This is a genomic window from Colwellia chukchiensis, assembly GCF_002104455.1.
In the GTDB taxonomy this organism is placed as follows: Bacteria; Pseudomonadota; Gammaproteobacteria; order Enterobacterales; family Alteromonadaceae; genus Cognaticolwellia; species Cognaticolwellia chukchiensis.
In genome coordinates this window covers 57,672-115,342 of the sequence record NZ_NBOC01000009.1, presented here as the reverse complement: position 1 = coordinate 115,342, position 57,671 = coordinate 57,672, and the positions used below count along the sequence as shown (strand labels likewise).

General features: G+C 42.0%; 48 protein-coding genes (2 of these 48 cut by a window edge). 29 read left to right on the top strand and 19 right to left on the bottom strand.

The genetic code is table 11. The annotated features are described in order from the left end of the window. On the bottom strand, positions 1–273 hold the 5' end (the start) of the coding sequence (locus B6K83_RS11435; protein ID WP_085285057.1) for a citrate synthase. Its footprint begins 1,014 nt before the window's first position; the window shows 273 of its 1,287 coding nt (coding positions 1–273); it begins with the start codon at positions 271–273; the stop codon falls past the left edge of the window. A 422-nt stretch (positions 274–695) separates the two neighbouring features. Here B6K83_RS11435 and sdhC point away from each other — a divergent pair, with 422 nt between their 5' ends. The 12 genes from sdhC to B6K83_RS11370 all read left to right on the top strand — a co-directional run bounded on the left by sdhC (position 696) and on the right by B6K83_RS11370 (position 16,182). Next, positions 696–1,070, top strand: coding sequence for a succinate dehydrogenase, cytochrome b556 subunit (sdhC, locus tag B6K83_RS11430; RefSeq protein WP_085285056.1), 375 nt, complete (start codon positions 696–698; stop codon positions 1,068–1,070). Beyond that, on the top strand, positions 1,064–1,411 hold the full coding sequence (gene sdhD / locus B6K83_RS11425) for a succinate dehydrogenase, hydrophobic membrane anchor protein (RefSeq protein WP_085285055.1): 348 nt from the start codon (positions 1,064–1,066) through the stop codon (positions 1,409–1,411). The genes sdhC and sdhD overlap by 7 nt, the downstream gene beginning before the upstream one ends. Further along, a complete protein-coding gene (gene sdhA / locus B6K83_RS11420) occupies positions 1,412–3,178 on the top strand; it encodes a succinate dehydrogenase flavoprotein subunit (RefSeq protein WP_085285054.1) in 1,767 nt (588 codons plus the stop codon). Positions 3,179–3,188: 10 nt separating this feature from the next. Then, entirely contained in the window at positions 3,189–3,899 is a 711-nt protein-coding gene (locus B6K83_RS11415; protein WP_085285053.1) for a succinate dehydrogenase iron-sulfur subunit, read from the top strand. A gap of 86 nt (positions 3,900–3,985) precedes the next feature. After that, positions 3,986–6,790 (top strand): 2-oxoglutarate dehydrogenase E1 component, encoded by a 2,805-nt coding sequence (locus B6K83_RS11410; RefSeq protein ID WP_085285052.1) that lies wholly within the window; start codon positions 3,986–3,988, stop codon positions 6,788–6,790. A 51-nt stretch (positions 6,791–6,841) separates the two neighbouring features. Then, positions 6,842–8,332 carry a 2-oxoglutarate dehydrogenase complex dihydrolipoyllysine-residue succinyltransferase gene (odhB, locus tag B6K83_RS11405; protein ID WP_085285051.1) on the top strand — a complete coding sequence of 497 codons (1,491 nt, stop codon included), beginning with the start codon at positions 6,842–6,844 and terminating at the stop codon, positions 8,330–8,332. Positions 8,333–8,493: 161 nt separating this feature from the next. Then, positions 8,494–9,660 carry an ADP-forming succinate--CoA ligase subunit beta gene (gene sucC, locus B6K83_RS11400; RefSeq protein WP_085285050.1) on the top strand — a complete coding sequence of 389 codons (1,167 nt, stop codon included), beginning with the start codon at positions 8,494–8,496 and terminating at the stop codon, positions 9,658–9,660. Continuing rightward, positions 9,660–10,532, top strand: coding sequence for a succinate--CoA ligase subunit alpha (gene sucD, locus B6K83_RS11395; protein WP_085285049.1), 873 nt, complete (start codon positions 9,660–9,662; stop codon positions 10,530–10,532). The genes sucC and sucD overlap by 1 nt, the downstream gene beginning before the upstream one ends. A gap of 1,830 nt (positions 10,533–12,362) precedes the next feature. Beyond that, a complete protein-coding gene (locus tag B6K83_RS11385) occupies positions 12,363–12,890 on the top strand; it encodes a hypothetical protein (RefSeq protein WP_085285047.1) in 528 nt (175 codons plus the stop codon). Between the two features lie 188 nt (positions 12,891–13,078). Further along, positions 13,079–14,383 carry an inosine/guanosine kinase gene (locus tag B6K83_RS11380; RefSeq protein ID WP_085285104.1) on the top strand — a complete coding sequence of 435 codons (1,305 nt, stop codon included), beginning with the start codon at positions 13,079–13,081 and terminating at the stop codon, positions 14,381–14,383. A 57-nt stretch (positions 14,384–14,440) separates the two neighbouring features. After that, the gene (locus tag B6K83_RS11375) at positions 14,441–15,331 is read left to right on the top strand and encodes a cation diffusion facilitator family transporter (RefSeq protein ID WP_085285046.1); all 891 of its coding nucleotides are present in this window, start codon (positions 14,441–14,443) and stop codon (positions 15,329–15,331) included. 131 nt (positions 15,332–15,462) lie between these two features. Then, positions 15,463–16,182, top strand: coding sequence for a hypothetical protein (locus B6K83_RS11370; protein ID WP_085285045.1), 720 nt, complete (start codon positions 15,463–15,465; stop codon positions 16,180–16,182). Positions 16,183–16,245: 63 nt separating this feature from the next. Here the strand turns inward: B6K83_RS11370 and B6K83_RS11365 are convergent, their stop codons facing one another. The 7 genes from B6K83_RS11365 to B6K83_RS11335 all read right to left on the bottom strand — a co-directional run bounded on the left by B6K83_RS11365 (position 16,246) and on the right by B6K83_RS11335 (position 22,982). Further along, the gene (locus B6K83_RS11365; protein WP_085285044.1) at positions 16,246–16,470 is read right to left on the bottom strand and encodes a hypothetical protein; all 225 of its coding nucleotides are present in this window, start codon (positions 16,468–16,470) and stop codon (positions 16,246–16,248) included. 53 nt (positions 16,471–16,523) lie between these two features. Further along, complete coding sequence (locus tag B6K83_RS11360; protein WP_085285043.1) at positions 16,524–17,204, bottom strand: M15 family metallopeptidase; 681 nt, start codon at positions 17,202–17,204, stop codon at positions 16,524–16,526. A gap of 1 nt (position 17,205) precedes the next feature. After that, complete coding sequence (gene dapE / locus B6K83_RS11355) at positions 17,206–18,351, bottom strand: succinyl-diaminopimelate desuccinylase (protein WP_085285103.1); 1,146 nt, start codon at positions 18,349–18,351, stop codon at positions 17,206–17,208. A 15-nt stretch (positions 18,352–18,366) separates the two neighbouring features. Then, a complete protein-coding gene (locus B6K83_RS11350) occupies positions 18,367–18,711 on the bottom strand; it encodes an ArsC family reductase (protein ID WP_085285042.1) in 345 nt (114 codons plus the stop codon). A gap of 13 nt (positions 18,712–18,724) precedes the next feature. After that, a complete protein-coding gene (locus tag B6K83_RS11345) occupies positions 18,725–19,105 on the bottom strand; it encodes an ACT domain-containing protein (RefSeq protein WP_085285041.1) in 381 nt (126 codons plus the stop codon). 560 nt (positions 19,106–19,665) lie between these two features. Continuing rightward, a complete protein-coding gene (gene pta / locus B6K83_RS11340) occupies positions 19,666–21,777 on the bottom strand; it encodes a phosphate acetyltransferase (RefSeq protein ID WP_085285040.1) in 2,112 nt (703 codons plus the stop codon). Positions 21,778–21,779: 2 nt separating this feature from the next. After that, positions 21,780–22,982 carry an acetate/propionate family kinase gene (locus B6K83_RS11335; RefSeq protein ID WP_085285039.1) on the bottom strand — a complete coding sequence of 401 codons (1,203 nt, stop codon included), beginning with the start codon at positions 22,980–22,982 and terminating at the stop codon, positions 21,780–21,782. Between the two features lie 180 nt (positions 22,983–23,162). On the opposite strand from B6K83_RS11335, the gene yfbV reads away from it, so the two are divergent. Further along, complete coding sequence (yfbV, locus tag B6K83_RS11330) at positions 23,163–23,585, top strand: terminus macrodomain insulation protein YfbV (protein WP_085285038.1); 423 nt, start codon at positions 23,163–23,165, stop codon at positions 23,583–23,585. Between the two features lie 73 nt (positions 23,586–23,658). On the opposite strand, the gene rlmA is transcribed toward yfbV, so the two are convergent. Together rlmA and xthA are read right to left on the bottom strand one after the other, a co-directional pair. Then, positions 23,659–24,483, bottom strand: coding sequence for a 23S rRNA (guanine(745)-N(1))-methyltransferase (gene rlmA / locus B6K83_RS11325; RefSeq protein ID WP_085285037.1), 825 nt, complete (start codon positions 24,481–24,483; stop codon positions 23,659–23,661). A 76-nt stretch (positions 24,484–24,559) separates the two neighbouring features. Next, positions 24,560–25,369, bottom strand: coding sequence for an exodeoxyribonuclease III (xthA, locus tag B6K83_RS11320; protein WP_085285036.1), 810 nt, complete (start codon positions 25,367–25,369; stop codon positions 24,560–24,562). Between the two features lie 338 nt (positions 25,370–25,707). Here xthA and B6K83_RS11310 point away from each other — a divergent pair, with 338 nt between their 5' ends. From B6K83_RS11310 to B6K83_RS11275, 8 genes are all read left to right on the top strand, one after another. Beyond that, a complete protein-coding gene (locus B6K83_RS11310) occupies positions 25,708–27,336 on the top strand; it encodes a TldD/PmbA family protein (RefSeq protein WP_085285034.1) in 1,629 nt (542 codons plus the stop codon). A 51-nt stretch (positions 27,337–27,387) separates the two neighbouring features. Further along, a complete protein-coding gene (locus B6K83_RS11305) occupies positions 27,388–28,755 on the top strand; it encodes a TldD/PmbA family protein (protein ID WP_085285033.1) in 1,368 nt (455 codons plus the stop codon). 74 nt (positions 28,756–28,829) lie between these two features. After that, complete coding sequence (locus B6K83_RS11300) at positions 28,830–29,531, top strand: DUF4159 domain-containing protein (protein WP_085285102.1); 702 nt, start codon at positions 28,830–28,832, stop codon at positions 29,529–29,531. A gap of 35 nt (positions 29,532–29,566) precedes the next feature. Further along, complete coding sequence (locus B6K83_RS11295; protein ID WP_085285032.1) at positions 29,567–30,613, top strand: AAA family ATPase; 1,047 nt, start codon at positions 29,567–29,569, stop codon at positions 30,611–30,613. Positions 30,614–30,623: 10 nt separating this feature from the next. Next, positions 30,624–31,559 (top strand): DUF58 domain-containing protein, encoded by a 936-nt coding sequence (locus B6K83_RS11290; protein WP_085285031.1) that lies wholly within the window; start codon positions 30,624–30,626, stop codon positions 31,557–31,559. Next, on the top strand, positions 31,559–33,205 hold the full coding sequence (locus tag B6K83_RS11285; RefSeq protein WP_085285030.1) for a BatA domain-containing protein: 1,647 nt from the start codon (positions 31,559–31,561) through the stop codon (positions 33,203–33,205). Before B6K83_RS11290 ends, B6K83_RS11285 begins: the two co-directional genes overlap by 1 nt. Then, positions 33,205–35,751 (top strand): hypothetical protein, encoded by a 2,547-nt coding sequence (locus B6K83_RS11280; protein WP_085285029.1) that lies wholly within the window; start codon positions 33,205–33,207, stop codon positions 35,749–35,751. Before B6K83_RS11285 ends, B6K83_RS11280 begins: the two co-directional genes overlap by 1 nt. Beyond that, positions 35,748–37,901 (top strand): hypothetical protein, encoded by a 2,154-nt coding sequence (locus tag B6K83_RS11275; protein ID WP_085285028.1) that lies wholly within the window; start codon positions 35,748–35,750, stop codon positions 37,899–37,901. The genes B6K83_RS11280 and B6K83_RS11275 overlap by 4 nt, the downstream gene beginning before the upstream one ends. A gap of 43 nt (positions 37,902–37,944) precedes the next feature. On the opposite strand, the gene B6K83_RS11270 is transcribed toward B6K83_RS11275, so the two are convergent. After that, positions 37,945–39,201, bottom strand: coding sequence for an MFS transporter (locus B6K83_RS11270; RefSeq protein WP_085285027.1), 1,257 nt, complete (start codon positions 39,199–39,201; stop codon positions 37,945–37,947). A 346-nt stretch (positions 39,202–39,547) separates the two neighbouring features. Here B6K83_RS11270 and B6K83_RS11265 point away from each other — a divergent pair, with 346 nt between their 5' ends. The 3 genes from B6K83_RS11265 to B6K83_RS11255 all read left to right on the top strand — a co-directional run bounded on the left by B6K83_RS11265 (position 39,548) and on the right by B6K83_RS11255 (position 42,505). Beyond that, complete coding sequence (locus tag B6K83_RS11265) at positions 39,548–40,264, top strand: response regulator (RefSeq protein WP_085285026.1); 717 nt, start codon at positions 39,548–39,550, stop codon at positions 40,262–40,264. Positions 40,265–40,340: 76 nt separating this feature from the next. After that, entirely contained in the window at positions 40,341–41,633 is a 1,293-nt protein-coding gene (locus B6K83_RS11260; protein WP_085285025.1) for an ATP-binding protein, read from the top strand. A gap of 338 nt (positions 41,634–41,971) precedes the next feature. After that, positions 41,972–42,505, top strand: coding sequence for a VC2046/SO_2500 family protein (locus B6K83_RS11255; RefSeq protein WP_233143962.1), 534 nt, complete (start codon positions 41,972–41,974; stop codon positions 42,503–42,505). Here the strand turns inward: B6K83_RS11255 and B6K83_RS18430 are convergent. Together B6K83_RS18430 and B6K83_RS11245 are read right to left on the bottom strand one after the other, a co-directional pair. Continuing rightward, on the bottom strand, positions 42,502–42,990 hold the full coding sequence (locus B6K83_RS18430; RefSeq protein ID WP_085285023.1) for a YchJ family protein: 489 nt from the start codon (positions 42,988–42,990) through the stop codon (positions 42,502–42,504). The genes B6K83_RS11255 and B6K83_RS18430 overlap by 4 nt on opposite strands. A 90-nt stretch (positions 42,991–43,080) precedes the next feature. Beyond that, positions 43,081–43,548, bottom strand: a complete 468-nt coding sequence (locus tag B6K83_RS11245; protein WP_139175549.1) for a hypothetical protein — start codon at positions 43,546–43,548, stop codon at positions 43,081–43,083. Between the two features lie 456 nt (positions 43,549–44,004). Here B6K83_RS11245 and B6K83_RS11235 point away from each other — a divergent pair, with 456 nt between their 5' ends. Continuing rightward, entirely contained in the window at positions 44,005–44,805 is an 801-nt protein-coding gene (locus B6K83_RS11235; protein ID WP_085285020.1) for a lipoprotein intramolecular transacylase Lit, read from the top strand. A 15-nt stretch (positions 44,806–44,820) separates the two neighbouring features. Here B6K83_RS11235 and B6K83_RS11230 read toward each other — a convergent pair whose 3' ends face one another. The 5 genes from B6K83_RS11230 to B6K83_RS11210 all read right to left on the bottom strand — a co-directional run bounded on the left by B6K83_RS11230 (position 44,821) and on the right by B6K83_RS11210 (position 48,268). Then, positions 44,821–45,279, bottom strand: coding sequence for a GAF domain-containing protein (locus B6K83_RS11230; protein ID WP_158088345.1), 459 nt, complete (start codon positions 45,277–45,279; stop codon positions 44,821–44,823). Positions 45,280–45,477: 198 nt separating this feature from the next. After that, positions 45,478–45,882 carry a lysozyme inhibitor LprI family protein gene (locus B6K83_RS11225; RefSeq protein ID WP_085285018.1) on the bottom strand — a complete coding sequence of 135 codons (405 nt, stop codon included), beginning with the start codon at positions 45,880–45,882 and terminating at the stop codon, positions 45,478–45,480. Positions 45,883–45,898: 16 nt separating this feature from the next. Further along, positions 45,899–46,201 carry a YciI family protein gene (locus tag B6K83_RS11220; RefSeq protein ID WP_085285017.1) on the bottom strand — a complete coding sequence of 101 codons (303 nt, stop codon included), beginning with the start codon at positions 46,199–46,201 and terminating at the stop codon, positions 45,899–45,901. A 57-nt stretch (positions 46,202–46,258) separates the two neighbouring features. Continuing rightward, positions 46,259–46,804 carry a septation protein A gene (locus B6K83_RS11215; protein ID WP_085285016.1) on the bottom strand — a complete coding sequence of 182 codons (546 nt, stop codon included), beginning with the start codon at positions 46,802–46,804 and terminating at the stop codon, positions 46,259–46,261. 243 nt (positions 46,805–47,047) lie between these two features. Then, positions 47,048–48,268 (bottom strand): M24 family metallopeptidase, encoded by a 1,221-nt coding sequence (locus B6K83_RS11210; protein WP_085285015.1) that lies wholly within the window; start codon positions 48,266–48,268, stop codon positions 47,048–47,050. 373 nt (positions 48,269–48,641) lie between these two features. Between B6K83_RS11210 and B6K83_RS11205 the strand changes: the two genes are divergently transcribed. Further along, complete coding sequence (locus B6K83_RS11205; protein WP_085285014.1) at positions 48,642–49,859, top strand: CaiB/BaiF CoA transferase family protein; 1,218 nt, start codon at positions 48,642–48,644, stop codon at positions 49,857–49,859. A gap of 100 nt (positions 49,860–49,959) precedes the next feature. Here the strand turns inward: B6K83_RS11205 and B6K83_RS11200 are convergent, their stop codons facing one another. Further along, positions 49,960–51,312 (bottom strand): magnesium transporter, encoded by a 1,353-nt coding sequence (locus B6K83_RS11200; protein WP_085285013.1) that lies wholly within the window; start codon positions 51,310–51,312, stop codon positions 49,960–49,962. 364 nt (positions 51,313–51,676) lie between these two features. Here B6K83_RS11200 and B6K83_RS11195 point away from each other — a divergent pair, with 364 nt between their 5' ends. From B6K83_RS11195 to B6K83_RS11185, 3 genes are all read left to right on the top strand, one after another. Continuing rightward, positions 51,677–52,648, top strand: a complete 972-nt coding sequence (locus tag B6K83_RS11195) for a magnesium transporter CorA family protein (protein ID WP_085285012.1) — start codon at positions 51,677–51,679, stop codon at positions 52,646–52,648. 258 nt (positions 52,649–52,906) lie between these two features. Beyond that, positions 52,907–54,631: an autotransporter assembly complex protein TamA gene (locus tag B6K83_RS11190; RefSeq protein WP_158088344.1), complete on the top strand. Its 1,725-nt coding sequence runs from the start codon at positions 52,907–52,909 to the stop codon at positions 54,629–54,631. Next, positions 54,628–57,671, top strand: partial view of a translocation/assembly module TamB domain-containing protein gene (locus B6K83_RS11185; RefSeq protein WP_158088343.1) — the 5' portion only. Its footprint extends 679 nt past the window's final position; only the first 3,044 of its 3,723 coding nucleotides appear in the window; the start codon lies at positions 54,628–54,630; its stop codon lies off the right edge, out of view. Before B6K83_RS11190 ends, B6K83_RS11185 begins: the two co-directional genes overlap by 4 nt.

Genomic DNA, 57,671 nt, shown 5'->3' with positions numbered 1-57,671 from the left:
AAGTAAAATATAACAAACTTCTAAGTAGTCAGCTTGCTTGGCTAGACTGTCAATCGGATAACCGCGATGCTGTAAAATGCCTTTATCGCCATCAATAAAGGTAATTTTAGATTCGCAAGACGCTGTTGCTAAAAAACCTGGGTCATAAGTGAAATAGCCTGCTCCACCTAGTGTACGTATATCTATGACATCATTGCCGGCACTGCCTTTAAGAATTGGCAAGTCCGCAATTACATTACCGTCGATACTAAGAGAGGCTTTTAAGTCAGCCATATATTCCATCCCCATAAAATTAATTATCTTTAAATTTAACCAAACTAATTGTTTAGTCAATTTTTGTGAATATTAAACATAGGCTATTCTACTGTAAACCCCCCCCTAAAAGTCAATTCGTTTGTTATCGGCTTAGACTAAAGTCACATGTGAAGAATCATTTTAGTCACGTATGGTTAATAATTAGTCATAAGCCTTGAAATTTAGTAGAAACTTGTCGATTAAGAAAATTGTAATTAATGATTTTCACCTATATAATCAAGCCGATCTGAATTATGTTTTTCTCGCGGTGTTGCTATGTATTGTGATATCAAGTGTTAAAAATATAATTCAAATCATAGGGGGGTTATTTAGTATAAAAAATTAGCTAAATAGCAAAAAAAAATAAGTTGAAAGCTCTAAGAGCTCCTTAGGCAACAATTGTGAAAAAACAACGTCCTGTAAACCTAGACTTGTCGACGATAAAAATGCATGCGGCGGCGAATGCTTCGATACTACACCGAATTTCCGGTGTCATTATGGTATTTGCTATCGGTATTTTATTGTGGACGCTTTCTTTATCTCTATCTTCTGCTGATGGTTTCGCGCAAGTAGAATCATTGCTTAGTGGGTTTTTCTTTAAATTCATTATCCTTGGAACACTTTCTGCTCTTATCTATCACTTACTTGGTGGTATCCGTCACTTGTTGATGGATTTAGGTCACTTTGAAGAGCTAGCATCGGGTAATGCAACAGCGAAATTTATTATCGCACTTTGGTTGGTGTTGACGATAGTAGTAGGAGTTCGATTATGGTAAATAATGCCGCAACCGTAGGCCGTAGTGGCGTACATGATTTTATTCTTCTTCGTGCCAGTGCCATAATCTTAGCGCTTTATACTTTATTTTTGCTGAGCTTTTTTGTTACGACTGCAGATGTTACTTATCAAGTATGGCATGCATTCTTCTCGAATCTTAGTACTAAGGTATTCACCCTTTTAGCGCTTGTTGCTTTATTAGTACACGCTTGGATTGGCGTGTGGCAAGTGCTGTCTGATTACATAAAACCAGCGCTTTTACGCGGTGGTTTACAATTTTTCTTTTCCGTTTTGTTGCTTGGTTATTTTGCAGCAGGCCTATTAACTGTGTGGGGTGTGTAAGTGAGCGTTCCAATTCGTGAATTCGACGCCATTGTCATTGGCGCTGGTGGTGCAGGTATGCGCGCCGCTTTAGCAATTTCAGAATCAGGTAAGTCTTGTGCTCTGATTTCAAAAGTATTCCCTACTCGTTCTCATACGGTATCAGCGCAAGGTGGTATCACTGTTGCGCTTGGTAATGCGCATGAAGACCATTGGGAACAGCACATGTATGATACCGTTAAAGGCTCTGATTATATCGGTGACCAAGACGCTATTGAATACATGTGTAAAACCGGTCCAGAATCTATTATAGAACTTGAAAAAATGGGTCTACCATTTTCTCGTTTTGAAAACGGTAAGGTTTATCAACGCCCATTTGGTGGCCAATCGAAAAACTTTGGTGGCGAACAAGCCGCTCGTACGGCTGCAGCGGCTGACCGTACCGGACACGCCTTATTACACTGTTTGTACCAACAAAACGTGAAAAACAAAACTAATGTATTCTCAGAATGGTATGCCTTAGATCTTGTTAAAAATAGTGATGGTGGTGTTGTAGGTTGTACCGCAATTTGTATTGAAACTGGTGAAGTGGTTTATTTTAAAGCTCGCGCAACGGTATTAGCGACGGGTGGTGCAGGTCGTATCTTCGCCTCAACAACTAATGCTCACATCAATACGGGTGACGGTGTTGGCATGTCACTTCGTGCTGGTATTCAAATGCAAGATATGGAAATGTGGCAGTTCCACCCAACAGGTATCGCAGGCGCTGGTGTACTAGTGACTGAAGGTTGTCGTGGCGAAGGTGGTTACTTACTGAATAAAGACGGTGAGCGCTTTATGGAGCGTTATGCGCCAAATGCTAAAGACTTAGCTGGTCGTGATGTGGTTGCCCGTTCAATGATGACGGAAATCCGTGAAGGTCGTGGTTGTGACGGTCCTTGGGGTCCACACATTAAATTAAAACTTGATCACTTAGGTCGTGAAACACTGGAAAAACGCTTACCAGGTGTTTGTGACTTATCTAAAACTTTTGCTCATGTTGACCCAGCAGAAGAGCCGATCCCAGTTATTCCTACCTGTCATTATCAAATGGGTGGTGTCCCTTGTAATGTCAATGGTCAGGCTATCAACGTTGCGGCCGATGGTAGCGAAACTATCGTTGAAGGCTTATTCGCTGTTGGTGAAATTGCTTGTGTATCTGTGCATGGTGCTAACCGTTTAGGGGGTAACTCATTGCTCGACCTAGTGGTATTTGGCCGTGCAGCAGGTAACTTCTTAGGTACCTACTTAAATGAGACTCAATCTGGTAAAGATGCATCAGAATCTGATCTAGAAGCGGCTTTAGCACGTACTAATCGTTGGGAGTCTTCTACAAAAGGCGAAGATCCAGTACAAATTCGTAAAGACTTACAACAGTGTATGCAGCTAAACTTCTCGGTATTCCGTGAAGGTGAAGCTATGGCGCAAGGTATGAAAGAGTTAACGGAAATCCGTGAACGTTTACAACATGCCCACTTAGACGATAAATCTAGTGAGTTCAACACCCAACGTATCGAGTGTTTAGAGTTAGATAACCTAATGGAAACAGCATTTTGTTCTGCGAAAGCTGCTAATTTCCGTACTGAGTCTCGTGGTGCACATGCCCGTCAAGACTTTACTGAGCGTGATGACGAAAACTGGTTATGTCACTCAATTTATACCCCCGATAACGAAGAAATGAGCAAGCGTACCGTTAATATGGCGCCTGTTCATCGTGAAGCTTTCCCACCGAAAGCTAGAACTTACTAGGAGCGTTGTGATGAAACAAATTTTTTCAATTTACCGTTACAACCCTGATGTTGATAACAAACCTTACATGAAAGATTATGAGCTAGAGATCCCTGAAGGCTCAGATATGATGGTACTTGATGCCTTGATTTTGCTAAAAGAGCAAGACTCTAGTTTATCATTTCGTCGTTCATGTCGAGAAGGGGTTTGTGGCTCAGATGGTTTAAACATGAACGGTAAAAACGGTTTAGCTTGTATCACACCTTTATCAGCAGTTGCTGCTAAGAAAATCGTGTTACGACCGTTACCAGGTTTACCTGTAGTGCGTGATTTAATTATTGATATGACACAGTTTTATAATCAATATGAAAAAATCAGACCTTATTTGATTAATGATGGTAAAGAGCAGCCGGCTCGTGAGCATCTACAATCAATTGAAGATCGTGAGAAACTAGACGGCTTGTACGAGTGTATTTTGTGTGCATGTTGTTCAACTTCTTGTCCGTCTTTCTGGTGGAATCCTGATAAGTTTATTGGTCCTGCAGGCTTGTTACATGCCTACCGTTTTCTTATCGATAGCCGTGACACTGCTACAGAAGAACGCTTAGATGATTTACAAGATGCTTACAGTGTATTTCGCTGTCATGGCATCATGAACTGTGTTGACGTTTGCCCTAAAGGGTTAAACCCAACCAAAGCCATTGGCCATATAAAGTCAATGTTGCTTACCAGAGCGGTTTAATGTCGATGGCAGAGTAAATTTTTTTACTCTGCCATTCTCGTTAAACAATTTGTTTTTATTGCTTTTATCCCATAAAGGAACAGGCAATGCCCGAAGGTGCTATGAAGGCTTGGATAGAGTCTTCCCATTTAAGTGGCGCAAACGCTGCTTATATTGAAGAATTATACGAATCTTATCTGGATAACTCCCAGTCTGTGTCTGCAGAATGGCGAGAGATCTTCCAACAACTGCCAAAAGTCGAAGGTGCTGACGTTGAATATCGGCATTCTGAAATCCGTGATGAATTTAAGAAGTTAGCACAAGAGCCCCACAAGACCTTAGTTGTCTCTGGTGGCAGTGATGCAAAACAGGTTAAAGTATTACAGCTGATTAATGCTTTTCGTTTTCGCGGACATCAAAATGCAAACCTTGACCCGCTAGGGTTATGGCAACGTGAAAAAGTACGTGATTTGCAATTATCTCATCATGATCTTTCGGAAAATGACTTCGACCGTGAGTTTAACATTGGATCCTTGGCAGTCGGTCAAGAATCCATGAAACTTGGTGATTTATATAAAGCCCTTAAAACTACTTATTGTGGTTCAATTGGCGCGGAATATATGCATATCACCTCAACTGATGAAAAACGATGGATCCAACAACGTTTAGAGTCAGTGCAATCACAAGCGATATTAAGTGTTGAAGAAAAAGAAGAAATTTTTAAGGGCTTAGTGGCAGCCGACGGCCTAGAAAAATACTTAGGTGCCAAGTTTCCAGGTGCTAAACGTTTCTCGCTAGAAGGCGGAGACTCATTAATACCTATGTTGAAGCAATTAATCACACGTGCAGGTACGCAAGGCGCGAAAGAAGTGGTTATCGGCATGGCCCATCGGGGCCGACTCAACGTTTTAGTTAACGTTATGGGTAAAAACCCATCAAAACTCTTTGATGAGTTTGGTGGTAAACATGACGAAATTTTATCTTCAGGTGATGTGAAATATCACCAAGGTTATTCATCTGATTTTGTCACTCCAGGTGGCAACGTCCATTTAGCGCTAGCGTTTAACCCATCTCACCTTGAAATTGTTAATCCAGTGGTCATGGGCAGTGTACGTGCCCGTCTTGATCGCCGTGATTGTAATGCCGGTGATTTAGTCTTACCTATCACTATTCACGGTGACTCTGCAATTGCCGGTCAAGGTGTAGTACAAGAAACCTTTAATATGTCGCAAGCAAGGGCATTTAAAGTTGGTGGTACGATTCGCATTGTAGTCAACAACCAAGTCGGTTTTACGACCTCTAGCCCACAAGACACTCGTAGTGGTGAATACTGTACTGAAATTGCAAAAATGGTTTCCGCGCCAATTTTACACGTTAATGGTGATGATCCAGAAGCGGTAATTCTAGCGACCCAAATTGCCTTAGATTACCGTAATGAATTTAAACGTGATGTGGTGATCGACTTAGTGTGTTATCGCCGTCATGGTCATAATGAAGCTGATGAGCCTAGTGCTACACAGCCACTTATGTATAAAAAGGTTAAAAAGCACCCAACGCCACGTCAAATTTACGCAGAAAAACTAAATGCCGAAGGTACATTGGCAAAAGCAAGAACTGACGAGTTGATGGCATACTACCGAAAGTTACTAGACGAAGGTCAGTGTACGGTAGAGCAATGGCGTCCGATGACAGAGCACTCAGTTGATTGGTCTCCTTACCTTGGCCATGATTGGGATGATGCTTACGATCATGAAATTTCACTGGACAAGCTAAAAGAATTAGCGAATAAGGTCTCTTCGATTCCAGCTGATCACCATGTGCATAATCGAGTTCGTAAAATTTACGATGATCGTGCCAAGATGGCGAGTGGAGAAAAGTTACTTGATTGGGGTATGGCAGAAAACTTAGCTTATGCTTCGATAGTCGACGCCGGAGAGCGGGTGCGTATTACTGGTCAAGACTCAGGTCGTGGTACCTTCTTCCATCGTCATGCGGTATTGCATAACCAAGATGACGCTAGTCGTTACTTACCCTTGCAGAATATCCGCGAAGGGCAAGGCCCGTTTGATGTGCATGACTCAGTATTATCAGAAGTCTCTGTACTAGCATTTGAGTATGGTTATACCACCGCTGAGCCGTCAGGTTTAACTATCTGGGAAGCACAATTTGGCGACTTTGCTAACTGCGCCCAAGTGGTATTTGATCAATTCATTAGCTCAGGTGAACAAAAGTGGGGTCGTTTATGTGGCCTAACTATGCTGTTACCTCATGGCTATGAAGGTCAAGGTCCTGAGCACTCATCTGCACGTTTAGAGCGATTTTTGCAACTATGTGCTGATCATAATATGCAAATTTGTGTGCCATCTACGCCAGCGCAAGTGTTTAATATGTTGCGTCGCCAAGTGGTGCGCCCAATGCGACGTCCTTTAGTGGTGATGTCACCTAAATCATTATTGCGTCATCCGTTAGCGGTTTCCTCGTTAGATGATCTTGCTACCGGTGTGTTCCATAACGTGATTGGTGAAATTGATGATATAGAGCCAAGCAACGTAGAGCGCGTAGTTTTTTGTAGTGGTAAGGTATATTACGAGCTACTTGAGCAACGTCGTAAAAATGAGCAAACTAATATCGCTATCATCCGAATTGAGCAACTTTATCCTTTCCCTGAGCAAGAATTGCAAAAGCAGTTGGCTAAATATCAACATGTTAAGCAATTTGTTTGGTGTCAGGAAGAGCCGCAAAACCAGGGTGCTTGGTACTGTTCACAGCATCATTTTAGAGCGGCACTACCTAAAGGTGGCTATTTGACCTATGCAGGCCGCGCTGCATCCGCGGCTCCTGCTGTGGGATATATGTCAGTACATGTTAAAGAACAACAGGCGCTTGTACATGACGCGCTTAAAGTAGAATAGACCCTCTTTTTAATAAAGAGATTAATTAAGAGTGTGTAAGGAATATTATAAATGACAACCGAAATTAAGGTTCCCGTTTTACCTGAATCAGTAGCCGACGCAACCATAGCAACTTGGCATGTACAGGTAGGCGATAAAGTAACGCGTGATCAAGTACTTGTTGATATTGAAACCGATAAGGTAGTGCTTGAAGTACCAGCGACATCAGACGGTGTGATTAGCGAAATTTCACAAACTGAAGGCGCAACGGTATTAGGTGAACAAGTTATTGCTATTTTGTCTGAAGGCGAGAGCGAATCAGCATCACCAGCAAAAGCGGAAGCCAGCGCAAGTGCGCCTAAAGCATCAGCTGGTGCTGCAAAAGTGATTGATATTGTTGTGCCTGTGCTACCAGAATCTGTTGCTGATGCGACGGTAGCTAGCTGGCATGTTGCTGAAGGCGATACGGTTACTGTTGATCAAAATTTAGTGGATATTGAAACCGATAAAGTCGTGTTAGAAGTGGTTGCACAAGATAGCGGTGTGATTGGTAAAATTTTGCATGCTGAAGGTGACACAGTATTAGGCGAGCAAAAAATTGGCGAACTCAATGCTGGGGCATCAGCGAGCGAAGCCCCTGCAGCTTCAGCTGAAGAAGCGATTAGTTCAGATGAGCTTGCCAGCCCATCAGTGCGTCGCTTAATGACAGAGAAAGGCTTAACGGCTAACGATGTTGTTGGAACAGGTAAAGGTGGACGTATTTCAAAAGCAGATGTCGAAGCTGCCTTGAATAAGCCAAAATCTGCACCGGAAAAAGCTGCAGCACCAGCGCCAGCGGCACAAGCCGCCGCGGCTTTAGGTGAGCGGACACAAAAACGTGTGCCTATGACACGTTTGCGTAAAACTATTGCCACGCGCTTATTAGAAGCGAAAAATTCGACGGCTATGTTAACTACTTTTAACGAAGTTAACATGAAGCCAATTATGGATCTTCGTAAGCAGTACAAAGACGTTTTTGAGAAAACCCATGATACGCGTCTAGGTTTTATGTCGTTTTATGTAAAAGCAGTGACTGAAGCTCTCAAGCGTTACCCAGCTGTGAATGCTTCGATTGACGGCGATGATATTGTTTATCATAACTTTTTTGACGTATCGATTGCGGTTTCAACTCCGCGTGGCTTAGTAACCCCAGTATTGCGCGATGCGGATCAATTAAGCATGGCGGGTATTGAAAATGGCATTCGTGATCTGGCAATTAAAGGTCGTGATGGCAAGTTAACGATGGACGAAATGCAAGGTGGTAACTTTACTATTACTAATGGCGGCGTCTTTGGTTCTTTAATTTCAACGCCTATACTGAATTTGCCACAAGCGGCAATTTTAGGTATGCATAAAATCCAAGATCGCCCAATGGCGGTTGATGGGAAAGTTGAAATTCTCCCTATGATGTACTTGGCACTGTCTTATGACCATCGTTTAATTGATGGTAAAGAGTCGGTTGGTTTCCTAGTGACGATTAAAGAGTTATTAGAAGATCCAGCACGTTTGTTACTAAACATTTAGTACATAACATCATAAATATATATGTTGATTTTGATTATAGTTTTAGGCTGTAAAGACTATGCGCATTAGAGCTTTTGTACTATAATCGATCTACTTTTTTCGATGGCAATAATTTAAAACCTTATTGCCATTTTCATCTACAGATAAATGGATAAAACACCATGAATTTGCATGAATATCAAGCGAAACAATTGTTCGCTGAATATGGTTTACCTGTTTCTGAAGGTTTCGCTTGCGATACCCCTCAAGAAGCAGCAGAAGCAGCGGATAAAATCGGCGGCGATATGTGGGTTGTTAAAACCCAAGTACACGCGGGTGGCCGTGGTAAAGCTGGCGGTGTTAAGCTAGTTAAAACTAAGCAAGAGATCAAAGAGTTTGCTCAACATTGGTTAGGTAAAAACCTAGTCACTTACCAAACTGACGAAAATGGTCAGCCGGTAGCAAAAATTTTAGTTGAAAGCTGTACCGATATTGCTAACGAATTATACCTAGGTGCGGTAGTCGACCGTGCAAGCCGTAAAGTTGTATTCATGGCCTCTACAGAAGGCGGTGTTGACATCGAAAAGATTGCTGAAGAAACGCCAGAGTTAATTCACCAAGCAGAAATTGACCCACTAGTTGGTGCACAACCATACCAAGCTCGTGAGTTAGGCTTCAAGTTAGGTTTAAACCCAACGCAAATGAAGCAATTTGTTAAGATCTTTTTAGGTCTTGCACAAATGTTTGAAGATTTTGATTTCGCGTTATTAGAAATCAACCCGTTAGTAATAACAGACGAAGGCAACTTACACTGTTTAGACGGTAAAATTGGTATCGATGGTAATGCCTTATACCGTCAACCAAAAATGCGCGCCTTCCACGATCCATCTCAAGAAGACGAGCGTGAAGCACATGCCGCACGTTTTGAGTTAAACTATGTTGCTTTAGACGGTAACGTAGGTTGTATGGTTAACGGTGCTGGCCTTGCTATGGGCACTATGGATATTGTTAATTTACACGGCGGCAAGCCAGCTAACTTCCTAGACGTTGGTGGCGGGGCAACTAAAGAGCGTGTTTCAGAAGCATTTAAAATTATCCTATCTGACGACAACGTTAAAGCAGTATTAGTAAACATCTTTGGTGGTATCGTGCGTTGTGACATGATTGCTGAAGGTATTATCGCTGCAGTTAAAGAAGTTGGCGTGCAAGTGCCAGTGGTTGTTCGCTTAGAAGGTACTAATGCAGAAGCGGGTCGTGAAGTTCTTAAAAATTCAGGCTTAGATATCATTGCTGCTGAGTCATTATCTGATGCAGCCACTAAAGTTGTAGCCGCTGCGGAGGGCAAATAATGTCTGTTTTAATTAACAAAGATACGAAAGTAATCTGTCAAGGTTTCACGGGTGGTCAAGGTACATTCCACTCAGAGCAAGCACTTGAGTACGGTACACAAATGGTTGGTGGCGTAAGCCCAGGTAAAGGCGGTCAAACGCATTTAGGCCTACCAGTATTTAACACAGTGCGTGATGCCGTAGAAGCAACGGGCGCAACCGCTACCGTTATCTATGTTCCTGCTCCGTTCTGTAAAGATGCAATTTTAGAAGCTATTGATGCCGGCATCGAGCTTATCGTTACTATCACTGAAGGTATTCCAACTTTAGATATGGTTGACGTTAAAGCTAAGCTTGATCAATCTGGCGTGCGTATGATCGGTCCTAACTGTCCAGGTGTTATCACGCCAGGCGAAACTAAAATTGGTATCATGCCGGGTCACATTCACAAGCCGGGTAAAGTAGGTATTGTTTCACGTTCTGGTACGCTTACCTATGAAGCTGTTAAACAAACCACAGATGCTGGTTTTGGCCAATCAACTTGTGTTGGTATTGGTGGCGACCCTATCCCAGGTACTAACTTCATCGACGTATTGGAAATGTTTGAAAACGATCCACAAACAGAAGCTATCGTTATGATTGGTGAAATTGGTGGTACTGCTGAAGAAGAAGCAGCTGAATACATCAAAGCCAACGTAACTAAGCCTGTGGTATCCTACATTGCTGGTGTTACCGCACCAGAAGGTAAGCGTATGGGTCACGCTGGCGCGATTATCGCTGGTGGTAAAGGTACAGCTGATGAGAAATTCGCAGCACTAGAAGCGGCAGGTGTTAAAACTGTGCGTTCTTTAGCGGATATCGGTGTAGCACTTAAAGAGAAAACCGGTTGGTAATCAGCTTTTGATTGCAAACTGTTATTCTTTATGAAAACCCGCATTCTCGCATAGAGAGTGCGGGTTTTTTATCTGTTTTATCAGATCAAGTCGTTAGGGTCGAGCTTTAGTATTTATAAAGCCATTAGCTTGCCTTAATGGCTATAGCGGTCGCTTCAGCTTAAATTGTTTATATTGTCGGGGTGCCGACTGCACCCAGAAGGGGCTACGCGCCGAGCCCCCTCTGGACTCCCTCGGCGCTGCTACATTAAACGTGTTTCCTCCATGATGTCCAATATTGTTCGATGTACCAGTGCTGATGGCATGTCCGTGTGCCAACAGCACTTTCACTGGCATCCATGCCAGTGATACGTGAATATTGGCCATCATTCCAGCGTTTAATGAAGCAGATTTGGTGTTTATTTAAACTGTAGTTTTTATCTTTAACTTACCTAAAAGCTTGTTAATAAAGTGATATTAGAGCACTGCAAGTTCAGCAGACTCCAAACCCATCTCAGCAATGGAAACTGAATGTAGATAAGTGCGATGTTTATCGGAGCCATGGATGGCGTAGACTGCCGTGTGAAAGGACGATTTTCGGCAGGTATAAACTTCGTGCCTAAATTCTGTTGGAATGTTTTGCTGAGCTGGGGCTCCGTGGGGTTCCAAGGGGATGCCGGAGGCAGCATCCCTTTGGGTGTCGTCGCCTCGGCAACAGCGTCCTGCGTTGCTCTAACTCCTGCATCCATGCAGTCGACTGCGACGCCAAGCAGAAAAATTAAACGCCAAGCTGTTCAATTTACGAAACTAGATCCAACTTACTCTAATTTAGCATCTTGGAGTTATCATACTGGTTTGGTGTCGGGGTGCCGACTGCACCCAGAAGGGGCTACACGCCGAGCCCCCTCTGGACTCCCACGGCGCTGCTATCAAAATGTACTTCTTCGTAATTTAATCTATCGGCAAGCTAACGCTTAGAACGCACATCCATGTGCTACTTCGCTTGGCTATCATCCATGATAGCCATAGCAGCGATAGGTTAATTTACTCAGCATTTTTCCAAAGCAGACTTAGCGCTTGTTTCTACCTATGGTAATTCTCCAAAAGGTTTGAAGGAGTGTTTGCTTAAATTAAATGGGGTCAGGTACACATTAAGTTTATATGGACTCTAACTTATAATTGTCGCAGTGGCGACGGCACCCAGAAGGGGCTACACGCCGAGCAGATAAATTGAACTCCAAGTTGTTCAATTTACGAAACTAGATCCAACTTACTCTAATTTAGCATTTTGGAGTTATCATACTGGTTTGGTGTCGGGGTGCCGACTGCACCCAGAAGGGGCTAAACGCCGAGCTCCCTCTGGACTCCCTCGGCGCTGCTATCAAAATGTACTTCTTCGTAATTTAATCTATCGACAAGCTAACGCTTAGAACGCACATCCATGTGCTACTTCGCTTGGCTATCATCCATGATAGCCATAGCAGCGATAGGTTAATTTACTCAGCATTTTTCCAAAGCAGACTTAGCGCTTGTTTCTACCTACGGTAATTCTCCAAAAGGTTTGAAGGAGCGTTTGCTTAAATTAAATGGGGTCAGGTACACATTAAGTTTATATGGACTCTAACTTATAATTGTCGCAGTGGCGACTGCACCCAGAAGGGGCTACACGCCGAGCCCCCTCTGGACTCCCTCGGCGCTGCTGCACTAGATGTGTTTTCTTCTTGATGGCCAATATGCGTAGATATAGTAGCGCTAATTGGAATACCACGCCATATTCAGTATCGTTCCATTCATTAACACTTTCAATATCTTAAGTAGGTTATTTTAACGGCTTATGTCACGCTAACAGGAATGGAACTTCATCACTTTTGCTTGAATGTTTTTAAATCACATGGTAAAAAAATAGCCAATATAAAAGAGTTTGATAGTGATATTATGCTTGCAGAACATGGTCGTTGGGAAATTAAAATTGATAACCAGGTCGCTGTTATTTGGTTTGCAGATGCCTGGAATGAAGAAGCGATAGTCACGTTTTGCCAAGAATTTAAACGGGTAACCTTACCGCTGCTTGGTAAGCAATGGGCGATTATGTCTATTTTTGAGCAGTGGCAGTTAGGAACGCCTGATATCGAGCATCACGTTACTGAGTTGTGTGAATGGTTTATAGCCAATGGCTGCGTTAAAGACAGTCATGTATACACCAAAAGTTTTTTAAAACAGTCACAATTAGAGCGAATTATTCCCAAAACAGATCTAAACGCCGGCTATGAACGATGTGTTTTCACTGAGCCAAAACAAGCTATTAATTGGTTAGCGCTTAATGGCTTTGCAATTTCTAATCCTCAGTTTATCTATGAAAAATTCCAGCAATTGCAATAGCATTAACGCGGCTTTTATTTTTTTGTTTTATCACTGTTTTAACGATAAAGAGTCGCTGTACTATTAATATGATAATCATAGTTTGTTGCTAAACAAATAATTCTCTGCGATTTACCGCGATGTTTTCTGGTCAAACCAAAGCCCATTGCGCTATAATTCGTTTTTTGCCAACAACCGCGTATTACTGCATGAAGTTTCCAGGACGTCGTCAGCACAAACACTATTTTCCCGTCGACAATAAAAACCCCTTAAACAATCAAGTTAATCCTAACTCACAAGCGAATAATAATTATATTGTTGGTATTGATCAGGTGTTAGTCGATATAGAAGCCAAGGTTGATCATAACTTTTTGGCAGAATTTGATTTACACCCGGGTATGTCACAAGTTATTTCAGATGATGTTACTGAGCGTCTTTATCAGCGCTTAAAAGACGAGTCACTGATCAACTATGAATTTGCTGGCGGCACCATAGGCAATACCATGCATAATTACTCTGTGCTTGCAGATGATCGTTCGGTGTTGCTTGGGGTTATGTCAAACGATATCCATGTTGGTGATTATGCATACCGATTTCTCAGCAATACCTCATCGCGTGTTGATTTAAATTACTTGCAACCTGTAGACGGACCTATTGGTCGCTGTTTTACGTTAATTGATGATGTTGGTGAGCGAACCTTTGGTATTAATGCCGGTTTAATTAATCGACTACACCCAGACTCGATTGATGAAACATTAATTGCCGGCGCTTCGGCATTAGTGATAAGTGCCTATCTGATGCGAACGCAAGCAGGTGACACTATGACAGAAGCGGCAATTAAAGCGGTAAAGTGCGCCAACGCGGCCGGTGTGCCAGTGGTATTGACGCTCGGCACTAAACATCTTATAGAAAAAGAGCCTAGCTTTTGGCAGAACTTTGTGAAAAAGCATGTCAATATCTTATCAATGAACGAAGAAGAAGCGCTAGCAATAACCGGTATCGAAAGCCCGTTGCTTGCCGCGAACAGGTGCTTAGATTGGGTTGATTTGTGCATTTGTACCGCAGGTAAAGATGGCATTTATATGGCGGGCTTTGTTGATGAAACTTTTAAGCGAGAAAGTGATTACCCGCTAGTTTCTGCTGAAATTGAGCTCTTTAATCAATTTGAATATTCTCGACCTATGCTGTTAAAAGATTGTCAAAAGCCATTGCGTATCTATACACATTCTGCACCTTATATGGGTGGGCCTGAAAGTATAAAAAACACCAATGGTGCCGGTGATGCGGTACTTGCCGCGATATTGCATGATTTAAGTGCCAATGTTTACCACAAAAATATGGTGGCAAATTCGAGCAAGCATAAGCAGCCAGCATTGACCTACTCGTCGTTATCACAAATGAGTAAATACGCTAATCGTGCAAGCTATGAAGTATTAGTACAACACGCACCACGATTATCACGCGGCTTACCGGAACGGGAAAACAGCTTAGATCAAGCATATTGGGCACAGTAGTACGTTTTAAGTACCAAGCGCTTACCCAAAATAGGCACACAAAATGGCAATTTTTGCATGAATACTTTAACTACGCATAAATCATCACAAAGGCGCTTGTTAATTGCATTGGCAATTACCAGTGTTTTTATGCTGATACAACTTTTTGGTGCCTACTACGCAAATTCCCTCGCGGTTTATGCCGATGCTGGGCATTTATTTGTACATAACAGCTCCTTGTTTATTGCGTTAATCGCATCAACACTAGCGATTAAATTTGGTCGTACTTTTAGCGATGGTTATCGTCGACTCGAGCTTTCTGGTGGCTTAATTAATGGTAGCTTGTATCTTTTAATCAGCTGTTGGATTATTTTTCAAGGCGCTGATAGGTTGCTAGGGCACGAGCACCATAATGAGCATGAAATAAATACCTTCGTGATGTCAACCACGGCTTCATTGGGCTTTTTATTTCACGCGGCGTCAGCCATTGTCTTATATAAAGGTCGTAAAGATAGTGTCAATGTTTATGCGGTTTTCCTGCATACGTTTTTTGATATACTCTCGACAATTGTTACCTTTGTAACCAGTGTGGTTATTCATGCTACAGGCTGGACCGCAGTTGACTCGCTTTCGAGTATTTTTATTTCGATATTCGTACTTTATACCGGCTCAAAGCTACTGTATCGTTGTGTGAAAGGGTTATTTTTTAATGGTGTGCGTTTACCTGCATTAAAGAAAATAGAGGCGGCGCTGCTGACCATTGACCATATAGACAATGTGCACAACTTAATTGTGCAATGTGATAATGACCAAGTTGTTGTTGGCGCGCACATTGTTTTAAAACACGAATGTACCATTGAAAAACATGATCAGGTTTGTCGTATGCAAATTGAACGTGTGCTCAAAGAGCAGTTTGCTGTGAGCATGAGCGTCTTGCAAATTGAAGCCTATGGTTGTCAACATAACTAACCGATATTGCTTGTAATCTGCTGGTAAAGGCCCCAAAAAGCATTTGTTTAATGACTTAAAAACGATGTAAATCAAGTAATCATGGCTATTTATATTTTATTATAGTCACTGGTTTGCTATGGGTTTTGGTTATGCCGACAACAAATTTTTTGCAAAAAAATCGTCAATTAAGTGGCTTTTTAATTTTGTTCGCGTCAGTCATGATATTTGCTATTGCGATCGCAATACAGCAGTTATTAGCGAGTTTTGAGCTTACTGCGATGTATATCTCGTTTTGTGCGGGCTTTATTTTATTCACGCCTTTAGTCAGCTTAGCATTACATCCGTTACTTCTATCAAGTACACCTGAAAGCAATCAAGTACCTAAAAGCAATATTATCGCCAATGTTGCTTTAGTAGCTTTGGTACAAGGCTTGTTTTTTTTGATCTGGATGACAGACGCGATTGCTATTTATAGTTTATATGTCGACACCAACTCGTTTTTGGCGAAGGCCTTTAATATCAGTAGCAAAAAAGAGGCCTATTCGAGTAATAGTTTTTATTGGTTTAATATCTCTTTGGCGTGGCTCTTTGCAATGTTATCACTAGTGTTAGGAATATTACCCTGTATGATAGCGCGCTTGAAAAACTTTGGGGTGGTGGGAAATTTTGTTTCTGCATTTAAATTTGCCCGCACGCAAAAGTGGGTATTAAGTCTATATGCTATAGGTTTAGCAATGGCTGTGTTACTACCTTTAATGTACAGCCAATACCTTTTTCTGATCTTATTTCCGTTAACCTTAATCTGGCTATTTATCGCACTAACTAAACGTTATTTAGGTTACTTACAACAATTGCAGCAGGCAGCATAATTGTATTGGCCCTTAAAAATCATTAGCTTACAACTGACCACTTAGGTAGACGCGAGTCAGGCGTTACTTTTTCTTATGTTGATGCAACGAGGATTTACTGGCCATGGTTGGCATTTTTTGAGCTGACTTTTGGCTTCTAGGCAAGGTTTCTTTTAGATCATTGAGGCCTTTTTTACGCAAAGGTGTTTTAGCACTCTTTTGAAAGGTACTTAAATTACCAATTAAAATCACCAGTGCAATAATGATAATGGCAGGCGCGATCCAGCTTTCGGTTAATATGCTCGTCATAAGCTCGTGTTCCAACAATGTAAAATATAGGTTTCTGTGATTTGTGTTTAGTGCTAGTTGGCAGCCGCAACATTAACAATGTATCTATGATAAAGCTCAGGTAACATTGTCAGCAGCACTGCTTTACCATGTATATCACTGTTGATAAGTGTTTTGGCTAAAAGTGCTTCATTATAATTGGCTTGGTAACCCTGTGCCAAAGGCAAATAAGACAGATGCCAAGGCTCTTCTGCGACACCGCCACGAAACCTATCATAGGGAAAGTAAAAACCAAAGTCGCTGGCATGCTTTTTTAACCAAGTACTTAATGGATAAAAATAACCTGTATTTTGATATTCCCATGGCTCGAGCGCTAATGATTTACCTTGGGGTAATAAGTTCTCTGCATAAATATCAATATCACAACCCCAATGGTGACGACTTGCACCAGGCAGGGCAGAGAATAGCATAATGGCGTGTATTTTATCCACATCATTAAGCTGCCCAGTTGCTAATACTCGGTTTGCAGCATCCTTTATTGCCGTGCGCCCTATAAACTTATTTTGCCAAATTGCCAGTTGTCGATCAAAGCTACGAAAACCACTGGCAATGGCGAGCTCAAACCCGGCCGATTTGGCGGCTAGTTTAAGTTGCGCAAACGCCTCAGACATCTCGTGATGAATACCAATACGCTCTGATAACCAGTGAATATGGTGGTCAGTTTTGCCTGTTAAAATTAACTCTAACTCGCGCATACTATTGGTTCGTTAATGCATTGACTAAGGTTTGATAATAAATATCGGTTAGCAAAATTAAATCTTTGACCGAAACGCATTCATTAACTTGATGAATTGTGGCATTACAGGGACCGAGCTCTACGACTTGTGCTCCCGTTGGTGCGATAAATCGGCCGTCAGAGGTGCCACCACTGGTGGACAGTTCAGGCGTTATTTGACAGCAGGTTTCAATGGCTTGAACCACACTGTACAAAAAGGCGCTGGGTTCAGTGATAAAAGGCTGCCCATTAAATACCCAGTCAATGTCAAAGTCTAACGCTTGCTGTGTCAGTAAAGCTTCAACTTTATCAACGATCATCTGCGCTGTTAACTCTGTGCTGTAACGTAAATTAAATGACGCGGTTAAATGACCAGGTACAACGTTGGTAGCACCTGTGCCTGCCGAGATATTGGTTATTTGAAAACTGGTGGCTGGAAAATAGCTATTACCGTTATCCCAATGCATTTGGCTCAGCTCAGCAAGCACAGGCATAGCAAGATGAATTGGGTTATTAACCTGTTCGGGATAGGCAACATGGCCTTGTTTGCCATGAATGTGAAGCTCTGCTGAAATTGAACCCCTGCGGCCATTTTTAATAACATCACCTACTTGCGCCGTGCTTGATGGCTCGCCAACAATGCAATAGTCAATTTTTTCATTGCGTGCTTCCAGTGTATCAATTACTCGTGTTGTGCCATTAATAAATGGCCCTTCTTCATCACTGGTGATCAGAAATGCAATCGAGCCTAAATGATCAGGGTGTGCGGCAACAAACTTTTCTGTGGCAACTATCATGGCGGCCAAGCTGCCTTTCATATCGGCTGCACCACGACCATAAAGCATACCATCAGCAATGACCGGCTCAAATGGCGGCGTTTGCCAAAGGTTAAGGTTCCCCGCGGGTACCACGTCGGTGTGGCCTGCAAAGCAAAATACCGGTCCAGCATTACCTTTGCGCGACCATAAATTAGTGGTGTCTGCAAAGATCATGGTTTCGTTGTTAAAGCCTAATTTGGCTAAACGCTCCGCCATAAGCTGTTGGCAACCAAAGTCTTCTGGCGTAACTGAAGGGCGCTCGATTAGCTCTTGGGCTAAGGCAATGGTGCTATCGCTATGTTTTGTCATAATAATACTTGCCATCTAAGCGAAAACTTCTTGATATTGCTCAGCTTTAAAACCAACCAAAAGCGTGTGCTGATGTTGTAATAACGGGCGCTTTATTAATGTCGGTTGCGCTATCAGCAGCTCTTTTATTACTTCGTCGGTGAGGTTATCTTTTGTTGCTTGGTCGACATTACGAAAAGTGGTGCTGCGCTTATTTAACAGTAAAGGTAATTCAGTATATTTAAGTAGTGTTTGTAATAACTCGGCATTGAAACCTTCGCTACGAAAGTCATGAAATTGATAAGGAATGTGCTCTTGTTCTAACCATTTTTTCGCTTTTTTTACACTATCGCAGTTTTTTATGCCATACAGTACTGTCATTTGGGATCCTATATTAAATTACTTGGTAGTTATGATTAATGAGTGCCGTTTTAGCGGCTGCAAACTTTGCTGATTTTACTAACACATAGTCAGTATCAAAGGTTGAAATAGCAAAAATGCTGATTTTTTCGTTGGCAAGCACAGTCGCTATATTTGACAAAATACCGGTTAAACTAAAGTCTAACGGGCCAACAACTTCAAAGGCTTGCCAGCCAAGCTCAGCGTCTTCGCTGTCAATTTCAATGTGTTCAGGAATAACGATAGAGATCTCATCATAGGTTTTAGCTAAGAAAAAAATGGGCGCATTATAAACCGCATCAGGAATTGTACTTTCTCGCCGTAAACTATGGATGGCAAAGGTTTCAGAAAGTTGGCGCAGGGTTAAGTTACTCATATAGTCAACTCATTTAATAAGTATATTGTGCTGACACTATAGCGTTTAATTGCTTTGAACTCTAGCGCTTATAGGCGTGCATGAGCGCTAAAATTTTCGGGTAATCGTCTGTGGCATAATGTTTTTGAATTACAGCACACACAATTTGATGGCAGTAGCGACGGTGGAGAACAAGTGCGACCCAAAGGATCCACCATGATCAAAGTTCACTTGGCTTATTAACAGATAAATTGTATTTTAAAGTGCTTAACGTGATTATTAACGTCAAGTCGGTGTAATGCTGAGTATAGTTGTAAAATTATTGCCTAAGTTCATGCGTTTGTTTATTAACTCGTAGAATGCGATATCCACATAAGCTGTGGATATCGTTGTGAGCAACTACTGTTTAACTATCTAACTATTTGTTATTAAACAGTTTTGGTTGTTGGTTAAAAAGTGTCGCCTATTGAAGTTGGACATTATTTAGTAATAAGTTATTAAAATATACTATTAATGCCTTATATCATGTAAAGCCAGTTATTAAATACGATTAAGTTAGAAAACTGGCAGCTAAACCTTGTTTAAGCTTGTGCTTGAATTGCCGTCAGTGCAATGGTGTAAACGATATCGTCAACTAATGCACCTCGTGATAAATCATTCACAGGTTTTCGCATACCTTGTAACATAGGGCCAATACTGACTAAATCTGCCGAACGTTGTACTGCTTTATATGTCGTGTTGCCGGTATTGAGATCGGGAAAGATAAAGACATTTGCTTGGCCGGCAACCGGACTATTTGGCGCTTTCTTACGAGCAACATTTTCCATAATTGCAGCGTCATATTGCAATGGACCATCGATAACTAAATCGGGTCGTCTTTGTTGAGCAATTTTGGTTGCCGCGGCCACTTTTTCAACATCAGCACCAAACCCCGAAGTACCGGTACTGTAACTGATCATGGCAACTTTTGGTGCAATACCAAATTGTATAGCAGAGTCGGCAGACTGAATTGCGATATCGGCAAGTTGTTCTGCGTTAGGCTCTGGGTTGATGGCACAATCGCCATAAATTAGCACTTGATCGGGTAACAACATAAAAAATATTGACGATACTAACGCACTACCTTCTGCGGTTTTAATTAAAGAAAGCGCTGGACGTATGGTGTGGGCGGTTGTATTCACTGCGCCAGAAACTAAGCCATCGACTTGGCCTAATTGTAACATCATTGTTGCTAACACTATGTCTTCTTTTAATTGCTGTTTTGCGACTACCTCTGTCATGCCTTTGGCTTTGCGTAATTGCACCATAGGTGCCACATAGTTTTCACGGATAGTACGAGGGTCTGTGATCAATAAGCCGTCGGGTAAATGAATGCCTTGTTGTTGTGCAATGCGTAAGATGGTGTCTTTATCGCCTAGCAACTGGCAGCGGGCAATGTTGCGTTCAACACAAATTGCTGCAGCTTTTATGGTTCGTACATCTGTGCCTTCAGGAAGTATGATCAATTTATTTGCTTGTCGAGCAAGCTCAGTTAACTTATGACGAAACGCTGGCGGCGACATTTTTTCGCTGATGGGCGCTTGATTGCCTAATTGTAATAGCCAATTCGGGGTTAAGTGTTCGGCAACATACTCTTTGACTTTCTCTTGCCGTTGTACGTCATCTTGCGGAATATCTGGAGTAAAGTTAATTAAATGCCGTGATGTTTGCCAGGTATCCCAAGGTACAGAAAGTACCGGTAAACCAACATCAAGCGCTTGTTGACATAAGCTTTGGATGCTTTCGTTGGGTATATAACCATTGGTTAAAACTAACGCCGCAACTTTGGTGCCATTTAATGCCGACAAACAAGTGGCAATAATGATATCCGTACGATCACCGGGTGTGACTATGAGTCGACTTGGTTGCAAGTGACTCATTAAATTATCCACACTACGAGCGCAGAAACTAATACTACGAACGCGCCTGTGATCCATATCGCCGGCGTTAATGATTTCGGCATTTAAATAATGTGCAATATCAACAACGCGAGGTGCAATAAGATCCATTTCCCAAGGTACAGCCCCTAATAAATTGAAATGTTGGCTTTTAAATATTGAAAGCTTAGTGAGCGGGGCAATATCGAGTGCGGTATTAAATTCTTGCTCACGAGGTAACAAGCCAAACTCATGGCTATCTGGGGCATTAATCTTATTAATAATGCAGCCGATAAGCTTGGGGTTTTTGATGCCGCCAAAGGTTTCGGCGCTCATTTCGATGCGATCTTCAAACTCGTCTAACGAATCATTGTCTTGTGCCGCCACTAGCACAATTTCAGCAGAAAGCGCTCGCGCAACATCACGATTAACTCGACCAGCATAAGGTTGGCGAGTGGTGGGTATCAAGCCTTCAATGATCACCACATCATGTGCCTTGTCAATGGCATTGAAGTTTTCAATAATTTGCTCTAAGACTATATCGCTGCGGCCATCGCCAATTTGTTGCTCGACATAAGATAAAGCAATAGATGATGAATTTTCATTGGCTTTGGCTTGCGCACTGGCTTTATTTCTGCAATTACGTGCAGGTTGTGAAATCGGCTTAAAGTGTCCCGTATTAATACCTTGTTGTTGACAAGCGTGAATAAGCCCTAAGCTTATACTGCTTAAGCCAACGCCAAAACCGGCGGGTATCAACATAATTCTATGTGCCATTATTAATCCTTTTCATTAAGCAATTGAAACGTTTGCTCAGCAATCACCCATTCTTCGTTGGTGGCGATTACCCAAGCTGGGCGAGAGCCTTCACGCGTGATGAGTCCAGATTGACCAAAGCGCATCGCTACATTAGCATCTGGGGCAATTTCAAAATTTAGTAAACTCAATTGGCTGATAATTTTTTCACGAATAAGATTTGAGTTTTCACCGATACCACCGGTAAAAATAATGCCATCAAGTTGGGTTAAACTAGCGGTAAATGCCGCAATGGCCTTGGCTATGCGATAGCAAAATACGTCTAAGGCCAAGCCAGCTTGCTGGTTATGTGCTTCGATATAAGCATCTTCAATGATGCGACAATCATTACTTAATTCTGAAATGCCTAATAAGCCACTTTCTTTATTTAACAGTTGTTCTACGTCAGCTACGCTATAACCGAGCTGGTTTATTAAATAAAAGATAATCCCTGGATCAAGGTCGCCGCTACGAGTGCCCATCATAACGCCTTCTAACGGCGTCATGCCTAAGCTAGTATCAACACTTTTACCATTCTTGATGGCAGCAATACTACAACCGTTGCCTAAATGCGCGCTAATAAAACTGCACTGTGCGAGTGGTTTTTCTAGTCGCTCAGCGGCCTGTTGGGCAACAAAGTAATGACTCGTGCCATGAAAGCCATAGCGCCGTATACCATGATGTTTATAGAGTGCATAAGGAATACCATAAATATAGGCTTTTTCCGGCATGGTTTGATGAAAAGCGGTATCAAAAATGGCAACTTGCGCAAGCTCGGGAAATGCCGACTCAGCGGCTTCAATACCAGTTAAGTTGGCCGGATTATGGAGTGGTGCTAAACGGGCTAACTGTTTTATCTTTGCTTTGACATCAGCGTTAATTAACGTGGGTTGGCAATAGCTTTCACCGCCATGCACGACTCTGTGTCCTACGGCTTTGACACAAGAGATCAAATTTAGCTGCTGTAATTGTTTGACTAACACTAAAATCGCCGCTTGATGATCATAGGGGGCGGCAATCTCTTGTTGCTCATGGCTGGCGTTATAATGAATTTTAATACTGGCCTGCTCAGATAATAAACGCTGTGCTAAGCCAGATAACAGCGTTGTACCAAGCTCAGGATCAATTAAGGAAAACTTTAATGATGAGCTGCCACAGTTAAGAACTAAAATAAATTTATTTTGCATAATTTAAAATGCCGTAGTTAATTTGCTTTTATGGCGGTCATTATAACGAATAAGCTTTTCTGAGTATTGATGTTAAGCAATAAATTTAGGCACACTCTCTCGGTTTTATGAGTCGGTGCTCATGGGGTGGGTAACAATTTTATACTAGCTTTTATGCAGGCTATATTGTAGTTTATAGCCATGAAACTGTCATTATTAGAACTAATCTCACTGGGCCGAAAATACATGCATTTATGGCCTGAACGTAACGAGCTTAATGGTTACTTTGCTGAATATCGAGCGGTTAAAATAAGCCGCTTGGTGTGTAAGGTGATGCCAGGTTTAGCGCTGTTTTGTTTACTTATGCAGCTATACTTTGGCTCAATGGCAATTTTACCGCAAGCACTACTTTATAGCCTTTGTTTAATCAGCTTTCCGTTACAAGCGCTAATTTTTATGGGCGTTAAAGCGGATAAGTTTTTACCGCCGGCACTGGCAAGCTGGTATAAAGAAGGTGTCGCACAAATCAATCAAAATGGTGGCGAAATAAAGCTATCGACTCAGCGACCACGTTACTTAGATCTTGCTTATTTATTAAACGTAAGCTTTCAAAGCAAGTTTTAAAAGTAGCTAACGCCTCAAACAGACGATATAGGTTAACTTTTGCAGATGCGCTATCATTGATAGCGCATTTTTTTTATTGCGGCTTTTGATAAAGTCGGATCAAAAAGTCAGCCTGACAGCGAAAGGTTTTAAGCGCAGCTAAAGTGGTTTTCACTTGCTCGCTGGCTTTAAACGCAAATGGTGTCATGGCTAATAAATTTAAAGTGTCTTGCGCTGTTTTCATCACCATTTCATAGTTGAGATTTTCTTGGTGTACTAACCTTAATTTCTCAATGGCTAATTTTTCTTCATCATGCTCTTTTGCTTCAAGGTAGATGTGTTGTTTTAACGCTAATAAATGCTGTTTAGCCGGCGTTACCGTTATTAAATAGCCATCGTCAGATAACACTCGGGTAAATTCTTGCTCTAAAATTGGCGCATAAACAGAAACAATCCAAGAAAATAAATTATCGGCAAATGGCAGTTTTGATAAGGTGGCGACACTAAAGTGACATTGTGGGTATTTTTTACCTGCTTTTTTGATCGCGTCTTTGGCAATGTCAACACCATAAACAGTCGTATCATCGTACTGATGCTGATGGCTATAGAAGCCTTCACCACAACCTGCATCAAGTACAATATTGGCATGATCAGCGTTACTGACACAGAACTTTTCATATAAGGCCACGAGTCGATCCGCTAAGGGCTGATAATAACCTTGTTGTAAAAACTCCCGACGTGCATTAACCATGGCTTTATTATCACCTGGACTTTTCGACTGTTTAAATTGCACTGGCAATAAGTTTACGTAATTTTCTTTTGCCCGATCAAAACTGTGGTTGTTGGCACAGCGGTAAACGCGCTCGTCACCGACTAAGGCTAAATGGCACAAGGGGCAAGTGTAATGTTGGGCAGTCATATGCTTTTTTGCTTATAGTGATGAAAGGACACTTAGCCCTTTCTTATTCATTTAAAGGCGCTATGAAAGCATAGCATTAATGGGAAAACGTCGCCCAAATAGGCGCGTGATCAGAGGGTTTTTCTATACCTCTAAGCTCATAATCAACATCGGCGTCAATACAACGACTGGCAAATTTTTCAGTGGCAAGTATCACGTCAATGCGCAGACCTCGGTTATCGTCAAAGCCACGTGAGCGATAATCAAACCATGAGTACCTTTCGCTGCGTGTTGGGTGTAGTTCTCTAAAGGTATCTTTAAAGCCCCAATCCATTAATGTTGTTAGCCATTGGCGCTCTTCTGGCTGAAAGCTACATTTACCGGTTTTTAACCAACGCTTACGATTTGGCTCACCTATACCTATGTCTAAATCTGTCGGTGAAATATTAATATCGCCCATCACGACAAGGTTTTCATCAGGTGTATGATTTTCATTTAAATATAGCATTAAGTCTTTGTAAAACTGACGTTTATAAGGATACTTTGTTTCATGCGCAATATTTTCGCCTTGCGGGAAGTACCCGTTTAAGACCGTTACTTTTTCGCCTTTTTCATCGGTGGTTTGTACCATGATCATGCGTTTTTGTGCATCGTCATCATCACTAGGAAAGCCTTTAATAACCACATCAGCAGGCTTTTTACACAGCATTGCAACACCATAATGGGCTTTTTGACCATGAAAATAGACTTGATAGCCCATGGCTTCTACGTCCGCTAAAGGAAAAGCCTCATCATGCACTTTGATTTCTTGCAGGCCAATAATGTCGGGTTGATGCTTGTCAATAATAGCTTGTAATTGATGTAAACGGGCACGCAGGCCATTAATATTAAAAGAAATGATTTTCATTTTACCACTCAACAATGATTTTGCGCCTATGCTACCAGAACTTATAAATAAGCGCGAAAGAGAATTGTTTTCGCGTTATGAAATTTATCAAAACGACATAATTTGTTACGCATTATTAACAAAGCGTAGTAGTATGATTTTTAAGCTTTGTTATAAACTGCACGCTGATATTGGTGCTGCTTAGTTGGCTGTTTTTGTTACTAAGTCTAGTAAATTCATTGATTTAATATATAAGATTTATAAGTTAAAAGCACAGTTGCAACAAATAGTGTATGTTGGCTATAGTCGACTGTGTTATGAAAATGTTAATAATATAAAAATAAATTGAGGGAAGGGAAATGCAAAGACGTGATTTTATTAAGCTGACTGGCGTTGGCGCCGGCGGGTTGATGTTGCCGATGTCTGGTTTTGCGGTATCAGCTGAGCAATTACTAGATAAACCCATGGATGTTGCCTATAAAAAAAAATTGGCTGATATTGCGCTCAATGCCGCGAAAGCGAAAGGTGCTAGCTATGCTGATGCGCGCATTGGTCGTTATTTAAACCAATTTGTCACCACACAAGAAAAACGTGTTGATAACATAGTCAATACGGAGTCAGCGGGCATAGGTATTCGTGTTATAGCCAATGGTACATGGGGCTTTGCCTCTACCTCGAATATGACGCCAGATAGCATAGCGAAAACCGCAGAAAAAGCGGTGGCTGTGGCCTTGGCAAATGCTAAGTTTCAAACCGTGCCAGTGCAACTAGCGCCGGTAACAGGTGTTGGCGAGGTTAGTTGGAAAACCCCCATTAAAAAGAACGCGCTAGCAATACCAATAAAAGACAAAGTGGACTTGCTGTTATCAGTAAATGATGCCGCTATGGCCCACGGTGCTAATTATATTACCTCTATTTTATTTTTAGTGAATGAACAAAAATACTTTGCCTCGACAGATGGTTCATACATTGATCAAGATGTTCATCGTTTATGGGCACCATTTTTTGCTACTGCGGTAGGCAAGTCAGGCTTTAAACAACGGACCGGTTTAGGCAACCCCGTAGGTATGGGCTTTGAGTATTTAGATGGCAAAGAAGAAGATAAAATTCGTATTTCAGGTGCTAACGTGGGTTATAAAAACTCCTACGATATGCTTGAAGATGCGAAAGCGGCTGGCAAACAATTACAAGCGAAGTTAAAAGCAAAATCGGTAGAGCCGGGGAAATACGATCTCGTCTTAGATCCTGCGCACTTAATGCTCACTATTCATGAGTCGGTAGGGCATCCATTAGAGTTAGACAGGGTGTTAGGTTATGAGGCCAACTTTGCCGGTACCAGTTTTGCAACCTTAGATAAATGGCGTAGCGGTAAATTTAATTATGGCTCTGATATTGTAAATTTATTTGCCGATAAAACCCAAGCACACTCACTAGGCAACGTTGGCTATGATGATGAAGGGGTTAAAACCAAAGCGTGGGATTTAGTTAAAGATGGCACGCTAGTGAATTATCAAGCGATTCGTGATCAGGTGCACATGATAGATCAAAAAGAGTCACATGGTTGTTGTTATGCGCAAAGTTGGCGTGATGTTCAGTTTCAACGTATGCCCAATGTCTCATTAAAGCCCAATGAAAAAGACCTTTCAGCTGATGACATTATTAAAGATGTAGAAAATGGCATTTATATTGCCGGTCGAGGCTCTTTCTCAATTGATCAACAGCGCTATAACTTTCAGTTTGGCGGTCAATTATTTTTTGAAATTAAAGATGGCAAAATTACCGAGCAAATTGAAGATGTTGCCTATCAATCAAACACGCAACAATTTTGGAATAGTTGTACCGCACTCGCGGGTAAGTCAGATTATCGCTTAGGTGGTTCATTTTTTGATGGTAAAGGTCAACCGTCACAAGTGAGTGCGGTATCGCACGGCTGTCCAACAACGCGGTTTAACAACATCAACGTCATTAATACTGCGCGTAAAGTATAATTTCACTCATAGTTGACGATAAAAATAAAGTATAAAAGGAAGCAAAGCGTCATGACAATTTTAACAGAACAACATGCGAAAACGTTATTACAAAAAGTACTTTCATTTTCTAACGCTGATGAATGTGAGTGTAACTTAGACGGCCAAGTCGGTGGCAATATTCGCACCGCGCGCAATACGGTATCAACAGCGGGAGAGCAAAGTGACTTAACTTTAGCGGTGCAATCAACCTTTGGTAAGCGCACTGGGGTTGCCACCATCAATGAGTTTGACGATGCATCGTTAAGGAAAGTGGTTAAGCGCTCAGAAGAGTTAGCAAAGCTCGCTCCTGAAAATCCCGAGCATATGCCGATTTTTGGCCCGCAAAAATACTTACAACCTGAAAGTGCCTTTGCCTCAACATCAAACGTTACCCCAGCAGACAGAGCGCAAGCCGCAGAAGATAGCATTAAACCGTCAAAAGCCAATAAATTGGTCTCGTCTGGTTTTTTACAAGATGCCACTACCTTTGTTGCTATCATGAACAGTAAAGGTTTGTTTGCATACAATAAAGCCACTAATGTTGACTTTACGGTCACCATTAGAACCCAAGACGGTAAAGGCTCAGGCTGGGTGAGCAGAGATTACAGCGACGTTAAACATTTAAACACTAAAACTGCCTCACAAGTGGCGATTGAAAAGTCAATCAGGTCATCGGGCGCTAAAGAAATGGAGCCGGGTAAGTATACGGTCATTTTAGAGCCAGCAGCCAGTGTTCAGCTATTGAGTAATATGTTTGGCAATATGAACCAGCGCGCTGCCGATGAAGGACGTAGCTTTTTAAGTAAAAAGTCATCAACAGCGAAAGCGGGACAAGCCAGTAACCGTTTAGGAGAGAAAATGTTCGATGAACGCGTACATATCTATTCAGACCCTATGCACGCTGAAGCGCCCACCGCACCATTTGCCAGTGATGGCCATCGGGTTGAAAAAACCGACTGGATCAAAAATGGAAAAGTCGTCAATATGCCTAACTCACCCTATTGGGCGAAAAAAACCGGTGTGGCTTATACCCCAACCGCTTATACCGGATCTGGGTTATTTGGCGGACCATCTCAAATTATAATGGCCGGCGGTAACGACAGTTTGGAAGATATGATCAAAGATACGCGCCGAGGCATTTTAGTGACACGGTTATGGTATATTCGCGCCTTAGATCCACAAACTCAGCTTTATACTGGCTTAACGCGAGACGGCACGTTTTATATTGAGAATGGCAAGATCAAGTACCCGATAAAAAACTTCCGCTTCAATGAAAGCCCAATCATAATGTTAAATAATATTGAAGCCTTAGGTAAACCACAGCGTATTAATGGCAGCATGATCCCAACCATGAAAATACGCGACTTTACCTTTAGCAGTTTATCGGATGCGGTTTAATTAAGTGAAAGGGATAGGGAGAAGCTTTTAAAGGGCAAGCGTGGCATAAACACTTGCCCTTTATTATGTTGCTTATGAATCGACGCAATTTTATTCGTGCCATGTCGTTGTTGTCTGCGGGGCTGTTAACTAAGCCACTGCAGCAGCTAAATGCGCGTGAGGCAATTGACTTCTTTTTTACCCGTTTAAGCTATGAGTCGGGTAACTGGGAGGTAGACGAAAGAATGCCTGCCAATGTTCTTAATGCGTTAATTGAATACACCAGTTTACGGGTGGATATTAACGAGCGCGTTATCCCCTTATCAGATCCGCAAATGCTTAATTCGCCATTTTGTTATCTCGCAGGTCACCGCTTAGTGCAATTTAATCGCCAAGAAAGAGAAAACTTTCAACGTTATGTAGAAAACGGCGGCTTTGTCTTTGTGGATGATTGTAATCATGATATCGATGGCATGTTTGCCCGCAGTTTTGAGCGGCAAATGCAGCAAATGTTTGGTGATCAGGCATTGCAAAAAATCGCTAATGACCACCCCTTATACTCGTCGTTTTTTCACTTTGACGGGCCACCACGAACCAGCATAGAACTCAATGGTTGGGGCGATGATTTAGTACATAACTATTTAAAAGCTATAGAAATTGATGGTCGTATCGCGGTGTTATATTCTAACAAAGATTTTGGTTGTGAGTGGGATTATGACTTTCGTAATAAACGTTGGTTAAAAGTCGATAATACACGCTTTGCGGTCAATATTGTAATGTACGCCATGAACAGTTAACCGCTTATAATTTAGCCAGGGTAAAGTAAAAAATAATGTCAGAACAAGAAATAAAGCAACTGCTTGATAAATTATCACAAGTTAGTGTAGAAATTGCTAAGGTCATTGTCGGTCAGCAAAATGTGATAGAAGAATTGTTGATCAGCATCTTAGCGGGCGGGCACTGTTTACTTGAAGGTGTTCCTGGCTTAGCTAAAACCTTAATGGTGAGCTCACTGGGAAAATCTCTGGCACTTGATTTTAAACGTGTGCAATTTACTCCTGATTTAATGCCAAGTGATATTATTGGCACAGAAATTTTAGAAACCGATCATGACAGCGGTGAACGTTTTTTTAAGTTTCAGCAAGGCCCGGTGTTTACCCATATTTTATTAGCGGATGAAATTAACCGCACGCCACCGAAAACCCAAGCGGCCTTGTTAGAAGCAATGCAAGAGCGCTGTGTCAGTTATGCGGGTACTAGCTATGAGTTACCGAAACCTTTTTTTGTTTTGGCAACACAAAACCCTGTAGAGCAAGCCGGTACTTACCCACTGCCCGAAGCACAACTTGATCGATTTTTGATGTTTATTCGAGTGAGTTACCCAAACGAACAACAAGAAATTGAAATCTTGCAGCGTACCACTGGCAATATCGACAGCGAGATAAGTGCCATACTCAGCGCTGAAGAACTGATTGCACTGCAAGGTCTGGTGCGCAGTGTAACAGTGTCAGCGCCATTACTCAGTTACGCAGCAAGACTAGTGCGCGCGACACGCCCTAAAGCAACACAGCTGGCCAATAATGCCAGTGACGCCAACACACAAAGCGAATTTGACTGTGAAAGTGTGCGCGAGCATGTACGCTGGGGAGCAGGGCCCAGAGCAGGACAAGCATTAATTTTATGCGCAAAAGCGCGTGCCTTGATGTCAGGACGTTACGCCATGAACTTAGCGGATCTCCAATTTGTTGCACCTGCGGTGTTAAGGCATAGAATTTTAGTGAACTTTCAAGCCGAGGCAGTCAATATTAGCCCAGATAATATTATTGAGCAGCTTTTGCAACAAGTGCCTGTGCCCACCAGTCCACTGCAATCAACTTAGGTCATCGCAAGTGCAGCCAGCGTTCTTTGATATCAACACCTTATTGCGGGTAAAAGAGCTACCACTAGCGATAAAAACGTTAGCGCAAGGCTTTTTGCACGGAATTCATGCCAGTCAACAACGTGGCGTGGGTATTGAATTTAGCCAATATAGAGCATACGAGCCTGGTGACCAACTCAGTAAAATCGATTGGCAGCTGTTTGCCCGTTCCGATAAATACTTTGTACGAGAAGCAGAAAGAGAAAGCGATGTTAGCGTTTGGATAGTGCTAGACTGTAGCGGCTCTATGTTGCAGCAATCACAACCAAAAGCGGTTGATAATGGCGAGCAACAACCCCTGCAAGGGCAGTGGCATAAATTTGACTATGCGCGCTATTTAGCCGCCACGATTGCATATATCGCACAGCAACAAGGTGACGCTGTTGGGCTTTTAACGCTATCAGAGCAGCAGCAACAGTGCTTACCATGTCTACCCGGTGAGCGTCACTGGCAAAAATTAACCTTGGCGTTAACAAAACTACAAGCCCATGGACGCTGCCCTGACGCTAAAACCATCATAGGGCCACTAAGTAAGGTGGCGAAAAACGCCTTGATTGTGATCATTAGCGACTTTCATCAAGCGCAAAATGAATTAGAGAATTTAACGGCAAAACTGAGTCATGGTCAAAGAGATGTTGTCGCCTTTCATTTAGACAGTAGCGATGAGATAACTTTTCCCTACCATGGCTTGATTAAATTTCAAGACTTGGAAACCGGCGCAGAAATTCATGTTGCCGGCCAGCAAGTGCGAACCGATTATTTAGCCAAGAAAAAACAAACCGAACAGGCGTTAAAAGCACAATTTGCAAAACAAAATTGTAGTTATTTTAGCGCCAATATTGACCAAGCCTTAGATCAAAGCTTAGTCGACTTTCTTAGTGCTCGAGCCAAGCGCAAGGGGTGGTGATGTTGACGAGTTTGCCAACATTAGTGCTGCAAAACCCTTGGGCAATTTACGCTTTGTTGGCATTAATGTTACCCGTGATAGTGCACTTGTTAAGTCGAAATAAAGCACGTTTGGTGGCATTTGCTAATATAGCTTTGATTAAGGTAAAAGAGCCGAAAAACCTCCGTCACATGCGTTTAACACAAATTTGGCTATTACTGTTGCGTTTATTGTTATTAGTGGTTTCGATATTACTATTAGCCAATATTAGTGTCATTAAGCCGCCACGTCAGCCCGCTGAAGTTTATTTATTCACTAAAGACTGGCTTAAGCATAGTGATGTAGCAGAGCGCCAACAATTACTCACGGAAAGTGGCGGTGTCGAGATGTATTTATTAGCGCCTAAGACTCGCTTAATAACCGCCGAACAATTATTGCATTGGCCAACAGCGTCAGCGTCAGCGTCAACCTCGCAACAGTCGGACACAACGCAGGGCAATACACTAAGGTATCTAGAAGAGTTTAGTCAAGGTTTAGCGGCAACCAATCAGATCACACTTTGGGTCACAGATAGCGCCAACCAATATACTGTTGCTGATGAAAATACGCCGTTATTTTTACCGAATGAGATTAATTGGCAAATAAAACCCCTGACTGAGTCGGTAACAAAGCAATACCCTGATGCGCTGCAGGTGTTGATTATTTACCAGCAAGCGCGTCAACATGAGCTTAAATATTTTCAGCAGGCGTTTCGCTTAATTAAACAGTATGTTGCGCCAAAACTTGAGTTAGTCAGTTTATTAGATCAAAGTTTAAAAAATCCTGAAAAGATTCGGCAAGTATTGGCAACGCCACCAGATTGGCTGTTTTATTTATCTACTCAAGCCCCTAGCCAGACGCTACAGCAGTTGGTAAGTCGCACTAGCCATATTGTTGTTGACGCAAGTACTGCGTCGGCTGAAGCTTTGCCAGCAGTGGGGCTTGATATTACGCCAGGCAGCGCAGATTCACCCAGTGCTTATGGCTTAATTTATCGCCGATCACTTGCCACCGACATTGCTCAACAATTAACTGACTTTGGGTTTCATGATCAAAATGGCCAAAGTGACATCCTATGGCAAATTCACGACAACAAAGGTGTCGCCTTGCCAATGTTAACTTCGTTAACGGTGTTGCCAGCATTGCAAGTGCAATTAGGGGAGGGGATTAACAGTACGGCAGCGCTTCATGTTAAGCAAAATAATCAGCATCGCAGTCAAAGCCGGACACTTTATCAACTGCACTCACGGTTCTCGCCAAGCTGGAGTAACTTAATACTAACTGAGCAGTGGCCAAATTTTTTAAAACACTTGTTATTCTCAGCGTGGCAACAACAGCAAGTAAGCCAGCAATACAGGTTAACAGCGCGGCAAATAAAACAGCTGATTAGTAACCATGACCTAGCGGAAAATACAGAGACTTGGGCGAGTAGGCAGCGGATAACGCAGGCGCAACACTTAATCGCAGCGCAACAAAAAGAAAGCGATAGCTATAACACTTGGTTAGTGATTTTATTGTTAGTGTTGTCGGTTATTGAGCGCGGGCTTAGTGAGTTAACGCGCCCAAAACCGCCGCGTGAGCAAGATAAGCGTGCAGCAGGCGCAACCTCGGCTAAGGTTGGTGCTTAATGACTAGCTCGCAGCAAAAGCAAGCGTTTTGGCGGTGGCGTCTTGGCCCGACAGACGCTAAACCTGCAGCGCAAAACTGCGCATTTCAACAAACAATAAGGCAATTGCGCAAACGTTGGCAACAACGCTTTATATTGCAGCAAGTATTACTATTTTTGCCAAAGTGTTTTGCCGCAATGGGTTTACTGGTTTTTGTACTAGTCAGCGTACCGCTTGTCACTTTTACAAACGGCTTATTATTGGCGTTTGTATTGTTGTTGATGGCAATAGCGCTCAAGCTTATGCTGCTCAAGCGCAGCCGCGCCTATGCTAACATCACAGACACTAATGTGATTGCGCACTTTAACCAAGGCTTTGCTGATCTTGAACATAGTACGCAATTGCTGGCAAAACAACCGGGGCAACTGTCAAGTCTTGAACAACTGCAAACCGCAAAAATACAACCCCGCTTTAAAGCCATAATCAAACAGCAATCGCAACATAACTACCCTGATTTATCGCCAACAATAGCTAAGCGGACGTTAACGTTACATAGCATGGCGGCGTTAATGTTTTGCGTGTTGCTTGCATTTAGTCATAGTATGCGTCTTGTCGATAAAACCTTGGCTTGGTATCAGGCGCAGCTTAGCGCTCAACCCAATACACTGAGCCCTAGTGCAATAGCACAGCAACCCCCTGTGCTTGATATTCTTGCTCAGCAAGTACAAATTGTGCCACCTGCCTACAGCATAGGGCACCAGCAAGCCAAAAGTTGGCGATCTGAGAGCTTAGATATTACCACCTTAGTTGGCAGTAGTGCTCAGTGGCACTTTACTTTTAGCCAGCCAAACTTAACGTATGCGATGGTTTTTTCTAATGGTGAGCGTCATATATTGCAAAAAAACGCGGATGGCAGTCATAGCTTACAACGTAAGTTAATGACTAGCATGGTTTATCATTTAAGTGTCGTTGAGCAAGATGTTGCCAAAGCGGAAAACTTTGCCAGCATTTACCGTATCGCATTAACCCCAGATCAGGCGCCAAATATTCGTTTTATTTACCCTAAAAATACCGTGACCGAATACGCAAAAAACAGTGTGCCTAAGGTTCATACGCAGGTGCAAATAACCGACGATTTTGCGGTAAGCCAAGTGAAAATTTTATCATCAATTGCCAAAGGCACAGGTGAAGCGGTAAAGTTTAGAGATCAACAGTTTGATTTTGACCGTAGCGAGTTGCAACACGGAAAACAACATTACTTTAAAACTTGGTCATTAGCAGCGCTTGGCATGGTGCCGGGGGATGAGCTTTATTTCTCAGTTATCGCTACTGATAATCGTCAGCCTGAGCCACAACAAAGTCGATCGGAAACTAAAATTATTCGTTGGCTAGAGCAAGAAAGCTCAACGATTAATGCCGAAGGTATAGTCATCGATTTTATGCCTGAGTACTTTAAAAGCCAACGACAAATTATTATTGACACCCTTGAGTTAATTGCCGATAAAAGCCAGCTTAAAAAGCATGAATTTACCGAGCGATCTGAGCTACTAGGAGTGGCGCAAAGTGCATTAAAGGTAAAATATGGCCAATACCTAGGTGATGAGTCAGCAGAGCAGCACAGTGTTGGTGTGACAATGGACAAGGAGCATAGCAGTGCTGAGCAAGCTCAGCCCGAGGTGCATGTGCATGATCACGGCGGTGCTAGTAATGCTGTTATTACGCCAGAATCACCCCAGCACGCTTTGTTAGAGCATGAACATAACGGCGTACAACAGGGCTTAGATTTATCGGGGAAAATGGCGCTGATTAATCGTTATGGTCATAACCATGAAGATACTGATGTTGGCGTTATGACCAGTCAAGATCCGAAAGCATTAATGAAACAAAGTTTAGCGAATATGTGGCAAGCCGAACTGCACTTAATGTTAGCAGAGCCAAAGCGAGCACTGCCGTTTGAGCAACAAGCGCTGCAATTGTTAAAGCTGGCGAAAAAAGCAGAGCGTATCTATGTTAAACGGCTAGGATTTGAACCGCCACCAGTCACTGAACAGCGTCGTTATCAAGGCGAGCAAACCGATATTTTAGATCAGGGACTACAGCAAGCACATTTTCACCCGAGTCAGCTATCAAATCAAACCCAGCTAGCCTTTGCTAAGTTACTTGAATTAGTGCAGCGCTTTTTACAAACCGGCACCGATGCTGATGTTGCAAGCCAACAGGCACTGCTTAGCACAAAAGATGCAAGTACTGCACTTGCGCAGGTGCGTACCGACAAAGGCGTACTAACCATAGCGCAATTGGCTCTTGTAGAAGCAGCGAAACAAGGCATAGTGCAACTCATAGAAAAGCGTCCCGCCTTAGTGGCGGCGTTGGCGGTGCTTGAGCAAATATTACTAGAGCAACAACTTCAACTGTCTCAATGTCGCGCTTGTCTGCGCTTACTTGCCGGTGAACTAGAGCAGTTATTACCACAGCCACTGGCCACGCCGCACAGTAAAGTTACTGATTTTATCCACCAACAGCCATTAATTAAACACTATGGCCAGTTTTTAGAGGATAACTTGTGACCCTAGCCTTAAGTGAACATTATCAAGTAACACTTAACAGTGCCCAGCATTGGTGGTTACTGAGTTTGGCACTTATTGGCTTAGTGCTAACCTGGACGTTAATTTATCGCCGTTTTTATCGCCTGCAAGTGCCGAGATCTAAGCGATGGAGTAAGCTGCACTGCGCCTTACTAATGCTAGGTAACGGGCTGTTTTTTAGTAGCGTCTTACTTTATGTATTACCCGTACAGGTCAAACTTCAGCCCACGGCATTTGATATTTTACTAACGCCCAGTTTGACAAGTGATGGGGCGACTGGTGCAATAGAATTAGCTGACATTTCAGCGCCGCAAGTAAGTCAAGCGTTGCACCTAGCAGATCGTATTTGGTGGTTAGCGCCAGAGCTAAAAACAGCGCAATGGCAACATGCAATGCCTAAAGCCTTGAGTCGCTATCAGCATAAAATTATCAAGGTTCGCTCAGTAACTGAGTTAACTCGACTATGGCGCACCGCCAATGAGGGGGCTTGGCCCGTGTTTGGGGCTAAATATACTGCACCGAGGCAGTTAAAAATATGGGGAGATGGCTTAACAGAGCAGCAATGGCAGCCGTTACGTTTGTTTCAACAACAGCAGCAAACGCAAAATAGCGCAGTAATTACATTTGAGTATGTCGCCAGTCAATTGCAAACCGGCTTGGTTGCTTTACATTGGCAGCGGCAATTAAATTTAGGTCAAGCACTAACAGTAACCGGTCGTTTGCAACGAGCCGTTAATGAGAGCAAACATTATCGTTTGAGCTTAGTACATCATGATCAGGTACTTGATAGCGCGATACTCACCAACCATGAAACATTTTCATTAACCACCACCAGTAAGGTCACTGGGTTATTTAGCTACCAATTACAGCTTAGTGCCATCACTAATAAAGCCAGTAATGTCACTGAGGCTGTATCTGAACAACCAGCAAGGCTTTTCGAAACCATTGCGGTGAGCGTAGTTAAAGCGCAGCCTGTGCGGGTCTTGGTTAAGCAGTCGGCACCTTCGTTTGAAACTAGGAAGTTAAAACAATGGCTTAGCCAGACAGGTAACCAAATTCATGTTATTAGCCAAATAAGCGAGCAGCAGTGGGCGCAGCAGTTATTAAACCCGATCAATGCCGCGCATTATGCTAGCGTAAGCGATACTGTTGGCGGTAATAAAAAGCAGGCGCAAGCAACAGCCGATCATCGCTTAAGCGCATCATTATTAGCCAATAATGATCTGCTCATCATCGACAGTCGCGCTTTGTTAGCGTTATCCGCTCCCGAAGTGTCGGCTTTATATCACGCCATAACGCAAGGTTTAGGGCTATTAATTTGGGCTGATGCCAGTTTGCTAGGGAAAAAAAGTCAAGCTAGCCATAAAGATATGACTAAGTTATTGAACTTATTTACCCTTAGCTCAGCAGACAGTACACTTGCGTCGGTTAATGTTACTTGGCCAAAGCAACCGCCATTAGGCGATGCGCAAACACTGAGCGCACAAGCTGCAATCGCACTGATCGCAAACTCAGCGCAAAGCCTAGTAATGGCAAATTCAGGCCAGGCTTTGGTGGTTAAACAAACGCTAGGCTTAGGCGTGGTGGCAATGTCATCGCTGCAGCAAAGCTATCAATGGGCATTACAAACATCACCGGCAATTTATAGTCATTATTGGCAATATTTACTGTCACATTTACTGCGTAACAATAATCACACTAAATGGCTATTGCCGTTACCTGCAGAATTAAGCTTAGCTAAACAGTTTCACAACATATGTTTATTATCACCACAGGCACAGGTGTATTCGCCGCAAGTGTCGTTAAGCAGTTATCCATTATCGGGCATGAAAAAGTGCGGCCGTTTTCGTGCGCCGACAAAAGGTTGGCTTGAGTTTCATGCCTTAGCAGAAGATCAACGGCTATTAGCAAGCCAAGCGCGTTATTTTTATGATGATGCAGATTTTAGGGTCTGGCAACAAGCGCGTAAACAGGGTGCGAGTAGAAAATATAGCAGCAATAAGGCATTAGCCAACAAGGCTTTAGTTAAAAGGCATAGCTACCAAGCTGTTGATAAGCGTTATCTTTGGCTAATTATGTTAACACTTTTGTTGCTATTATGGCTTGAACGTAAATGGTACGCTGGACCATGATATTTTATCTATAGTATCACGCGGTTAAATAGTTGCTAAAACGCTAATGTTTGCTGTGTTGGCTGTAACTAAAGTCGATTGCAGCGATAAATAACAATAGCGCGCCAAAAATAATCGCCCAATGCGCACCAAATAATGCTAAGGCGCTACCCACAAGCGCCATGATAACGCTGGCCAAACTAAATACCGTGGTAATAAGGCCCATGAGTTGACCTTGTTCTATATCGGCATATTGTTCGGAGATATATACAGGTAATAAGCCATTAAAAATGGCAATCGCGACGCCGATTGCGCCATAAACTGGCCAAATTGTACTGCTTGATAAGAGCGGGTGAATGACAAATAACAATGCCATTAACACCATACCAAGCGTTGCGCCGTTTTTAAGACCTAACAAATAATTGAGCTTTTTGACCATAAAAACACTGGTAAAAATCATAAATAGCGTCAACAGCACGGTAATGTAACCTATGGCGGCACTAGAAAAAGCAAATCGTTCAACTAACCACACAGGGTAAAACTCGTAATAAGCGTTTAGGCCTAGGGTTGCTAATAAGTAAATGCTAAAGATTCGCCTAATTTTGCTATTGCTGAGTAAGGCGAAAGAGTTTTGCGAGCTAAATAGTTGGCGAAACTTTATCTGTTCTTGGCTCCAGGCTTTTTCATCAAAGGGTAAAAAGGTGAGTACACTTATTAAGGCAATAAATAATGTTGCCGCCGCGAAAAAGAATACTGTATCTAAGCCATAGCTGGCCAATAGCCCACCGGCTAGCGGCCCTAGTAGCCAACCTAAATATCCGGTGGCATTAACGAGGTTAAAAGTATAAGTTTTATCTAACTTTGGCGATAAATCGACAGCGATGGCTTTGGCAATGCTAATGTTACCGGCAAAAACACCAGTCACAAAGCGTGCTATCGCCAGTAGTAAGAAGTTTTCTGCTATGACAGCTAACGCCGATAAAACGTAACTTAATGCGGTGAGTACCAATGTTAGTATCAACACTTTCTTGCGACCATAGACCCCAGATGCCGCGCCAAGTACTGAGCTACCTATGATAACCCCTAATGGGTAAGTTGCTAATATTATGCCCAGTAAAATTTTACTGGGTAAATGGGCAAAAGTTGTTAATGGACTAATTTCATTCAGAAAAAGTGGCGCTAAAATGGGATAGGGCAAAGCAATGCCGGCACTGCTAAATAGCACGACGAGCATAACGGAAAATAAGGTTTTCTTAGCTTGAGACCTTTCTGTCAGAGCATCATTGCTGGCGACAGCGGTTCTTTTTGGAGTGTGATTCATGATAGCGCTAATAGACTGGAGTAAAGCTATTGTAGGGTGCAAGCCATGTTAAGTAAATATTATAAAGTGCCAGTTAACTGGTGTTTTTAATTATTTTAGTTATCAGAAAAAGGCAATGAAACTCAAGCTGTTAGCATGGTGTAATTAAGTGTAATTGCAGAGTAATAAGTTGTACTATTGCAGTAATACCTTGTACATAGCGTTGTTAATTTTTATTAAACATTTTAAGCTAAACCTATCCATACTCAAAGTAGTTGTTATATCTTAGCTGAAGCAGTGCCGAACTGTGTTGAAGGTATGTCCGGGTAATTGCTGATAGGCAGCACAATAAATTAGGAGTACATAAATGTCAGATAATATTTCTTCAGTAAAAAAGATATTACTCGTTGAGGATGATCGTCAACTCTCAGATCTGGTTGCTGAGTTTTTAGAAAGTGAAGGCTACCATGTTAAGCAAGAATTCAGGGGCGATACGGTCGAAAAGCGTGTTGATAAATTCGCACCTGATCTAATTATTCTAGATATTATGTTACCCGGTAAAGATGGCTTTGCAGTTTGTAAAGAGCTACGTCCAGCATATAAGGGGCCGATTTTAATGTTAACAGCCAAAGGCACAGACTTTGATCAAGTGTTAGGGCTGGAGATTGGTGCCGATGATTATGTTATTAAACCCGTCGAGCCACGAGTGTTATTAGCACGCGTCAATGCCTTGTTACGTCGTGGCCAGTTACCAGCAGATGCCAAAGAGAATGCGGAAATTGATTTTGGCCAATTGCACATTAATCGCGGCTCTAGACAAGTTACCTTACACGGTGAAAATATAGAGTTAACCAGTCAAGAGTTTGATTTGTTGTGGTTATTAGCGAGCCGCTCTGGCGAAGTACAGAACCGAGATTATATCTACAAAGCGGTCGTTGGTCGTGAATATGACGGTATGGACAGAAGTGTAGATGTACGCATATCTCGTTTGCGTAAAAAACTCCACGACAGTAATGAAACGCCTTTTCGTATTAAAACTATCTGGGGACAAGGGTATTTATTTGTTCCAGACGCTTGGAATTAACATTGTTCAATATTGATAAGCGAATGACTTGTGATTGCAGCGCATTCGTGCAAACCCTTTACTCTTAGGCAGTTTAATGAAACTCGGACGCTCATTTTTTAGCTTATATTTCCTTATAATCTCAATTTTTATTATTTTTTCATGGATACTCGATGAAGTTTGGAGTTCATATTTAGAGCAAGATATTGAGTCTTATACTGGTTATAAAAGCATGCTGATCGCGCTTTCTAACTACTTAGTCAAGCACCCAGAAGATGAGTGGCAAGAGATTGTTGCCAGCGCAGCAACGCAGTGGCAGCTGCCGTTAACCTTGAAGCCGGAGCAAGAAACTAAAGCTATAAGTCATAGTAAACATGATGTTATCAAAGAAAATGATACCCATATTTTTTATGATAATGATGCGGTTGAAATTCATCATCGGGTTCATGACTCCGCTTCAGCTATCGTTTTAGGACCAGCCAAAATGCCGACTCGGCCGCGCATGGAAGCCATGATCCGGGTGATACTGTTGGCCTGTTTGGCCTGCATATTATTCTTTTGGCTACGACCACTCTCTCGGGATTTAGATCGACTGCGCACCACCGCAATTAACTTTGGTCAAGAAAGCTTTGATATGCTTGCACCAGAAGCAAGTTCAACCATGACAGAACCTATGGTGAACGCATTTAATACCATGGCAAGTCGAATTAAACGTTTAATAGATGCCCATAAAGAGCTCTCTACCGCTGTAGCCCATGAGTTACGCACACCATTAGCACGCAGCAAGTTTGCCTTGCAAATGCTAGCCTGTACAGAAGATAAAGCTAAACAAGAAAAATATCGTAATGCCATTAGTCAAGATATATGTGAGCTAGAGCAGCTAATTAGCGAAATGCTTATCTACGCAAGTTTTGATAGTGATAAGCCTAAGCTTAACTTTAATGAAGAGTCGTTACTTGATATTGTAGAAAAACAAGTAGGCAACTATCAGCAGTTTGAGCAAAAATTTACCATTACAAACCACGTTGGCGATTTACTCGTTGATACCGATCGACACTTTATTAGTCGAGCCTTAAATAACTATATATCTAATGCAATTAAATATGGCAATGGCGAAATAGAGATTAGTATTCACCAAGATGGCGAGCAGGTGGAGATTCGAGTAACCGACAATGGTGGTGGTGTTAAAGATGACTTTAAACGCACTATTTTTGACGCATTTTCGCGCGGTGATGTGTCGCGAAACAGAGCGACTGGCGGCTTTGGTTTAGGTTTGGCTATTGTTTGCCGTATCATGGAGTGGCATGGCGGAAGCGCAAGTGTTGTTGATAGTGAGCATGGCGGCGCAACTTTTATTCTTCGTTGGCCAATCAAACATCAAGCCACATAAAAAAACTCGACTTTGAAGGAACTCAGTACTAAGTCTACCTGCTGAATTTGGGCCACGTTGAGTATTATTTTGACTGATAGCACCTGACGTTACTTTTATAACACGCTATTGAAGATCATGCGGGGCAAGCGTGTGTTAGCATGACAGTGCTCACGCCTAGGTGCGATTTATTTTACACACTATGACGCCTTTAGCTACTGCGGTGAAACCCGCAGGCAAAGTGGTATTTTTTTCATGCCAAAGATTTGTATCTATTCACTAAATTAATAATTTTTTCGTTAAAGTAACGCCTGCCTTGGCCGATATGATTAATATCAGCGGCAAATCAGTACCTTATTTTGACACCAACAGCATTAAACCAAGACATTCTTGTTCATGAACTTCAGTTAGGTGAGCAGCTTAATGAAAGTGTTCATCAAGCGCGACGTGCTGATTTTTCGTTAATGTTGGCGATGTTAACTGATGATGTGCGCGCCCATAGTCAATTTCATCTGCCACAAACTCAGCTAACAGAAAAAACCACAACCTCTGACCAACTGCGAAAGTTTCTGCAATTGCCCAAAGCTGCGCCGTTAGCTTTAGATAAAATTGAAGATATAGCTACATTTAACCAAGCCAGTGCGGTTGAGCGACAACAGCTAACGGCTGTTCGATTAACAAATGCTTTAGCACCAAAACCGTTAGCATTTCGCGATGATCGCCAATTTATTCCTTCACAAGTATTAACCAATACCAGCTTGCACTGTCAGCAAAGGCATCAACAAAACAACACATCACCAACACAGCAACGGGCGGAGTTTGATGCCAAGGCATGGCTGAACTCCTTACAGTCAACAATGGTAAAGGCGCCCCTTATGCAGGCTAGTGCTTAAACGTTTTTCGCGCAGCAATGTTTGTATTTTTTGTTGCTAGCGCAAAAACATAGGGCATTACGCTTGGGCGTCGTTATAATCTGATTGCTAAAAACCTCGCCATCAAGATATCGCCAAGCACCACGCTCCTTGATAAAGTTTGAGTTTTCATGCAGACAACAAATATCACCTTGGTGTAGATAAAACGCTGAAAACTCAACCTGAGCTTGGCGTTGATCAATTAAATCTTGCACATAATCACTGGTATGATGAATGCTCAACTTAAGCCATTTAGTTTGCTGTGCCCATGCTTTTATTTCGGATATCGATTGTGCCACTTGACTTACACTGGCATAGGTTTGATAAATATAGTCGGCATTTTGCATCGCATAGGCTGTGTAGCGTGAACGCATTAGCTGTAGCGGCGAGTTAGCAGATTTTTCTGCCGATATAATGGCTTGGCAACAATGAGCAAATGTTTGCTCTGAACCACAAGGACACAACATGATCAAGAAAACCTAGTAAATAAAATGACACCAGTTTAGCATGTTCGTCCTTCAAGCTCGTAAACTTTCCGCCAAGCCGTGATGGTTTTCTTAATGTAATTGCTGTTTTTGAAAACTACTTTGCAAAAAAATACAGTGTGTTTTACCAAGCGCAGCGCAGCGAGATATTTCATTTAACTGTGCTTCACTATAGTGAGCATTAGAAAGTATTATCGCAGAGCAGGTACCTTTTAATAGTGTATTTTTTATATGCGCTAAGCTGACCTGCACTTTACTTGCATTTACTTTTAATATTTTATTCGGGTTAATTTTGCCCATAGTTGATAACTTTTCAAGTGAATCATGCTCAGGATTAATCATTAAAATCCACTTGCTATCATGGTGATGGTTTTGACATATATCGCGGTAAGTTTCAGTTAAATCAAATGTGTCATTAACCCGCACTATATTACACCAAGACTTAGCAGGTGATACTTTATAGGCGAAAGCCATATTAGAATTTGCAGTTAGGTTATTGTTATTATTAATTAATTTCAGCTTGTTAACGTTATTCATCATGTAAACCTCGATATACTGTATGGATATACAGTATCGGTGTTTTGTTGTAACTTCAAGCACTATTTGTAAATTTTTACATAATAGTGATCAGCAACTAGTTGGTTTATCAGCGCGACTGAGTTGCTACTTGTCATTGGATAGCTTACGTTATGGCAAATATTAGCGTTTAGTGTTGGTTGTTAATATTATCGTGTGAGCATTAAGTGCCTTGGTTGATATTGATAGTTGTCATGAGGCAATCACTTAAAGCAATGCTTGTTTGATTTTCAAGTACTGTGCTAGCGTAGCGCTGAAGTTTCCGTAACATAATTAGGCAGCAGTTAGCAACTGAGCTTGTTGCTGTTTGCTGTGCTTTAAGTGTTGGCAGTTGCGTTAGCAGAAGAACCATGAACAGCAACTAGCGCCAATAGTGGCTGAGATGATAACCGTGTTCTTTGTCGTTAGGATTTTTAGTTTATGAACAGAAAAGTAATACTATGCCAGCAGGCACTTTGGTTGTTGTTTGCTTGCTCAATGTTGATATTTGCTTTAGGTATTAGTTGGCAAATTAATAAACATGCTAATTTCCTATATGGTTATTGGTATCAGGTATTAGCGATTGAAACGGTTGTCAGTAAACATGTACCAGTTAATAGTCAAGGCAAAAAAGACTTTCCGGTCAATAATGCCAACCTTGCTGAAAAAATGTTTGCCGATATCGTAACCGCGATACATCAATCTGGTCGTGGCTTAGCTGAAATAAGTTATCGCAATGATAAAGGTTTAACGGGTAAATTTTTAACTAATAGTGAAGTGATACATTTACAGGATGTAGCTAATTTAATTGATGGTTTAACTTCGCTTTGGCGCTTTAATTTATTAATTTTAGTTTTATTACTAACGGCCTATATTAAAACTGCGATCGCTAGCAATATTAAAAATAGCGGCAATGATAACCAAGCAATAAATAGCCTCTGGCGTATGCCAAGTGGTAAGCAAAAGTTCGTCACTTTGCTAGTTGTTGTAGCGCTGATCACTATTATCTTGATGACTTGGGGTTTTACACAGGTATTTTATTATTTGCACACCGTGGTTTTTCCTGAGCAGCATCAATGGTTCTTTTATTACCAAGATTCTTTAATGGCCGCTATTATGAAAGCACCGGATATTTTTGCCGTTATTGCGGCTCAGTTGTTAATGGTTGGCATGGTTTTAATATTGGCGCTCGACTTTGCGGTTAGCCGTTGGCAAAAAAGTATAGCAAAAACTAAACGTTAATAACTTAGCTCACCATTAAGTATTGTGGTTATTTAATTGTGCAATAATGTCGGCTTTCGATTTACTAGCAAATGTGTCGGCAATATTATCACTAATGAATAATGAAGCTTTTAAGGATATTTTTTTCAGAATTTCAGCATCCGCCGTTTGCCAATGCGTTATAATTTTTGTGCGTTCACAGCAAATTACACCTAACGGAAGGTAATCTTTTTTAAAGGTAACGTCTAATAATGAGTAGATGTCATAGTTTGTAAAATAAGCCGATGTAAAGCTTTCAGTATTAGCGTGTGTTCGAGCGTCTGCGGCGATTAAAAATTCATTGGCTAATATATGTGCAAAATAGGCTGGATGATCTTGAGCTGATAAGACTTCGCCTTGTGTTTGCACTGAGCGTTCATCTAAGCACTTTAGTGCCACTAATTCAGTATTATTATTAAAAAATAGCCAAATACTGACCCGATCACAGGTCGGCACCGCTAACTTGACAGCCTTACAAATTTTTAACAGCTTATCATTGAGCGACGTTCTCGGGTTACTTAAGTAAACAGACAGATTGGTTAGAAGGTCCACATGCAGCATCAAACAGGTAAAAGTGGCTTAATTATAAACCCTAAATATAGTTTTTGTCATTAAATTAAATTAATAAAAAACAAGAGTTTGGGTTTAAAGTCATTATTTATTTAATTGAGACAACTCGTCAATGCGAGCTTGGGTTAGTTTGATGTAGCACTTTTTATAGGCGATAGCCGCCGCTTGTGTTGAGGCCAGGCTAAGGTATTGCCATCGACAGCTATCTTCGCGGTATTTTGTAAAGCTTCGCTGAGCACGTTTAAAAATCTTTAACGCACCACGACGACCCGTTTCAGCGGCTAACGCTTCTAACAAAAATTGTTGATTATTCAGCCAGGTTTTTAGTTCTTGATCTACTTTTGATTGCAAAGTATCGAGGCAACTTGATGCTTGAGCAGGGGAAACGTTTTCCTGTTCACAATTGGGTTGCCTAACCTCGGCTTTGAGCATTGCCGGCATAATGAGTATGAGGCTGATCAGGAGGGCTTTACGATACCGTGCAATCATGATTTTGATAAACCTGTTAGGCTGGTAGAACTTTTTTATAGGGTTTAACGGTGACACTTTTGTAAACCCCAGCTGCAATATAAGGGTCTTGTTCGGCCCATTGTTGCGCTGCCGATAAGTTGTCAAATTCTGCAATGATCAGTGAGCCAGTAAAGCCGGCAGTACCTGGGTTTTCGCTATCTATGGCAGGGCAAGGGCCAGCCACTAATAACCTGCCTTGATCTTGTAAAGTGTGTAATCGCGCTAAGTGATTTTCTCGAACGTTCATACGCAAGGGTAAACTATTTTTAACATCTTCACTGTAGATAAGATATAACATGATAATACTCTGTTTTGGATAAATTTAAGTAAATGCTAGTTAGCTTAGTGTTTGTATTTACTTTTCTTTTTTCTGTTCGTCGGGCATATATTTATATAATGACAGTACCGAGCCAATAGCAAAAATAAAAGTCATGGCGGTTAAACCAAAGACTTTAAAGTTAACCCAGGTTTCTAAACTAAAGTTAAACGCTATATACCAATTGAGAAAGCCACAAAGTGCGAAAAATAACGCCCAAGCTAAGTTTAAATTGTTCCAAATTTTTTCGGGCAAGGTCAGGGCTTCACCTAAAAACTCTTTAATGATGTTTTTGTTAAATACCGTTTGGCTGACAATTAACACGAACGCAAAAATGCCTTGAATAATCGTTACTTTCCACTTTAAAAATGTGTCGTCATGTAAAAAAATAGTCAGACCGCCAAAAATGACGATTAAGGCAAAAAAGATCAAGTTTCTTTTCGGTATCGGTTGTTTTTTTATCAAAAAATAAATCAGTTGCACAGCAGAGGCAACAATCAGTGAGGCGGTAGCCCAATAAATATCAGCAAATTTATAAGCTACAAAAAAAATAACTAACGGAATGTATTCTAGAAAGGCGTGCATAATATCAATATCAAAAATTATAATATGTCGATTCTATCCAAAGCTACGCCATAGTCAAAACTATTTGTTGCGTTATGCCATTAAAATAATAACAATTTTGAAAGTCATTGCAGCGCCAAAGGCGGTAGGGTGCTCAACGTTAGCAAAGCCTCCCCATGGCTAATCTTGGCCTTTGGGGTCGTTGTTGTGCTATTAAAAAGAGAAGGTCAGCACAATGTACTGACCTTAATTAAAACATAGACCTTAGGCTTGTTGGTAACCAAATGGGTCGTCAATAGAATATGATGGCTCGGTAAACCATTTGGCGCCAGTGTCAGTCATGTAGAAGTGATCTTCTAAACGTACACCAAATTCACCTGGTAATACCAACATAGGTTCATTAGAAAAACACATACCTTTGACCAATGGCGTTCTGTCACTACGCACTAAATAAGGCCACTCATGAATGTCCAATCCGATCCCATGTCCTGTTCTATGCGGACAGCCAGGCGTTTCATAATCAGGACCTAAATTTTGACTGGCCAGATAATCACGAGCAGCCACATCAACATCGCCACAAGCAACACCAATATTGGCGGCATCAAACGCGGCTTTTTGTGCCATTTTTTCAACAAGCCACATCTCACGTTGACGTTGATTTGGCTCACCAAAGACATAGGTACGGGTAATGTCTGAATTATAGCCCTCTACCTGACAGCCGGTATCGATTAATACAATGTCATTTTCTGCTAATGTTTTTGGATTTTTAACACCATGTGGGTAGGAAGAGTCTTCACCAAATAACACAATGCAAAAATATGAACCGCTCGTAGCACCGACTTTGCGGTGTGCTTGGTCAATAAAGTCAGTAACTTCTTGCGTGGTTATACCGACATGTAAAATACGCGCTACCGCTTTATGCACCTCCATGGTCATATTTTTTGCTTGTTGTAACAAGGCTATTTCGCTGTCAGATTTTACCGTTCGACAACCGGCAGTGACACACTTGGCATCAACAAGCTCAAAATCAGGCGCTGCTTGTTTAATACCATCAGCAATGAAAAATGCCGTCGACTCATCTATCGCTAAGCGACCTGAGTGGATACCTAGCTCGGCAAGTGTTTGCTGTACTAACAAATACGGGCTTTCGTGCTCTTGCCAGCCTTTAATGTCGCCAGTAATAGTCATAAATTGCTTTAGGGTGTTGACTTCAAAAAATGGCGCAATATATTTGATTTCACCTTGCTGTGGAATGATCGCGCCCACCAAGCGCTCACTTGCATACCAGCGTGTACCTGTAAAATAATAGAGGTTTGTGCCCGCATCAATGTAGGTGGCATCAATATTATTTTCAGCCATGATAGCCTGTGCTTTTGCGATGCGCTGTTTAAATTCTGACGCTGTTATCGCTTGCACTTGGCCAGTCATGTTGACGAGTTTGTCAAGTTCAATTTCTGCGGTAGAGCCGCCGACACCTATGGTCATAATCTTTCCTTATTAAGTTCAACGAATATTTGTATATTTTATACAAAAAAGTGCGTTATGTATGCTGTTTATTTAATTTTGTTGTTACTAAAAATTAAATTAATTGTATCTGATTAAATTAATGAACATATCTACCCTAAAATATCACTAATTGCGAAATTATTACTATTATTTTGCTAACTAATGATATTTAGCCTTTGTTATTTCCAGTTGATAAATTATCATCTGTAAACATATTCGCTGTTAATAGCAACAGCAATACCTGAAAAAATAGCTAAAAGGTACTTTACCATCTATAGCAGCGCGTTATAACCATTCGCTGTACGATGAGCATAGTGTTAGGTATGAAAAGGTAAAAGCAAAGGGTTAGCATATGTCGGTAGCATTAAAAGGTATTAAAGTAATTGACTTAAGTCGAATTTTGGCAGGGCCGTGGGCATCACAAATGTTGGCGGACATGGGGGCTGAAGTTATTAAAGTCGAACGTCCAAAAAAAGGCGACGATACCCGCCATTGGGGCCCCCCATTTATTAAACCCGCGCAGCATGGGCAGCCCGCTCAAGCCGCTTATTTTCATAGCGCTAATCGCAATAAACAATCCATCGCCATTGATATAACGCAGGCGGCTGGACAGCAAGTAGTTAAAGATTTGATCGCCCATGCTGACGTACTGGTTGAGAACTATAAAGTTGGCGGGCTTGAAAAGTATGGTTTAAGTTATCAACAGATAAAATCAATAAACCCTAAGCTTGTCTATTGCTCAATTACGGGTTTTGGTCAGCAAGGGCCATTTGCGCATAAAGCGGGTTATGACGCGATGATCCAAGGCGAGGGGGGCTTAATGAGTTTAACCGGTGTTAGTGACGGTGAACCGATGAAAGTTGGGGTCGCTGTTGTTGATGTGATGACGGGCTTGTATAGCGCCAATGCCATTTTAGCCGCTTTATTTGCGCGAACACACACGGGGCAAGGCCAACATATAGATATTGCGTTACTAGACGTGCAAGTTGCTACCTTGGCAAATCAAGGAATGAATTATTTAGCCACGGGTGAAAACCCAACGCGACTAGGCAATGGTCATCCTAATATAGTGCCGTATCAAACATTTGCTACCAATGATGGTAGCCTGATTTTGGCTATAGGTAATGATCATCAGTTTGAAAAATTTTGCAATGCCGCCGGCTGTGCTGAATTAGCCAATAATGCATTATATCAAAGCAATCAGCAGCGGGTAGAAAACCGAGCAACCCTGATCCCTGTATTAGCCAACATATTGGCGCAAAAAAGTACGGAATATTGGGTCAAAACTTTAGAATCAATTGCAGTACCTTGTGGCCCCGTCAATAACTTAGACCAGGTATTTTCCCACCCGCAAGTGCAATATCGTGACATGGTGCAGCAGGTACCCGATCACGCAGGCGTTATGATCAAAACGATAGCCTCACCCATTAATTTATCTGCAACGCCATTACAATACAAACATGCCGCCCCCAATATTGGCCAACATACTGAGCAAGTGCTAAAGCAGTTTCTAAATTATGACGATGCACAGGTTAATGCGCTTTTTAAAAATCATATTGTTGAGACCTAAAACCGTGAAACAGTCGAACTAGCGCGTCTATGCCACTGACAGCAAACGCGCTAGCCTGATTACACGACAATTAAAAGGTAGTAACAGCACTTTTAAGGCATTACAGCAGTAATAAGCTCCCCAAACCTAAAAAGACAACGAAGCCAAAAATATCGGTAATTGTTGTTAAGATCACTGCGCCTGACAATGCAGGGTCAATATTAAGTTTATTTAATAAAGCGGGGATCATCACGCCTGATGTCGCGGCGATGAGTAAATTGAATAAGATCGCCATCGCAATGACCAAGCTTAACACTAGGCTATCAAACCATAAAAATGTGATGCTGCCAATCACCAAAGACCAAATAACCCCATTGAGGGCGCTAACTTTTAACTCCTTGTGCAATAGCACTTTTCTATTTTGCTCCGTTATTTGCCCTAACGCTAAACCGCGCACAATCACAGTTAATGTTTGACTACCAGAAACACCTCCCATCGACGCGACAACAGGCATTAATACCGCTAAGGCCACCACTTGTTGCAGTGTTGCTTCAAAAAGCCCGATAAACCATGATGCTAAAAAAGCGGTAACTAAATTAACACCAAGCCAAATACCACGGTTTTTAGCGCTACTGCTAACGCTTGAAAATAACTCTTCATCGGTACTTAAACCGGCGGCATTATTGATTTGCTCGGTTTGTAACTCTTGCTTAACTTCATACGCGGTGGCAACGGTAAAGCGGCCCAAAAAATGTTCGTTTTCATCAACAATAGGCAACGACATTTTGCCTGACAAAATAACAGCATCAGCGGCGGCGCTGAGCTCACCACTGGCTTTAAGGCGCGGTGCTTCTGGACAAAAAAGCGCGCTTAAGCGCGTGTCATTATCACTTTGCAATAAGCGGTTTATTGCTAGGATACCTGTTAATACGCCGTCTTTATTAACCACATAAAAGTCTTCGGTGTAAGGCGCTAACCCCTTTTCTAATAACAGCTTAGCACTGCTGACTTTAAGTTTTTCTGATATCCGCACATAATTGTAGTCGAGCCAATGTCCAACGGCGTCCGTGCTAAATTGTTGGGCTTGTTGATAAAGTTTGCGCTGTGAGTCATCTAAACATTTAATCGCATACTTTAAGAGCCTGCTGGGTATTTCTTCTGCAATTTCAATTACTTCATCAACATCTAATTGCGAAAGTAGATCAAAACATTCATCATCACTTAGTAGGGTAATTAAGTGGCCTCGGGTAGCTTGTCCCATATCAACAAACGCGGCTCTTTGCATGGCTGTTGGAAAAGTCGTCCAAACATCCAAGCGTTTATTTTGCGGCAGTGCTTCAATCAGCAGAGCAAACTGATCTGGCGCTAAGGTATCATTTGCACTCTGCATAATTGTCGCTATTTCATTGGCACTTTCTGCCGTGATAATATCGTCAATAACGAGAGATAATTTATCCGTGAAGTTTTCTAACATCTATGTTTCCTTAGCGATTTGATGATTGCCTATTGTTGAATATGCGCTTAGCACTCTTAGTAACCTTTTCAGCTGTTTAAAGCAGTCACTGCTTATCACTTTTTGTACCACAAGCGCTTGCAAATGATGGCTAAACCAATGATTAACAAGCCACTACAGTAAATTTAGGCGTTTTAGGGCGTATACTTTAAAAGTTGAGTTAATTTATTCGTACTAACCTTGTTAAGTGTATTACAATCGAGGTTAGGTAAGCTAATTTTAACCAGCATTAATAACAAATTTTCGTTTAGTGAATGCGCTAAGCCGTTGGTAAAACCCTAGCAATAAAGCATTAGGCTGCATTGCGCGAAAGTGAGAGACTGACATGATAAAATCAATGTTGATATCCGCAAACCGTGAAACTGTCATCGGTGGTCCTGAGTTAATTGCGAGTTGGCAAGCAGACGAGCAGTCAACATTGTGGCTTGATCTTGATAACCTAGATTTAGCACAAGAAAAAAAAATATTGACAGAGTTTAATTGCCATCCGCTCGCGATAGCAGATGCGCAAGGAGAGCGACACCCACCTAAAATCGAGCTATTTAAAGATTATATTTTTATACTTTATCGCGGTTTGGTTGCCAATGATGAAAGTTTACGATTTGGCCATTTACCCATTAGCATGTTTATAGGTAAACGATTACTGATCACCCGTCATGCGCAAAGTTCGTTAGCAATCAATGAACTCTTTAATGCTAATAGTGAAAAATTTCTTAAACGAAGCCCAGTGCATATGGCGTTACGACTTTTTCATCGCAGTTGTGGATTTTATTTAGAAGAGCTTTTTACTTTTGAAGAGGAGCTCGAAAAAATAGAGGACGCGTTTCAATTAAGCGGCAACGACCATATGATGAAGCAAATAACCCTCTATCGCTCACAATTGGTAAAAATTAGACGGACATTTAATTATCATGTCAATATCGGCGACACGTTAAGGGTCTTGGTAGACGACGAGGATACTGACTTAATAACCGACAAAGAAAACCATAGTGTTAACGATTTACGCGAACGGCTAGATCGCTTATTAAGCTTGTCACAAATGTATTATGATATCTGTGGTGACCTCATCAACGGCTATATGTCGGTTACATCACATCAACTCAATGCCACGATGCGGGTGTTGACAGTGATCACTGCCTTATTTGTGCCCTTAACCTTTCTCGCCGGTATTTATGGTATGAACTTTGAAAACATTCCTGAACTAAAAGCCGAATATGGTTACTTTATTTTATTAGCACTCATGATGCTGATTTCAATTGTATTATTAATAGTGTTTAAAAAGAAACGTTGGCTATAGTCACGCATTAGCGAAGCAAGTAAGACTAACAGGCATATCAGCTTTTAAGCTCAGCTTTAAAAAATCGAAGACGCAATGTTTTTGGCCGTTACTTCGGTTAACGAGCCACAAACTCATGCTGTTAGATCTGCTAATATAGCCGCGCGATTTTTTGCAGTGAGTAAGCTTGTCATTATAAAGGCGGTTTAAATTGATGGAAAGCAATTGAAAACAGTGAAATGTATAACAATGCTGCGATTATTTTGTCTACTTAATATCATGCTATTAACATTTTATTGTTGGCAAGTTTCAGCGCAAACGAATCAGCAGCAAGATGGCACTTATATTAAGGTCCTTGGCGTCGATGCAGCCATTAAGCGCAATATTTTACGTCACCTTAACAGTCATGAAAACGTCATCCCTCTGTCGTTATTAGGGCTTCCGCAAGCCGATACTGTTATCTTACGCAAAGCCAGTAGCGCGTTACAAGCACTTGGCTATTATCAGCCTAAACTTGCTCTGAGTGAGGATGAACAGGGTAAAGTACTTACCATAGAGTTGCAGTCAGCAGTGCGGTGGCATCAGGTTAATATCGAACTCAATTGCGCCGCACACCTAACTGCGATAGCCGATTTAATTGATAGACACCCATTTAAACAAGGCATGGTCATCAATCATGGTCAATATAGTGATTTTAAAAATACGCTGCAGCGTCAAGCCCAAGCGTCAGGGCTATTAAATGCGTCATTTGCGCGAAGTGCCCTCAATATAGATATTGCCCAATCTCAGGCCAATGTTGACTGGCAGTTTAATTGTGGCGCCCAGTATCGAATCGGTAAGATTACTATTTCAGGTACCGTACTTTCGCATGATTTGATCTCGAGTTACCTTAATATTCAAGCGGGACAAGCGTATAACCAAGCCGATATTATTGCCAGTCAACAAGCGTTAAATCGTGCTGGCTTTTTTAAATCTATCATTGTTGAGCAACAGACAGATGCTGAGGCGCAAACAGTAGATATAACAATCTCAATTCATGATAGCGACAAGTATGAATTAAAAACCCTACTCGGATATGGCACAGACAGTGGCGGTAAGCTGGGCTTAAGTTGGCGTGACCGAAGGGTCAACGATAGGGCGCACCAATATGTGGCCGCTATGGAGCTTAATAACCTCAGGCTTGATAACGCAGATATTTTCGCTAGCGTTCAATACCAAATACCCCTTGCTAAAGCCAATAATAAGTGGATTAATCAGGCCAGTTTTCAGATCAAAAATGAGGAAATTGGTCGGAGTAAAACCTTTACCTTAGAATCGCTATTAGCAAAGAAACTTAATCCGTATTGGTTTAGTCAGTGGTCAATTGTGGCAGCACAAGAGCAATTGCAAACTGATGCCGATATAGTTAGTAGTTTTGAATATATAGTACCGTCTTGGCAAATTAATTATTACAGTGTCACTGAGCCATTTTCTGCAATAGAAGGCTGGCGTTGGCAAAGTACTATTCGTTTCAGTAGTCAGGAGTTGAGTAATCCATCAATCGCGTTTTTACAAACCGACCAACGCATTAAACGTATTTGGGCGCTAGACGAACAATGGCGACTATTGGCACGGGCGCGTTTTGGGGCAACTTGGATGCGCAGCGAAGACTTTAACCGATTTATGCCATCTAATTACCGCTTTTTTGCCGGTGGTGATGTCTCAGTTCGCGGTTATAAACACCAAAGCCTGTCCCCTGTGGTCGAAAATATCGCCTTAGGGGGTAAGCACTTATTTTCTTCAGGCCTTGAGCTTGATTATTTGTTTAAAGACAATTTACGCTGGGCTTTATTTGCCGATCAAGGTAATGCATTTAATAATTGGCGAGACTGGAAGTTGTATCGCGCCATAGGCACGGGTGTGCGCTGGATAACGCCAGTGGGTGCTATTCGCTTAGATATCGCCAAAGCGCTTGATGGAAACAAAGCATGGCGAGTGCATGTGACCATAGGGCCAGACTTATGATGCATGTCTTAGCAAAAATAAAATTAAAATGGCTGAGCCTAGTAACTGCTGCATTTGTGGCGATGGTGTTTATGTTTTTGTCCTGGCTTTATTATACCGAAGCTGGCTTACATTGGTTAAGTGCGCGTATTAGTCAGTTTCAGCCCACAGCTATGAGTATGGGTAACGTCAGTGGCACATTAAATTCGGGTTTGCACTTAAACACGTTATCTTGGCAAAGTCAGGAGCAAACACTACAAGTGCAAGGGCTGACGCTAAACTGTCAGTGGTTACAATTGCTTAGTGGCAAACTTTCTTGCTCGCGCCTTAACTTATCAAGCGTAAAAGTGGCTAATCAGCGAACGGCTGAACCTGACAATACGCAACCCGAGTTACCAGCCCTACCTAGCATAAATCTACCCATCGCCATTGATATTAAACAACTCGACATTGACGAGTTTAGCTATTTAAACAGTACCGCTGCGCAGCAAGATGAATATCAACTTAATAATATAAGCTTGCAAAACTTAGCGCTTAACGGTAGCAAAGCTAAGATCAAGCAGTTAACGTTTAACTTTGCTGAGCACCAACTAGCCGTTGCAGGTGATGTGACGATGAAAAAAAAATGGCCACATCAGCTTAAGATTGACGTGTCGGGCCCCCAGTTAGTTGCAAAATTGACGTCAACTGGGGCTATTAAAACCTCGGCGCAATTACGCGTACAACTACAGACGCCAATACAAGCTTCACTGCGTAGTAACTGGTCTTACCAAAAAGGCTTACATTTAAATCAAGGGGGGTTCGAGGCAGAAAAACAGCAGTTGAGACTCAATAACCATACGCTTGAATTTGCTAAAACAACGGGCAGTTTCTCGCTGAACTGGCCAAGTTTAACCTCAAAGTTACAGACTCAGGCGAATTGGCCAGCATTAGAGAATATACAGCTAACACTATCGAGTAAGGTTGATAACGTTTTAGCGTGGCAGGCGAGCTCAGCTGTGGCTTTGCAGCTCTCAAGTCAACTTAAATCAAGTACATTATTATCCTACATACAGCAAGTGATGCCGACGTTTGTTGATGAGCATGCTAAACCAACCCAAACCTATCTACCACTATGGCTAGATTTGCAGTTAGGCATTGACAATGCGCAGCTAAACTTAACAAGCCGTCAAATACAATTGGCAGAGCTTAGCGCGTCAGTGCAAGCTCAAATGCCGTTAGCAGCAAAACACTTACAACAATTATCGATAACAGGGCAGTTAAATGGCGCTGAATTTCGCTTAACAAAAGATCTTTTCCTGCAAGCACTCAATAGTCGTTGGCAAATAAATAATCAACAGGGACAGTGGTTTTTATCTACTCAAGGGCAAGTTAAGCACTTACACAGTGCAAACGTGAGCGCAAAAGATATGGCTTGGGACTTTGCTTTTAAGCGGCAATGGCAGGCTTTATTGCAAGCTGCTTCAGTGAAAATGGCGCAGTTAACCCTTGAGCAAGCGCAGTTGCGTTTACAAGGCGAAGCAGCCGATCATCACCTTAACATTAACGCCAAGCTCGCTGATAAAACCCCCATGACCTTAAGCTTTAACGGCCAGCTGCGCAACCAAGAAAGCAAGGCTTTTCATCTGAACGACGATTTTGCTAACGCGCATTGGTATCTTAACGACTTTAGCCTTCAAACGACAACCCAAACAAAACCGTTGCGGATAACAGCCGATGCTGTGCAGATCAGTGCGACAAAGCAGGTGATTGATAACCTTTGTTTAAATAGCGGTGGAGAGTTGTGCCTTAGTGGCAGGCACGAGCACAGACAATGGCAAGCAAAATTTGATGCTAAGCAGTGGCAGTTATCGCCAATTGTAACCCAGTTACGCAACTGGCAAACCCTATTGCCGGCTTTGCCTGACAATCTGCCGCAAACAATTCAAGGGGCGGTATCGGGCCAATTACAATTAAGTGGCTCAGAGCAGCATATAGCAAAGTTAGAGGTTGCGTTAGCGATCCCCGACTTTACATGGCAAAGCGCAGAGTTTACCGCGGCTGTGCAAGAGCTTCAAATCAACAATACCCCTAAGCAAGAGCACATAAGCTTATTACTGCAATGGCAAGGGCTGCAAAGTCAGCTTAGCTTTATTGATCTGCAGCCAGAGTTAACTTTGCCGTCAGGGGAGTTGCAGCTATCGTTAGCACAGGATCAAAGCATAAGCTTTAATGTGCAGCAAAAGAATATTGCCTTGCGAGTTGCTGATATCGAGCTAAGCCATAAACTGCCGACGCTTAGCGAGCAGAAAGTGATAGAGTTATTAACTTTACAGGGGCAATGGCAAGCGCAACGCTTAAGTACTGCCTTGGCCTTACATTTGCCGTTGCAAGATAAGTTAACGGCACAGCTAAGTACCGATTGGCCAATAACCGATAGTGCCGCATTGGCGGGCCAGGTGTCATTACGCATGCAACAATTTGACTGGTTAACGTCATGGCAAAAACGTCTTGATGCGCTTGAACTTAGTGTTATGCAAGACTTCGCTATTACGGGAACCTGGGCACAGCCTAAGTTGGTGGGTGCTGGCGAGATTAATATTAAGCAGTTAGTCGTTGAAGAATATGGCTTAGATATAAGCGACAGTACAATTAGCTTAACGAGCGAGCAAGATATCATCCGCCTTAATGGCACCTTAAAAAACCCGCAAGGCACCTTAACTTTGACAGGGCAAACTAAGCTTTCACAGCCTTTATCGGCGCAGTTAGCGCTCGTTGGCCAAGATGTCACCTTAGTCAATAATAGCGATAATCAATTGATTGTCTCGCCTAACTTACACGCCCGTTATCAAGAACAGCACCTCGACATCGATGGCCATATCCGGGTTGATAAAGCCAATATTAATGTTTCATCTTTACCTAAGCCAGCAATTACCGTATCTGAAGATCAAATTGTTATTGATGAGCGAGCTTTAACGCCAATTGATAACCCATTAGATTATCGCGTTTCCGTCACTATCGCAGCTGGCGAGCAAGTAAAAATTAGTGGCTTTGGCTTAACGAGTGAGATCCACGGCAATTT

Bases quoted from the DNA above. Each gene is read 5' to 3' on its own strand.
- sdhD (WP_085285055.1), top strand. From the start codon at position 1,064: ATGGTAAATAATGCCGCAACCGTAGGCCGTAGTGGCGTACATGATTTT.
- B6K83_RS11415 (WP_085285053.1), top strand. From the start codon at position 3,189: ATGAAACAAATTTTTTCAATTTACCGTTACAACCCTGATGTTGATAAC.
- B6K83_RS11410 (WP_085285052.1), top strand. From the start codon at position 3,986: ATGCCCGAAGGTGCTATGAAGGCTTGGATAGAGTCTTCCCATTTAAGT.
- odhB (WP_085285051.1), top strand. From the start codon at position 6,842: ATGACAACCGAAATTAAGGTTCCCGTTTTACCTGAATCAGTAGCCGAC.
- sucC (WP_085285050.1), top strand. From the start codon at position 8,494: ATGAATTTGCATGAATATCAAGCGAAACAATTGTTCGCTGAATATGGT.
- sucD (WP_085285049.1), top strand. From the start codon at position 9,660: ATGTCTGTTTTAATTAACAAAGATACGAAAGTAATCTGTCAAGGTTTC.
- B6K83_RS11385 (WP_085285047.1), top strand. From the start codon at position 12,363: ATGGAACTTCATCACTTTTGCTTGAATGTTTTTAAATCACATGGTAAA.
- B6K83_RS11380 (WP_085285104.1), top strand. From the start codon at position 13,079: ATGAAGTTTCCAGGACGTCGTCAGCACAAACACTATTTTCCCGTCGAC.
- B6K83_RS11375 (WP_085285046.1), top strand. From the start codon at position 14,441: ATGAATACTTTAACTACGCATAAATCATCACAAAGGCGCTTGTTAATT.
- B6K83_RS11370 (WP_085285045.1), top strand. From the start codon at position 15,463: ATGCCGACAACAAATTTTTTGCAAAAAAATCGTCAATTAAGTGGCTTT.
- B6K83_RS11365 (WP_085285044.1), bottom strand. From the start codon at position 16,470: ATGACGAGCATATTAACCGAAAGCTGGATCGCGCCTGCCATTATCATT.
- B6K83_RS11360 (WP_085285043.1), bottom strand. From the start codon at position 17,204: ATGCGCGAGTTAGAGTTAATTTTAACAGGCAAAACTGACCACCATATT.
- dapE (WP_085285103.1), bottom strand. From the start codon at position 18,351: ATGACAAAACATAGCGATAGCACCATTGCCTTAGCCCAAGAGCTAATC.
- B6K83_RS11350 (WP_085285042.1), bottom strand. From the start codon at position 18,711: ATGACAGTACTGTATGGCATAAAAAACTGCGATAGTGTAAAAAAAGCG.
- B6K83_RS11345 (WP_085285041.1), bottom strand. From the start codon at position 19,105: ATGAGTAACTTAACCCTGCGCCAACTTTCTGAAACCTTTGCCATCCAT.
- pta (WP_085285040.1), bottom strand. From the start codon at position 21,777: ATGGCACATAGAATTATGTTGATACCCGCCGGTTTTGGCGTTGGCTTA.
- B6K83_RS11335 (WP_085285039.1), bottom strand. From the start codon at position 22,982: ATGCAAAATAAATTTATTTTAGTTCTTAACTGTGGCAGCTCATCATTA.
- yfbV (WP_085285038.1), top strand. From the start codon at position 23,163: ATGAAACTGTCATTATTAGAACTAATCTCACTGGGCCGAAAATACATG.
- rlmA (WP_085285037.1), bottom strand. From the start codon at position 24,483: ATGACTGCCCAACATTACACTTGCCCCTTGTGCCATTTAGCCTTAGTC.
- xthA (WP_085285036.1), bottom strand. From the start codon at position 25,369: ATGAAAATCATTTCTTTTAATATTAATGGCCTGCGTGCCCGTTTACAT.
- B6K83_RS11310 (WP_085285034.1), top strand. From the start codon at position 25,708: ATGCAAAGACGTGATTTTATTAAGCTGACTGGCGTTGGCGCCGGCGGG.
- B6K83_RS11305 (WP_085285033.1), top strand. From the start codon at position 27,388: ATGACAATTTTAACAGAACAACATGCGAAAACGTTATTACAAAAAGTA.
- B6K83_RS11300 (WP_085285102.1), top strand. From the start codon at position 28,830: ATGAATCGACGCAATTTTATTCGTGCCATGTCGTTGTTGTCTGCGGGG.
- B6K83_RS11295 (WP_085285032.1), top strand. From the start codon at position 29,567: ATGTCAGAACAAGAAATAAAGCAACTGCTTGATAAATTATCACAAGTT.
- B6K83_RS11285 (WP_085285030.1), top strand. From the start codon at position 31,559: ATGTTGACGAGTTTGCCAACATTAGTGCTGCAAAACCCTTGGGCAATT.
- B6K83_RS11280 (WP_085285029.1), top strand. From the start codon at position 33,205: ATGACTAGCTCGCAGCAAAAGCAAGCGTTTTGGCGGTGGCGTCTTGGC.
- B6K83_RS11270 (WP_085285027.1), bottom strand. From the start codon at position 39,201: ATGAATCACACTCCAAAAAGAACCGCTGTCGCCAGCAATGATGCTCTG.
- B6K83_RS11265 (WP_085285026.1), top strand. From the start codon at position 39,548: ATGTCAGATAATATTTCTTCAGTAAAAAAGATATTACTCGTTGAGGAT.
- B6K83_RS11260 (WP_085285025.1), top strand. From the start codon at position 40,341: ATGAAACTCGGACGCTCATTTTTTAGCTTATATTTCCTTATAATCTCA.
- B6K83_RS18430 (WP_085285023.1), bottom strand. From the start codon at position 42,990: ATGTTGTGTCCTTGTGGTTCAGAGCAAACATTTGCTCATTGTTGCCAA.
- B6K83_RS11245 (WP_139175549.1), bottom strand. From the start codon at position 43,548: ATGATGAATAACGTTAACAAGCTGAAATTAATTAATAATAACAATAAC.
- B6K83_RS11235 (WP_085285020.1), top strand. From the start codon at position 44,005: ATGAACAGAAAAGTAATACTATGCCAGCAGGCACTTTGGTTGTTGTTT.
- B6K83_RS11225 (WP_085285018.1), bottom strand. From the start codon at position 45,882: ATGATTGCACGGTATCGTAAAGCCCTCCTGATCAGCCTCATACTCATT.
- B6K83_RS11220 (WP_085285017.1), bottom strand. From the start codon at position 46,201: ATGTTATATCTTATCTACAGTGAAGATGTTAAAAATAGTTTACCCTTG.
- B6K83_RS11215 (WP_085285016.1), bottom strand. From the start codon at position 46,804: ATGCACGCCTTTCTAGAATACATTCCGTTAGTTATTTTTTTTGTAGCT.
- B6K83_RS11210 (WP_085285015.1), bottom strand. From the start codon at position 48,268: ATGACCATAGGTGTCGGCGGCTCTACCGCAGAAATTGAACTTGACAAA.
- B6K83_RS11205 (WP_085285014.1), top strand. From the start codon at position 48,642: ATGTCGGTAGCATTAAAAGGTATTAAAGTAATTGACTTAAGTCGAATT.
- B6K83_RS11200 (WP_085285013.1), bottom strand. From the start codon at position 51,312: ATGTTAGAAAACTTCACGGATAAATTATCTCTCGTTATTGACGATATT.
- B6K83_RS11195 (WP_085285012.1), top strand. From the start codon at position 51,677: ATGATAAAATCAATGTTGATATCCGCAAACCGTGAAACTGTCATCGGT.
- B6K83_RS11190 (WP_158088344.1), top strand. From the start codon at position 52,907: ATGCTATTAACATTTTATTGTTGGCAAGTTTCAGCGCAAACGAATCAG.